This is a genomic window from Sphingobium phenoxybenzoativorans (assembly GCF_018286635.1).
Taxonomy (GTDB): domain Bacteria; phylum Pseudomonadota; class Alphaproteobacteria; order Sphingomonadales; family Sphingomonadaceae; genus Sphingobium; species Sphingobium phenoxybenzoativorans.
This window is the reverse complement of record NZ_CP073910.1, coordinates 4,494,637-4,552,307: the sequence shown is the minus strand read 5'-3', so window position 1 is coordinate 4,552,307 and position 57,671 is coordinate 4,494,637. Positions and strand designations below refer to the sequence as shown.

The 57,671-nt window shown below is 54.9% G+C and carries 44 protein-coding genes and 8 pseudogenes (1 of these 52 running past the window's edge); 22 read left to right on the top strand and 30 right to left on the bottom strand.

Annotation, left to right across the window (positions count from 1 at the left end):
• Nucleotides 1-165 precede the first annotated feature (165 nt).
• The 3 genes and pseudogenes from KFK14_RS22590 to KFK14_RS22580 all read right to left on the bottom strand — a co-directional run.
• Complete coding sequence (locus KFK14_RS22590; protein WP_212608815.1) at nt 166-369, bottom strand: hypothetical protein; 204 nt, start codon at nt 367-369, stop codon at nt 166-168.
• A gap of 76 nt (nt 370-445) precedes the next feature.
• Nucleotides 446-583, bottom strand: a complete 138-nt coding sequence (locus tag KFK14_RS22585) for a hypothetical protein (RefSeq protein ID WP_212609221.1) — start codon at nt 581-583, stop codon at nt 446-448.
• A gap of 280 nt (nt 584-863) precedes the next feature.
• Nucleotides 864-1,688, bottom strand: a pseudogene (locus KFK14_RS22580) (catalase-related domain-containing protein); the annotation flags it as partial.
• A 2-nt stretch (nt 1,689-1,690) separates the two neighbouring features.
• On the opposite strand from KFK14_RS22580, the pseudogene KFK14_RS22575 reads away from it, so the two are divergent.
• Nucleotides 1,691-2,302 (top strand): annotated as a pseudogene (locus tag KFK14_RS22575) (IS630 family transposase); the annotation flags it as partial.
• Nucleotides 2,303-2,317: 15 nt separating this feature from the next.
• Here the strand turns inward: KFK14_RS22575 and KFK14_RS22570 are convergent.
• The 9 genes and pseudogenes from KFK14_RS22570 to KFK14_RS22530 all read right to left on the bottom strand — a co-directional run.
• Nucleotides 2,318-2,422, bottom strand: a pseudogene (locus tag KFK14_RS22570) (catalase); the annotation flags it as partial.
• A 35-nt stretch (nt 2,423-2,457) separates the two neighbouring features.
• Nucleotides 2,458-3,624 carry a glycosyltransferase family 4 protein gene (locus KFK14_RS22565; protein ID WP_212609218.1) on the bottom strand — a complete coding sequence of 389 codons (1,167 nt, stop codon included), beginning with the start codon at nt 3,622-3,624 and terminating at the stop codon, nt 2,458-2,460.
• Between the two features lie 36 nt (nt 3,625-3,660).
• On the bottom strand, nt 3,661-4,620 hold the full coding sequence (locus tag KFK14_RS22560; protein WP_246524742.1) for a UDP-glucuronic acid decarboxylase family protein: 960 nt from the start codon (nt 4,618-4,620) through the stop codon (nt 3,661-3,663).
• 199 nt (nt 4,621-4,819) lie between these two features.
• A pseudogene (locus KFK14_RS22555) lies at nt 4,820-5,188 on the bottom strand (IS5 family transposase); the annotation flags it as partial.
• A gap of 41 nt (nt 5,189-5,229) precedes the next feature.
• Complete coding sequence (locus tag KFK14_RS22550) at nt 5,230-6,453, bottom strand: IS256 family transposase (protein WP_212609216.1); 1,224 nt, start codon at nt 6,451-6,453, stop codon at nt 5,230-5,232.
• 59 nt (nt 6,454-6,512) lie between these two features.
• Nucleotides 6,513-6,907: pseudogene (locus KFK14_RS22545) on the bottom strand (IS5 family transposase); the annotation flags it as partial.
• Between the two features lie 410 nt (nt 6,908-7,317).
• Nucleotides 7,318-8,505: an IS91 family transposase gene (locus KFK14_RS22540; protein ID WP_212608986.1), complete on the bottom strand. Its 1,188-nt coding sequence runs from the start codon at nt 8,503-8,505 to the stop codon at nt 7,318-7,320.
• Between the two features lie 8 nt (nt 8,506-8,513).
• Entirely contained in the window at nt 8,514-9,383 is an 870-nt protein-coding gene (locus tag KFK14_RS22535; RefSeq protein WP_073978021.1) for a tyrosine-type recombinase/integrase, read from the bottom strand.
• Between the two features lie 125 nt (nt 9,384-9,508).
• Nucleotides 9,509-10,393: a beta-1,6-N-acetylglucosaminyltransferase gene (locus KFK14_RS22530; RefSeq protein ID WP_281417170.1), complete on the bottom strand. Its 885-nt coding sequence runs from the start codon at nt 10,391-10,393 to the stop codon at nt 9,509-9,511.
• A gap of 119 nt (nt 10,394-10,512) precedes the next feature.
• On the opposite strand from KFK14_RS22530, the gene KFK14_RS22525 reads away from it, so the two are divergent.
• On the top strand, nt 10,513-12,522 hold the full coding sequence (locus KFK14_RS22525) for a sulfatase (protein WP_212609214.1): 2,010 nt from the start codon (nt 10,513-10,515) through the stop codon (nt 12,520-12,522).
• Nucleotides 12,523-13,118: 596 nt separating this feature from the next.
• Here KFK14_RS22525 and KFK14_RS22520 read toward each other — a convergent pair.
• Together KFK14_RS22520 and galE are read right to left on the bottom strand one after the other, a co-directional pair.
• Entirely contained in the window at nt 13,119-14,018 is a 900-nt protein-coding gene (locus tag KFK14_RS22520) for a radical SAM/SPASM domain-containing protein (RefSeq protein WP_246525079.1), read from the bottom strand.
• Nucleotides 14,019-14,273: 255 nt separating this feature from the next.
• Nucleotides 14,274-15,257, bottom strand: coding sequence for a UDP-glucose 4-epimerase GalE (gene galE, locus KFK14_RS22515; protein ID WP_212609212.1), 984 nt, complete (start codon nt 15,255-15,257; stop codon nt 14,274-14,276).
• Between the two features lie 404 nt (nt 15,258-15,661).
• Here galE and KFK14_RS22510 point away from each other — a divergent pair, with 404 nt between their 5' ends.
• The 7 genes from KFK14_RS22510 to KFK14_RS22480 are packed head-to-tail and all read left to right on the top strand — an operon-like array spanning nt 15,662 to nt 22,237.
• Nucleotides 15,662-16,651 (top strand): polysaccharide deacetylase family protein, encoded by a 990-nt coding sequence (locus KFK14_RS22510; RefSeq protein ID WP_212609211.1) that lies wholly within the window; start codon nt 15,662-15,664, stop codon nt 16,649-16,651.
• An 8-nt stretch (nt 16,652-16,659) separates the two neighbouring features.
• Nucleotides 16,660-17,586, top strand: a complete 927-nt coding sequence (locus KFK14_RS22505; protein WP_212609210.1) for a glycosyltransferase family 2 protein — start codon at nt 16,660-16,662, stop codon at nt 17,584-17,586.
• Nucleotides 17,583-18,557, top strand: a complete 975-nt coding sequence (locus KFK14_RS22500) for a glycosyltransferase (RefSeq protein WP_212609209.1) — start codon at nt 17,583-17,585, stop codon at nt 18,555-18,557. The genes KFK14_RS22505 and KFK14_RS22500 overlap by 4 nt, the downstream gene beginning before the upstream one ends.
• Nucleotides 18,554-19,549 (top strand): NAD-dependent epimerase/dehydratase family protein, encoded by a 996-nt coding sequence (locus KFK14_RS22495; RefSeq protein ID WP_212609208.1) that lies wholly within the window; start codon nt 18,554-18,556, stop codon nt 19,547-19,549. Before KFK14_RS22500 ends, KFK14_RS22495 begins: the two co-directional genes overlap by 4 nt.
• On the top strand, nt 19,546-20,430 hold the full coding sequence (locus KFK14_RS22490) for a glycosyltransferase family 2 protein (RefSeq protein WP_212609207.1): 885 nt from the start codon (nt 19,546-19,548) through the stop codon (nt 20,428-20,430). Before KFK14_RS22495 ends, KFK14_RS22490 begins: the two co-directional genes overlap by 4 nt.
• On the top strand, nt 20,430-21,317 hold the full coding sequence (locus KFK14_RS22485; RefSeq protein ID WP_246525078.1) for a glycosyltransferase family 2 protein: 888 nt from the start codon (nt 20,430-20,432) through the stop codon (nt 21,315-21,317). The genes KFK14_RS22490 and KFK14_RS22485 overlap by 1 nt, the downstream gene beginning before the upstream one ends.
• The gene (locus KFK14_RS22480; RefSeq protein ID WP_212609205.1) at nt 21,314-22,237 is read left to right on the top strand and encodes a glycosyltransferase family 2 protein; all 924 of its coding nucleotides are present in this window, start codon (nt 21,314-21,316) and stop codon (nt 22,235-22,237) included. Before KFK14_RS22485 ends, KFK14_RS22480 begins: the two co-directional genes overlap by 4 nt.
• On the opposite strand, the gene KFK14_RS22475 is transcribed toward KFK14_RS22480, so the two are convergent.
• Nucleotides 22,222-23,487: an ABC transporter ATP-binding protein gene (locus KFK14_RS22475; protein WP_212609204.1), complete on the bottom strand. Its 1,266-nt coding sequence runs from the start codon at nt 23,485-23,487 to the stop codon at nt 22,222-22,224. The two genes, KFK14_RS22480 and KFK14_RS22475, sit on opposite strands and share 16 nt — an antisense overlap.
• Nucleotides 23,487-24,311: an ABC transporter permease gene (locus KFK14_RS22470; RefSeq protein ID WP_212609203.1), complete on the bottom strand. Its 825-nt coding sequence runs from the start codon at nt 24,309-24,311 to the stop codon at nt 23,487-23,489. Before KFK14_RS22470 ends, KFK14_RS22475 begins: the two co-directional genes overlap by 1 nt.
• Before the next feature lie 121 nt (nt 24,312-24,432).
• Between KFK14_RS22470 and KFK14_RS22465 the strand changes: the two genes are divergently transcribed.
• Both KFK14_RS22465 and KFK14_RS22460 read left to right on the top strand, forming a co-directional pair.
• Entirely contained in the window at nt 24,433-25,179 is a 747-nt protein-coding gene (locus KFK14_RS22465) for a class I SAM-dependent methyltransferase (RefSeq protein ID WP_212609202.1), read from the top strand.
• Nucleotides 25,180-25,234: 55 nt separating this feature from the next.
• Nucleotides 25,235-26,536 carry a Gfo/Idh/MocA family protein gene (locus KFK14_RS22460; protein WP_212609201.1) on the top strand — a complete coding sequence of 434 codons (1,302 nt, stop codon included), beginning with the start codon at nt 25,235-25,237 and terminating at the stop codon, nt 26,534-26,536.
• Here KFK14_RS22460 and KFK14_RS24295 read toward each other — a convergent pair.
• The 3 genes from KFK14_RS24295 to KFK14_RS22450 form a co-directional block, all read right to left on the bottom strand.
• Complete coding sequence (locus KFK14_RS24295) at nt 26,533-26,664, bottom strand: hypothetical protein (RefSeq protein WP_281417169.1); 132 nt, start codon at nt 26,662-26,664, stop codon at nt 26,533-26,535. The genes KFK14_RS22460 and KFK14_RS24295 overlap by 4 nt on opposite strands.
• Before the next feature lie 180 nt (nt 26,665-26,844).
• A complete protein-coding gene (locus tag KFK14_RS22455) occupies nt 26,845-27,846 on the bottom strand; it encodes a glycosyltransferase family 2 protein (protein ID WP_425516694.1) in 1,002 nt (333 codons plus the stop codon).
• A gap of 97 nt (nt 27,847-27,943) precedes the next feature.
• On the bottom strand, nt 27,944-28,903 hold the full coding sequence (locus KFK14_RS22450; protein ID WP_212609199.1) for a UDP-glucuronic acid decarboxylase family protein: 960 nt from the start codon (nt 28,901-28,903) through the stop codon (nt 27,944-27,946).
• Between the two features lie 255 nt (nt 28,904-29,158).
• Between KFK14_RS22450 and KFK14_RS22445 the strand changes: the two genes are divergently transcribed.
• Nucleotides 29,159-30,481, top strand: a complete 1,323-nt coding sequence (locus tag KFK14_RS22445; RefSeq protein ID WP_212609198.1) for a UDP-glucose dehydrogenase family protein — start codon at nt 29,159-29,161, stop codon at nt 30,479-30,481.
• A 458-nt stretch (nt 30,482-30,939) separates the two neighbouring features.
• Nucleotides 30,940-32,247 (top strand): outer membrane beta-barrel protein, encoded by a 1,308-nt coding sequence (locus tag KFK14_RS22440; RefSeq protein ID WP_212609197.1) that lies wholly within the window; start codon nt 30,940-30,942, stop codon nt 32,245-32,247.
• 127 nt (nt 32,248-32,374) lie between these two features.
• Here the strand turns inward: KFK14_RS22440 and KFK14_RS22435 are convergent, their stop codons facing one another.
• The 3 genes from KFK14_RS22435 to KFK14_RS22425 all read right to left on the bottom strand — a co-directional run bounded on the left by KFK14_RS22435 (nt 32,375) and on the right by KFK14_RS22425 (nt 35,150).
• A complete protein-coding gene (locus tag KFK14_RS22435) occupies nt 32,375-33,289 on the bottom strand; it encodes an aldo/keto reductase (RefSeq protein WP_212609196.1) in 915 nt (304 codons plus the stop codon).
• Nucleotides 33,289-34,047 carry a hypothetical protein gene (locus KFK14_RS22430; protein WP_212609195.1) on the bottom strand — a complete coding sequence of 253 codons (759 nt, stop codon included), beginning with the start codon at nt 34,045-34,047 and terminating at the stop codon, nt 33,289-33,291. Before KFK14_RS22430 ends, KFK14_RS22435 begins: the two co-directional genes overlap by 1 nt.
• Before the next feature lie 104 nt (nt 34,048-34,151).
• Nucleotides 34,152-35,150 (bottom strand): NAD-dependent epimerase/dehydratase family protein, encoded by a 999-nt coding sequence (locus KFK14_RS22425; RefSeq protein ID WP_212609194.1) that lies wholly within the window; start codon nt 35,148-35,150, stop codon nt 34,152-34,154.
• A 523-nt stretch (nt 35,151-35,673) separates the two neighbouring features.
• Here KFK14_RS22425 and KFK14_RS22420 point away from each other — a divergent pair.
• The 6 genes from KFK14_RS22420 to KFK14_RS22395 all read left to right on the top strand — a co-directional run bounded on the left by KFK14_RS22420 (nt 35,674) and on the right by KFK14_RS22395 (nt 44,534).
• Complete coding sequence (locus tag KFK14_RS22420) at nt 35,674-36,924, top strand: glycosyltransferase (RefSeq protein WP_212609193.1); 1,251 nt, start codon at nt 35,674-35,676, stop codon at nt 36,922-36,924.
• Nucleotides 36,925-37,035: 111 nt separating this feature from the next.
• Nucleotides 37,036-39,192, top strand: a complete 2,157-nt coding sequence (locus KFK14_RS22415) for a glycosyltransferase (RefSeq protein WP_212609192.1) — start codon at nt 37,036-37,038, stop codon at nt 39,190-39,192.
• A gap of 2 nt (nt 39,193-39,194) precedes the next feature.
• Complete coding sequence (locus KFK14_RS22410; RefSeq protein WP_212609191.1) at nt 39,195-40,376, top strand: glycosyltransferase family 4 protein; 1,182 nt, start codon at nt 39,195-39,197, stop codon at nt 40,374-40,376.
• A 99-nt stretch (nt 40,377-40,475) separates the two neighbouring features.
• The gene (locus KFK14_RS22405; RefSeq protein WP_212609190.1) at nt 40,476-41,888 is read left to right on the top strand and encodes an O-antigen ligase family protein; all 1,413 of its coding nucleotides are present in this window, start codon (nt 40,476-40,478) and stop codon (nt 41,886-41,888) included.
• A gap of 306 nt (nt 41,889-42,194) precedes the next feature.
• A complete protein-coding gene (locus KFK14_RS22400; RefSeq protein WP_212609189.1) occupies nt 42,195-43,043 on the top strand; it encodes a family 16 glycosylhydrolase in 849 nt (282 codons plus the stop codon).
• Nucleotides 43,044-43,700: 657 nt separating this feature from the next.
• A complete protein-coding gene (locus tag KFK14_RS22395; RefSeq protein WP_099185567.1) occupies nt 43,701-44,534 on the top strand; it encodes an IS5 family transposase in 834 nt (277 codons plus the stop codon).
• Between the two features lie 25 nt (nt 44,535-44,559).
• On the opposite strand, the pseudogene KFK14_RS24410 reads toward KFK14_RS22395, so the two are convergent.
• Together KFK14_RS24410 and tnpC are read right to left on the bottom strand one after the other, a co-directional pair.
• A pseudogene (locus KFK14_RS24410) lies at nt 44,560-45,540 on the bottom strand (acyltransferase family protein); the annotation flags it as partial.
• A gap of 563 nt (nt 45,541-46,103) precedes the next feature.
• A pseudogene (tnpC, locus tag KFK14_RS22390) lies at nt 46,104-47,492 on the bottom strand (IS66 family transposase); the annotation flags it as partial.
• Between the two features lie 153 nt (nt 47,493-47,645).
• Between tnpC and istA the strand changes: the two are divergent.
• Together istA and istB are read left to right on the top strand one after the other, a co-directional pair.
• On the top strand, nt 47,646-48,902 hold the full coding sequence (gene istA, locus KFK14_RS22385) for an IS21 family transposase (protein ID WP_212609188.1): 1,257 nt from the start codon (nt 47,646-47,648) through the stop codon (nt 48,900-48,902).
• Entirely contained in the window at nt 48,899-49,759 is an 861-nt protein-coding gene (gene istB / locus KFK14_RS22380) for an IS21-like element helper ATPase IstB (RefSeq protein ID WP_212609187.1), read from the top strand. The genes istA and istB overlap by 4 nt, the downstream gene beginning before the upstream one ends.
• A 309-nt stretch (nt 49,760-50,068) precedes the next feature.
• On the opposite strand, the pseudogene KFK14_RS22375 reads toward istB, so the two are convergent.
• The 6 genes and pseudogenes from KFK14_RS22375 to KFK14_RS22350 form a co-directional block, all read right to left on the bottom strand.
• Nucleotides 50,069-51,146, bottom strand: a pseudogene (locus KFK14_RS22375) (IS5 family transposase).
• Between the two features lie 186 nt (nt 51,147-51,332).
• On the bottom strand, nt 51,333-51,659 hold the full coding sequence (tnpB, locus tag KFK14_RS22370; protein WP_212611265.1) for an IS66 family insertion sequence element accessory protein TnpB: 327 nt from the start codon (nt 51,657-51,659) through the stop codon (nt 51,333-51,335).
• A 26-nt stretch (nt 51,660-51,685) separates the two neighbouring features.
• Complete coding sequence (tnpA, locus tag KFK14_RS24290) at nt 51,686-52,123, bottom strand: IS66-like element accessory protein TnpA (protein ID WP_281417195.1); 438 nt, start codon at nt 52,121-52,123, stop codon at nt 51,686-51,688.
• A gap of 399 nt (nt 52,124-52,522) precedes the next feature.
• On the bottom strand, nt 52,523-53,356 hold the full coding sequence (locus tag KFK14_RS22360; protein ID WP_212609185.1) for a glycosyltransferase family 8 protein: 834 nt from the start codon (nt 53,354-53,356) through the stop codon (nt 52,523-52,525).
• Between the two features lie 109 nt (nt 53,357-53,465).
• Nucleotides 53,466-55,397, bottom strand: coding sequence for an acyltransferase family protein (locus tag KFK14_RS22355; protein ID WP_212609184.1), 1,932 nt, complete (start codon nt 55,395-55,397; stop codon nt 53,466-53,468).
• Nucleotides 55,398-55,471: 74 nt separating this feature from the next.
• Nucleotides 55,472-56,734 carry a polysaccharide pyruvyl transferase family protein gene (locus KFK14_RS22350; RefSeq protein ID WP_212609183.1) on the bottom strand — a complete coding sequence of 421 codons (1,263 nt, stop codon included), beginning with the start codon at nt 56,732-56,734 and terminating at the stop codon, nt 55,472-55,474.
• Nucleotides 56,735-57,007: 273 nt separating this feature from the next.
• On the opposite strand from KFK14_RS22350, the gene KFK14_RS22345 reads away from it, so the two are divergent.
• Nucleotides 57,008-57,671: the 5' portion of a lipopolysaccharide biosynthesis protein gene (locus KFK14_RS22345; RefSeq protein WP_212609182.1), read on the top strand. Its footprint extends 713 nt past the window's final position; only the first 664 of its 1,377 coding nucleotides appear in the window; the start codon lies at nt 57,008-57,010; its stop codon lies off the right edge, out of view.

Genomic DNA, 57,671 nt, shown 5'->3' with positions numbered 1-57,671 from the left:
GGAATATCGGATCACAGGCCTCCTCCCCGCTCATCGCGACGAATGGTTCCGCAAGGCGGTTACCCTAACGCTGGAGACGAAATAGCCTTCCCGCCCATGCAAAAGGAAACCAGGCTGCACTCATGATCTCGCGTAGCGTTGCCTTAAGGAAGCCGATATCTTCCATTACTCAAAGCGAAACAGGCGACGGCGACTCGCCTGATCTTGAGGCTGGGGATAATTGCCTGAGCTAATCGCGCGACGTCCGATTTCGTCAGCGACCTCATGATCGAAGGCCGAAAGGACATCATCGGTGGGAATGAGGAGCCACGCCTCCATCAGATCACGATCTGACATATGGCAGGCTATGATAGCTTTTTGGGCGGGCATGGCTCTCTCCAAAGCCGTTTGCCTGACAACTCGCGCCTGCTTGTTCCGTTCCGAGCAGTGTGGCCGCGACCGACGGTCAGTTCAAACTGCGATCTTCGAAATCGAGCGCTTCGGCTAGATCGGCAGCCCGCTGCCAAGCCCAGATCGTGGGATAAATGAAAGTAACAAGAATGGAGACGCCAATCGTCTCCAGCAATCCAATATCTTCTGTCATTGCACGTCACCTCATATAGAGTGGCGTAGGTCGGCCCAGCAGGCTTGCGGGTGCCTGCCGGGCCTAGCCATATGCTCGGCCGAGGGGCTGGTGAGCGGCTAAAGGGAGAATGACAGCAATTCGGACAAGCTGTCTTGATTTGGATCAGGAGAAACACTTTGTCCCATAAAGATACAATAAGATGCCCCTGGGCCAAGGGCAGGCCCTAAACCTGCTGTCCAAGCCTTCAGCCTAGTTCCCTTCGCGCGGGTCGCCGCTCAACTCTAATGGCGTCGCATGATCAAGTGAGCGTACGAAGCAAGGACTCCCGGGCATAGAAGCGCTGGGCTGCTGCTGTTACAAATTTCTTGTCGAGCCCGGCCACACCCTCGTCCGGCATTACGCCTGCTTTGTCGAGCAGCGGCTTTGCTGCCTCGCTCGCACCGATCGCTTTGAGATGGCCGAAGGCGTTCATCACAAATTCGACTGCAGCACCTTCTTTTACGAGCCCTTCACAACCTTCCTGCGACAGGACAATTGCAACTGCATCGAAGATCTGGCTCGGCGAGCCGGCAAGCTGGCCATCGGCCTTGCGCACCGAGCCGTCGCTGAGCTTCGCGCCGCCGACCTTGGGTGCGACGATCACCGCCTTGCCCTTGGCCTTTGTGACCGCGTCGATCACGCCATCGAGTTCGGCAGCATCGGTACCGTCCGCGATAAGGATACCCACCGCGCGACCTTCCAGCGTATTCTTCATATTCTTGTGGATCGAGAGCGCATCGGACAGGTCCATGTCAATTGGCGCCCTGGCCGCAGGTGCTTTTTTGGGCAGTGTTATGCCCAACCCATCGGCGACGCGTCGAGCAAGATCCTCATCGACGTTGCGCAGGTTGGCGACCATGCGCGGCGGCACTTGGTTGAGCAGGCCGACCTTCGACAGTTCGAACACGAAGGACGAGGCGATATGCGCCTGCTCGCTTTCCGTTTGCGAGCGGTAGAACAGCCGCGCCTGGCTGTAATGGTCGGCAAAGGTCTCTGAACGGACCCGCAGCTTCTCGCCGCTTTCTTCAGGACCCGTCGCCGCATCCACCGTGGCAAAGCCGGTCGTTGGGCTTTCGCGGGAGCCACAGCTTCAAAAAAACACTGTTCGCCAGCGAGCAGGATCGTCCGCAGATCGCGCGGCGGCGAGCGCAGTGGAAGAAGTACCAGGGTCGCCTTGATCCGCGGCGGCTGGTCTTCATCGACGAGACCTGGGCGAAGACCAACATGACCCCGTTGCTGGGGTGGTGCCGGCGCGGCGACAAGCTCGTCGCCAAGGCCCCGTTCGGCAAATGGAAGACACTGACCTTCGTGGCGGCGCTACGTTGCGATCGGATCGACGCCCCCTGCGTGCTCGACGGACCGATCAACGGCCAGCTCTTCCTCGCCTACGTCGAGCAGTTCCTCCTTCCCACCCTGTCGCCCGGCGACATCGTCATCATGGACAATCTGGGCAGCCACAGGGGACAGGCCGTGCGCAGGGCGATCCGCCGCGCGGGCGCAAAACTCTTGTTCCTCCCGCCCTACAGTCCCGACCTCAATCCTATCGAGCAGGTCTTCGCCAAGCTCAAGCTGCTGCTCCGAAAAGCGGCAGAGCGCACCGTCGAGGCAACATGGCAGCGCATCGGGCATCTCCTCGACGCCTTCCCCCCTCACGAATGCGCAAACTACCTCAGAAACAGCGGATACGCTTCAATCTGATCAGGACAAACTCTAAGCCTCAGCAAATGCCTGGTCGAAAACCTGGATGCCGAGATCCCATTGGGGGAAATCGCCGCTGTCGATCGCTTCGAAAAGGTCGCGGCGCTGATAATCATTGTCACCCATAGTGACCGACGTTTCGGTTTGCTCCTTAATCAGACTGGTAGCTGATCGAACACTCTGGATAAGATGGAAGAACAATAAGCGCGCCAATTGAGATCGGAATCGTAGCGTCCGCGGGCAGTTCTCGCCATGGCGCGATAATCCTCCTGCCGCGCAAACAGCGCACCAACCGCGTCCGCGAATGCCTCCGCGCCGGCATGCTCGGGCAGCAGGATGCCGCTGACGCCATTTTCAATGATGGTTGCGACCCCGCCCACATCCTGCGCGACGGACGGCACACCGAAAGCCGCAGCCTCTGCAAACACATGCCCGAAAGCCTCTACCCGGGAAGGCACGAAAAGCAGATGGGTTCGGCTAAGAATGTTCGAGAGTCGCTCGATATCAGCCGGCTTCCTTTTACTCAGAAATGGGATCACCGTGATCGCGCTGTCCGAGGGGATGGGCGGCTGCACACCGATGATATTGAGTCGAACATCAATTCCTCGCTCTCTCAGCAACCTGTGCGCCTCAAGAACGATATTGCCTCCCTTCCTTGGCCAGTCTACGCCCATAAATGTAAGAGTGAAGGGACCGAAGCCACGATCGATGATCATCTGCTCTACCTCAGAGGCAGTTGGATCGACCGCGAGATTGCCGCCCCATGGGATCATGGCGAGCCGGGCGTCATCTATCTTGTAGGCTGATCGAACCATGTCTATCGACCGGTGCGAAGGATAGACAATAAGACTGGCTTTACGGAAGACTTCTCCCTCCTTGAGAATAGCCTGTCCCACATAGGTATTGCAGGGCGGTCTTTGTTCAAAGGGAAAATAGTTCAGCCGTTCGATGAAGGTCTGATCGTGACCAACAACGACAGGAATGTCTGTTCTCAGCTCAGAAGCTGCCTGTGGTTGCACTACGTAAACGAGATCCGGTCGTACGGCAGAAAGCCGGCGTTCAATATATCTGGCGACCTGACGCTGAAACAGCGGCTCCCACTCCCAGTGATAATACAAACCGAGCAATCGAAAGGCGATCTTCTTTGGCAGGAAAGCCCAAGCGATTCTGGGCTTGATGGGAAACATATCCACCACCTCGCAACCAAGCTCGCGAAATGCCTCCCGGATACGATAGGGGCCACCAGATATGATTTCCGGACGCGCTGCGTCTTGTAGGCAGACAAAGGCTACCCTGGGTTGCTTCACAGAACCATCTTTCATTCTTGGCGCACTATACAGATCCAGGCGATTAGCGCGTCAAGCCGCCAGATTACCGGTTTCCTCATTTCTCATTATCGCCTCAAAATAGGCGATGGTGCGCTCCAGGCCCAGTCGCAGTGGTGTCTTGGGCTCCCATCCCAGAGTTGCCTTTGCTGCGGAAATATCGGGCCTGCGCTGGCGAGGGTCATCCGTCGGGAGCGGATGCAGATGGATGTCGGATCGACTGCCTGTGATGTCCTTGATGATCGTCGCCAGTTCCCCGACTGTAAACTCCTCGTCCCTGCCAAGGTTGAGCGGACCGGTCACATTAGCCGGGCTGTCCATGAGACGGATCAGACCGTCGACGAGATCATCGACATAACAGAATGATCTGCTCTGCGAGCCATCACCATATAATGTGATGGGCTCGTTACGCAGGGCCTGCACAATGAAGTTCGACACCACACGTCCGTCGTCCGGGCGCATCCGTGGTCCATACGTGTTGAAAATCCTTGCTACCTTGATCGCAATGCCATGCTGGCGATGATAGTCGAAAAACAGCGTCTCGGCGCAACGCTTGCCTTCATCATAACAGGAGCGCGGTCCGATGGGGTTGACCTTGCCCCAATAGGATTCATCCTGGGGATGAACTTCAGGATCTCCATAGATCTCGGAAGTGGAGGCCTGCAGGATCGGGATCTTGAGCCGCTTTGCCATGCCAAGCATGTTTATGGCGCCCAGTACGCTTGTCTTTGTCGTCTGGACCGGATCATGTTGGTAATGGATGGGGCTGGCCGGGCAGGCCATGTTGAATATGCGATCCGCTTCCAGAAAGAGCGGAAACGTCACGTCGTGCCTGATCAGTTCAAAATTGGGATTCGACAGAAGGTGATGGACGTTCCTGCGGCTTCCGGTGAAGAAATTGTCGACGCAGATCACCTCGTCTGATCGGGCGAGCAGCTTTTCGCAAATGTGAGAGCCGAGAAATCCAGCTCCGCCTGTAACCAATATGCGCATGAAAAAGCTCCGCCTCGCTTGCCAGATGCGGCTCCGGTAATAGAAGCGGAGCATTACTTTCGTCTTAAGCCTGTTGATCTGATTTCAGAAATCCGGACGGGCAATGGTTGAGCAAATCCTATAGCTCTATATTTGTCAGCGAGAGCATACTGCTCGGCCATGTCAATTCACTGACTAGGCTGTAGTGACGATTTAATGATTTGACCCAGAGCATGATGCTGGCGAGTTTGACGAAGCCGAGGAAGTTGGTTGCGAGTTTGTCGTATCGGGTAGCGATGCGGCGCCACTGTTTGAGCTTGGCGAAGAAGCCCTCGATACCCCAGCGCTGTTTGTAAGCGATGCGGTCGTAGCGGTGCTGGTATTTGCGATGGCGGCGAGGCGGGATGACCGGTTCGCCGCCTTGTTGGTAGATGAGGTCGTGCAAGCTGTCGGCATCGTAGGCGCGATCTGCCAGCACCTTACCGGCCGGGATGCCTCGGATGAGGTCGCAGGCGGGCGCCATGTCGTTCTGCTGGCCAGGACCGAGGATAAAGCGGACCGGCAGGCCGAGCGCATCGACTACGGCGTGGGGACTGTCAGGAATTTCGTGTGCGGCGAGGCGGTTGATCATCAGGCCGTCATGGCCCTGATGAAACGTTCGCCAAAGAGCGCGGCAAATTGCGCTTTCGCCATGTTCCACTCACGCGGTGGCATTTTCCACTCTTTCTCGGATCGGTTCAAGATCAGATAGAGGAGCTTGGTGGCGGCCTCATCATTGGGGAAATGGCCCCGTGCCCGAACGGCGCGGCGGAGCTTGGAATTGAGGGCTTCGATCGAATTGGTCGTATAGACGATCCGCCTGACCTCGTCGGGAAAGGCAAAAAACGGGATGACTTCGGGCCATGCCCGGCGCCAGCTCTGGCCGATGGCGGGATAGCGCTGTCCCCAGAAGCTCGCCTCGAAGGCCGTCAGCGCTTCCTCAGCGGCCGCGGCATCGACGGCACGGTAGATGGCTTTCAGGGCGGTTCCGAGCGCCTTGCGATCTTTCCACGCCACGAAATCCATCGAGTTGCGCAGCAGATGGACAATGCAGGTTTGAACCATGGCTTCGGGAAAGACGGCGGTGATGGCGTCGGGGAAGCCCTTGAGGCCATCGACGACGGCCAGCATGATATCCTCGACACCGCGGTTGCGCAGTTCATTCATGACGCGCAGCCAGAACTTGGCGCCCTCATTCTGTTCCAGCCATAGCCCCAGGACCACCTTGGTCTCGTCGGCCATGACACCCAGGGCGATATGGATGGCCTTGTTGCGGACCATGCCCTCATCGCGGATCTTGACCCGGATCGCGTCGAAGAAAACCAGCGGATAGGCGGGGTCCAGCGGCCGTTGCTGCCAGGCTGCGACTTCCTCCAGCACCGCGTCGGTGATCGTACTGATCAGATCGGGCGAAGCGTCGATCCCATACAACTCGCGCAGATGACCGGTAATCTCTCGCGTGCTCATGCCGCGCGCGTACATCGAGATGATCTTGTCGTCGAAACCGGGGAAGCGACGCTGATATTTGGCGATCAGCTGTGGATCGAAACTGCCCGCCCGATCCCGCGGCACCTCGATCTCGATCCGTCCCCCGTCGGTCGTCACCGTCTTGCGGCCATAGCCGTTCCGGCTGTTGGCCCCCTGATCCTCCTGGCCAAGATGGTGATCCATCTCCGCGTTGAGAGCCCGTTCGGCAAATGCCTTCTTCAGGGCGTCGAGCAGGCCGCCCTGGCTGAGCGCCGCCGCCGCGTCAGTGCCGGCCAGCAGCTGGTCGAGAATGTCGTTCGGTATCAAGGGTTCTTTCCGTCGTGACATACTGGGTCTCCTTGTCGCCCATTATGCCTCGCCGCACACGAAATTCCTGACAGTCCCACGGCGTGGATCTTGGTGCCGAACCCGCCTCTGGAGCGCCCGAGAGCCTGGGCTTGAGCGCCCCCCTTTTTACCCGGGCACCTGCCGCCTGGGCCTGGGCGCGGATCACGGTCGCATCGATCGCCAGCCACTCGATGTCGGGATCGTCCGACACAGCCTTGAATATCCGATCGATCACGCCTTGCTCGACCCAGCGATAATAGCGCCGCTTGGCTGTCTGATACGGGCCGAAACGCTCCGGCAGATCACGCCAGCGCCCGCCCGATCGCGCCAGCCACAGCAACGCATCGAGAAACAATCGCCCGTCGCTGCGTGGACCACGCTTGCCCTTGCGACCACCCGGAACGAAATCCCGCAGCCGCTCCCACTTTTCGTCTCGAAGAACCTCACCTTCCACGCCAGCCTCCAAAAGCCAGCGTTGAATCAGAAATCCAACTCGTCGTGAATCTGGAGGTTTCTGTGAGGTCGCGCAGGCGCAACGCTGGCGTCGTGAAGCGGCGCGACCTCATTGAAGCCGGATTGAGCTAACCCGCTGACGCGCGCGCAACCTATGGGATTAGTGGAAGAGCACTGAACGCTGCGGTCTTGGTTTGGATGGTCCAAAGCCCTGGCGCCAGTGGTTGCAGCGCCTAATTCTCGGCAAAGGTTGCGGTGATCGTCGCTCAGATCTGCAGTATAAGCTGGCCTCAGCTCGACGCATATGCCCGGCGGATTGGCTTGTGAGATACCGGACAAAGGAGATCATGGCGTTTGTCGGCACCGCTGCCGCAACGCTGCTGTGTTTGATGTTCTGTCGATCTCTTGTGATCATGATGTATCGGGCCAGGGCTGCGGGTCACCGATACGCAAGCGCGGTAACGTGGCAGCAATGCGCAAATTGCCGCCACAACAAGGGCACCGGGTTGGGTCAAAGTGTGGCAGTCGCGCTGTGGTGTTGCTGACCTCGCCCGCGATCGGCACGGTCGGTTCGGTAAGGATCAAGAGCTTCCGGATCGTGGCGAGACGCACGCGGCGGCAGCCATTGGCGAGAAAGCCATAGTGTCGGATGCGATGGAATCCATCCGGCAAGCTGTGGATGAGGAAGCGGCGGATGAACTCGTATGGACTGAGCGACATTAGCCTGGATGCGTTGCCATGACGGTAATCGCGCCAACGGAAGGTTACGCTCGTGTCGTCGACGCTGACTAGGCGGCTGTTGGCAATCGCGACTCGGTGCGTGTAACGACCGAGATAGGCGAGGACATGTTCGGGCGATCCGAATGGAGGCTTGGCATAGACGATCCAGTTCTTGCGCCACAGCCTGCGGACTGCGGTGGCGAAGGTCTTGGCATCGTCAAACCCATCCAGCTTGCCGGAGAAGCGCAACCGCCCGGCCATATACGCCGCTTTAAGCCGTTCGAGGAACAGTCGGCGGAACAGGCGTGAGAGAACATGGATGGGCAGGAAGAAGTTGGGCTTGCAACCGAGCCACCGTCCATCCGAAGCAAGCGCGCCGCCAGGGACAAGGCAATGAATATGCGGATGATGGGTAAGCGCCTGACCCCAAGTGTGCAGAATTGCCAGGAACCCAATCTCGCCGCCAAGGTGCCGGGGATCGGCAGAGATGGTCTTGAGCGTTGCCGCGACGGCATCGAACAGGATCGCATAAACCACAGCCTTGTTATGGAACGCGATCTCGGCGACTTCGCCCGGCACCGTGAACACGACATGGAAATATGGCACCGGCAGTAGATCGGCCTGGCGGTCGGCAAGCCACCGTTCGCGCGTTGCACTCTGGCACTTGGGGCAGTGCCGATTACGGCAGGAGTTATAAGCGACGCGGGTATGTGAGCAGTCCTCGCAAGTCTCGACATGACCACCGAGTGCAGCAGTTCGGCACAGTTCGATCGCCGACATGACACGGCGTTCCACGCGGCCGATATGACCATCATGAGCTTCGCGATAAGCGTGGCCATGGCGGCGGAAAATATCCGCCACCTCCAGATTGGAGCGCACCGTGCAGCTCAGGCCGGTGGTACCACCTCAAGGGTCAAGCGATCGAACGGGCTCTGCGTACCTGCGATCGTGCTTGTCGCCACATGGGTGTAGCGAGCCGTCGTCGACAGGTTGCCGTGCCCCAGCAAAACCTGGATAATCCGGATATCCGTACCGCTCTCGAGTAGATGAGTTGCAAAGCTGTGGCGCAGCGTATGCACGCTGACTCGCTTGATCAGGCCTGCGGCCTTGGTCGCCGATCGGCAAGCTGCATGAAGGACCTGTACATCAATCGGCTTGTCGCCCCGTCCGGGAAACAGCCATTCTTCGGGACGGGCCAGTCGCCAGTAAGTCCGCAAAACCCCCAGCAACTGCGGCGACAGCATGACCGCGCGATCCTTGGCACCCTTGCCATGGCGGACCTGGATCAACATCCGGTCGCTGTCGATATCCGCGACCTTCAGACTCACCGCCTCCGAGGCACGAAGGCCTGCGGCATAGGCCGTCGTCAGCGCAGCGCGCGCCTTCAGCGATGATACCGCTTCGAGAAAGCGAACCACCTCATCGGCACTCAGGATCGCCGGCAGCTTACGCGGTGTGCGCGCATAAGCGATCCGCTCTGGGATCTCCGCTCGGTCTAACGTCACGCCATAAAAGAAACGAAGCGCGCAGACCGTCTGGTTGAGCGCGCCCCATGAAACGCCTTGCGACACCAGATAGACTTGAAATGCACGGACATCCTCCAGCCCAAGCCGATCCGGCGAACGACCGTGATACTGGCTGAACCGTTTGACCGCGTGAATGTAGGATCGCTGCGTTGCAGGCGACAGGTTGCGCAGGCTCATATCGTCGATCATACGACGACGCAGCGGGCTTACCGCTGCTGTGGCGTCAGTCATGGGATGGTCTCCTGGTTGAAGGTTGGTCAAGCAACCAAACCATCTCATCAGGAGGCCATTCCAGCCAAGACCCGCACTTCTCCCGCGTCAGCGGGTTAGTTCAATCCCTAAAATGTCACCACAGTCTAGAGCTTTTGGAGGTGTTTCTCCACAATAGATACGACATCCGCATTCCGGCTACTGAATTTTCGCGCGAAGTAAATGGGTACTTTGCCGTATGAGCCGATGGTCGTTGCGCCGTCTGATAACAGATATGGCAGATGATCATGTCGAATATGACAGGGGCGTTCCACAGGATCGGACCAATCCTGATACAGATTGGCGGGCACACAGCGATCCCGGTGCACATTGCCCAAAATGGTATGGAAAAAGGCTTCATCAGGAATAGCCGCATGCCTGAAAAAGCGCGTCAGATTCCTGTCGTCAGCGTAGCGAAGTATTGTTTCCACGGCTTCTGCAGACAAGGTGCACCAGGCTGTACCACCATATAACTTCCAGTCGCCGAGATACCGGTTCGGGTCTCGCCATGTCAATTTGGAGATACGACGCAGAAGGGCTCCGCGCAGGCGTCGCAAAGTGCCCTGATTCCGATAACTGCCTTGCCAATAATATCTGGTAAAGCGCTTCAACGGTTTCCCGGGTGATGGCACGTCGACAAGATTGATATACGCAAACTCGGACAGCGCCGAATGTATCTTGGCGACGGGCTGAACTGGGAAGGAGTTTCCGCTCAGGATAGTCATATACTCTATTGGTAGACCCAGACCCTTCGCAAACTTCAACATCTCCACAAAAACGCGCACAAAATTCCAACCGCCCCAATATAATTTCACCCTGTTTTCGACAAAGTAGAGATTTGGACGGCTAACCGCGGTGTGGAAGGGCGTTATATCCACTATCTTATTGATGTGGATTATAAACAGGCTTTCCTCAGTCTCCAGAGCATCCACCAGCCGCCGCAGATGCTCCGGATCCTCGTGAGTCATTATTAGATATGCGACGACAGGCATGTCGACTTAAGCACGTGCCCTTATGTATTGTTCCGGAAGCTGGCACTGGAGTTCGCCAATGCTCGCCAGAATATGTCCGCTTGCCGATATTCGGCAAATTTCCTTAAGCTGTATGTACTATGCCGCATGAAGCAGAAGCGGGTTTCGTTATGGGGTTTCGTTCAATGACCGTGCTGGCAACGATTGGCAGGCCCCTACGAAAGGCGCTCGAAGATCGGGAATTCCAGATCAATATCGTGCGACTTGCAATGCAGTCTGCGGCTGCTTTGGCGATCCTGTTGGCGTGCAGAGCATTGATAATCTACAACGAGTGGACCGAATGGTCATCCATCGACGTGAATTATGTTTACCTCGCCAAGACCACAGTCCATTCGGCGAAGCAGGACGCCTTGGTGCTAACCGCGCTTACGTTGGCTGCGTTTCTGTTGGTCCGCTCCCTTGGTCGGTGGGCGATCGCAATACATTTAATTTGGCTGTTCCCGGTGGTGCTCGTGGCAGCGATCAATGTCAGGGTGACGGCGCTTTTCGGTGAGCCCGCGACGGCAGGTCTTCTGCGTTTCGCCGGGTTGGCGGATCCTCGCGCATTAGGCACGATCATCGGATACGCTGATCCTAAGGACCTCTTGCTGATAGCCGGCGGCGTGATCGTCCTCTCTGCAGTTTCAGTCGTGGCCGGTATCGTCATCCGCCACTCGCGCTTCGGTGAAATGGCAACAGTCGCATGCAGTGTGATTGCTCTCGCCGCGCTCGCCGCAATTTCGGTGCTTCCTGCCGGCGTCTCCGGCGTGGACGGGCGTCGCCACGCTAACGCATTTGCACGTCTCGCCCAATCCTGGTTCACGCCCGATCCGCTATCGGCCAGTGAGACGATGGCCGTGCGATCTGTGGACCCGTTCAGCGCGATGCCCTCGCGCGAGAAGCCCATCACTACCCTCGCGGCGGCGCAGCGCGCGCAAACTGTGCGCAATGTCATCGTCGTGGTAATGGAGTCTGTCGGTGGTCATTATCTAGATCTTCTGGGCCGGCCGGAGACCGCCCCTAACCTGGCCGCCCTGCTTCGCTCCGGCGCATACTTCCCGAACGCCTATGCGCACGCGCCCAGCTCCTCGATGTCGCTCTTCGCTATCCTTTCAGGCATGTATCCTCCGGTGGCCTATGAGACTATGCCAGACATGGCGCCGGATCTGCCACTACCAACGATAATGAGCGAACTCGGATCGCGAGGTTTTCGTACCGGGACATTCTTCTCCGCGGGCTGGGACTATGCCGGCTACACCGAATTTTTGCGGTACCAGGGTGTGGAAAAGATCGAGACAGCATTGAATAGAAGGATGTGCAATCCCGGAGAGAGTCATAAAGATCCTTCCCTGGTTCACGCGGCCGATTTTGCCTCGACCAGCGACGAATGTACCGCCTCATCGATGATGCATTGGATCGGGAAGAGCTCCGATCCATTCGTGGCGCTTTTGTGGACCAACCGGACCCATTATCCCTATCATGCCGGCAGCGACGCGGAGTCATCCTCCACTATCCGGGACATGCGGGCGAGATACGAGGATGGCATTCGCGCGACTGATCGACTGATTGCAAATATGGTATCCCGTTTGCGTGAGCGTGGCTTCCTCGACGATACTCTCATCGTCGTTCTTGGAGATCATGGCGAGGGCTTCGGCCAACATGGCGCAACCGTTCATGGCCATCATATTTACGACGAATTCATCAGAGTACCGCTTATCCTGATAAATCCGAGGCTGTTTGCCGGCGCCGTCCGACAAGACGTGGTCGGCCAGATCGATGTCGCTCCCACCATTCTGGACGCTATGGGCTTGCGCGCTCCTGCCGCATGGCACGGACTGAGCCTTTTTGGCCCCATCATCAGAGAGCGCACATTCTTTGCGGTCCCTTGGTCCAGCGTCTTCATGGGATATCGATCGGGAACGATGAAGGTCGACTACGAAGTTACGAGCCGCAAAGTGGAGATTTTTGATTTGCGCATCGACCCTGATGAGAGGAGAAGCGTGTCGGCTCTTTACTCGCCCAACCAAGTAAAGCACGCCGTCGATCGCCTGTGGTCCTGGAAGAATATCGTGGGAGATCGGTATAGTGTGATGCAGGCTGCCCATAAATGAAGTTGCAGGCAAGTGTGGATGGTCGCCCGGAGATATCCACGCTAGACGCGGCGCAGCAGGCGTATCCTGCCAGCTAAGGTCGTTACGGATTATGAAGATAATCCCGATGATGATCCGACGATCATCGATGGACGAAGAATTTGATCGCAGTTTATTTTATGGCGATCATCAAGTCAGTACGCCATACTTGCAGACCGCAATGGCGCGTATCTCGGCTTTTCTTCACTACATATAGCTGAGATTGAATGGGGTTCGATATTGCTGTCTCGTTCTTCTCTGTCACCCGTTGCGACCGCCGCACTTTGGCTGTGCCATGTTGTCTGGACCCGAGGCACTTTTGCCTCGTCATCAGCCATTATACCGGCAATCTGGGCGAGAAGCTGGTCATTGTGATGATACATCTCCAATCTCTCCATGATGCCATCGTTAACTAAGAGCGTTAACTACACAGCAACACCGCAGGATTCCTTGGGTTCCATCATGGTGGGATGTTTCGTCATAAATTTTACACATCGTCTGTTGATGTGGCGCGAGCAGTAAAGCTCACGCCCGGAAAAGCTCCTTAACCTGAAAATGTGAGGACGCTGTTTTCGCGGTCAATTATCCGGGCTGAACGTCTCGCGCGGCAAATGCGGACCGTCATTGAGGACCGGGCAGCTTTCACAGAAATGTCCTTTCTGTTCGGGCGCTGTCGGTTTCGAGGCCAGCGATCTGGCCAGGCGGTAGGGTTCCGACCGATATATGTTTTTCACAGTGGATGTGCGGATATCGCCCATCGCGCGCCGTCTATCGAGCGCCAGATAATTTTCCTCCATGCGATAATGGCAGCATCCGAAAAGCAGTCCGTCGGGGCTGACCAATGCCGAGAAGTAAGGCCAGCCGCAAAGCGGAAGTTTTCCGCCTTTTCGCGGCATTGTATGGCGGGGTTGGAAATCCTCGACCCATGGCGTGGTTGCGCCATCGATGACCAGTGGGGCGTCTATGCCCATCTCCTTGCAGAAACTTTCGATCTTCGGCCATTCATGCTCATTATGATCAAAGCATATATATTGCAGGATAAGCCTCGGGCCTGACTTGCCCGCAAGCGCCGCAAACCGACGGAGATTGGAGTCCACCAGATCCCAGCGTCCGCGGATACGGTGCTTGCCGAATGTCTCCGACGAAATTCCATCGACCGCGACCAGTATCGCGGTCAGGCCTGACGTAGCCAATTCGCGCAAGCGCTCGTCACTCAGGGAAAAGCTGAAATTGCTGGTGACATAAGTGTTGATGTTGGCCGCGCTTGCATATCGGATCATCTCGACGAGATCCCTGTTCATGAGCGGTTCGCCAAGATTGTAAAGCGACATGACATGGCTATGCCCCTTCACCTGATCCACCAGCGTCCTGAATGTTTCTATCGTCATGCTGGCGGGCAGGGACTTCTTCTGGTCTCGGCTCAGGGACCCGTGAATGCAGACCGGGCAGGACAGTTGGCATGACGGGGCTACATCCACTTTCAAATGGATGGGATATCCTCCGATATTCGGGTTCTTCAGAAGATATGCCGCACCCCTTCTTGCAATATTGAAGAGTTTCTTGGGGGTGAGATTCTTCCTGTATATGTAATTCTTGCGCCACAGATGTCTGAATTCCCTCACTCCATGTCCCCCGATATGGATTCCAGGCCAGATGGGATCAGGCCGACTTCGCTAATGATCATTGATAAGGAGCCCGTGAAAGGGATGCGCATTTTAGCGGCAAAATCCATCTCATGATTCCTGTTTGTTTCGTTGCCATGCAAGTGCCGTATCGATGATTTCGAAAAGACCTGATTGGCGTGGCTGCCATTTGAGGTCTTTACAGGCCCGATCCGCCGCTGCGACCAGAACTGCTGGATCGCCTGTACGCCGCTCGCGTAGCTGAAGACTGATGGTGCGGCCCGTGGCCTTTTCCACTGCCTTCACGAGCTCAAGGATGGAAATGCCCGAGCCAGTACCAAGATTGAAGGCCTCTGCCCGCGGCAAAGCCTCCAGAAGCCGTTCTCCGGCAGCTACATGGGCATTCGCGAGATCGGACACATGGATGAAATCGCGTATTGCACTGCCGTCCGGAGTGTCGAAGTCACAGCCGTTCAGAAAGAACGCGGCATTGGAGTCCAAAGCTGCTGTGATAAGCAGAGGCAACGCATGCGTTTCCGGGCTATGATCCTCCCCGATTTCGCCCTCTGGATCGCAGCCCGCGGCATTGAAGTAGCGCAAGATCACAGAGGAGAACGAATGTGCCGCAGCATAGTCCTCGAGCATGCGCTCAACCGTGAATTTCGACCAGCCATAGGGATTTACAGGCTGCTGCGGATGCTTTTCATCGATTGGCAGATAGACTGGATCCCCATAAGTCGCGCATGTGCTTGAGAATATCAGCCGTGAGCACCCCTCTGCCCGCATGGCTTCCAGCAGCGAAAGGGTCCCGCCGACATTATTCGCATAATATAGTTCGGGATGTTCGACAGACTCGCCGACATAGGCGAAGGCCGCGAAATGCGCGACGATGTCGGGTTGAAATTCCTCCAGGACGCTTTTGACGAAGGGCGTGTCCGCGACGTCCCCTTCATATAAATGCCCCCAGCGGATAGCTGCGCGATTTCCGCGTGAAAGATTGTCGAGCGCGGCCACATCCCAGCCGGCACGGCTGAAAGCCTTGCAGCAGTGGGAGCCTATATATCCGGCTCCGCCTGTAACCAGCACCTTCTTCATGTTACTCTCATCGACGCGGGAATGAGAAGATCACTATCCAAAAATCTTCCGCATGGACGGGCTTAGGGATAGCCCGTTTATTTTCCAATAATGTTGAAGGCCCCTGTGAAGTAAGCGTCTCAATTTGTGACGAAGTTTGAGGGCCGCTTCATCCGGTTCATTGATCGCAAAGGAATGTTCGCCTAAATTTGGTCATAGCTTTCCTCCGGAATTCTATGTGCCTGTTTACCAATTTCGAGGCCTTTTGCTGTTAGGTGCCTTGCTGTCAGAGGCCATGAGGCTGTCTGCAGCGTCTAGCCCACGGGGTGAAATTGGCTGGCTCTTCCAGCCAATATGATGTTAGTTTTGATTGATCTTCCTTATGGCGGTCCAGGCTTCCGGAAAGATCGGTTTCTGGGGTTTCTATGGTCCGGCGTCGCATTGCCCGAACATTGAGAAGCGCGAGAGCGGCGCTCGGGATCAATGTTCCGGTGATTTTGATGTACCATCGCATTGCCGATGAGAGCTTCGATCCCTGGGGTCTTGCCGTCACGCCCGACCGGTTCCGTCGCCAGGCCGAGTGGCTCTCCCGTAACCGCCTTGTTCTACCGCTGCCTGATTTTGCCCATGAGCTCCAAAAGGGCCGACTCCCGGCCAGGGCTGTGGCGATCACCTTCGATGATGGCTATGCCTGCAACGGCGCCATGGCTGCTCCCATCCTTGCTGCTTACAACCTTGCATCCACCGTCTTCCTTTGTCCGGAACTTATCACGCGAGGGGAAGAATGCTGGTGGGATGATCTTGAACGGATCATCCTCTCGAGCCATTCTGACAGGCTTGATCTGGATATCGGGAATGGGGTGCAGGTCGTGCAGTTGGGACCTCGTGACCCGGGCGACCGTGTCTGGCCCACCGATTCACCGGCGGCAACCGCGCGGCAGAAAGCTTATCTTTCGATATGGGAGAAGCTTTTGCCGCTGGCGGCGGGGGCACAGCGTACTGTCATCGCGCAACTCCGGGATCAGGTCGGAATAAGCGGTGAGCCTCGCGCCAGCCATCGCCTGATGGATGAAGCGGAAATAACGGCGGCGCACCGCCTCGGCATGGCATTTGGCGGGCATACACTCACCCACGCGGCCTTGACGGCGCGGACCGATCAGGAACTGGCATCGGAAATCCAGGGAAGCTTCGCATGGTGCAACATGCGCAATGGAGCCGCGCCGCTGAGCTTCGCCTATCCTTACGGCCTTCTGGATGACAGGGCGGTGGACCTGGCGGCAAGGTCAGGGTTCGTCTGCGCCGTCACCACAGAGCAAGGGCGTGTCAGGAAGGACAGTTCCGTGTTCAGGTTGCCCCGCCTCCGGACGGAGAACTGGACTGCCGTGAAGCTTTCCCGTGCCATGAGCAAGCTGTGACAACTGCCATGCCCGAACATCCTGGACCCGATATTTCCGTCATCCTGTGTACCTATAATCATGAGCCTTTTGTGGCCCATGCCATAGACACTGTGCTGACACAGCACACCGAATATACATTTGAGCTCATCATCAGCGAGGATGCTTCCACGGATCGTACGACGGATATTGTGCGGGAGGCGGCTTCCCGGGATCCGCGGATAAGGCTTTTCCTGTCTCCGGTCAATCTGCGGTCCAACGAGGTCGTCGCACGCGGCATCCGGGCGGCGAGGGGACGATATATGTGTTTGCTGGACGGAGACGACCATTGGCTGGTCAGGGACAAGCTCGAGCGTCAAGCCCGGCTGCTGGACCATCATCTGGATGCCTCTGCCTGTTTCCACAATGCCCTCATCGTTCGAGACGGAATGGAGACCAGTGATACGCGGTGGACACCTGCCACCCAACCGTACCGGACGAACAGCTTCGACATCTGGCGCGGCAATCCTTTCGCTACAGCAGCGGGTATGATCCGCACCGCATCACTGTTCCGTCTCGGGCGCTGGTACGAAGCGATGTTCCCCATCACTGACTGGCCGCTTTATATCCTGAGCTCAGAAACAGGGGACCTGCTGTTCATCGACGAGCCTGTTGCGGCATATCGTCTGCACGAAGGTGGCATGTTTACCTCGCTTCCCGGCAGGGCCAAGCTTGATATGATCAGCCGGACATATCGTGCCATGGACGAGGCATTTGAGGGACATCGCAGGCTCCATGCGCGCAACGGAAGCCGAGATTATTTTCTGGGGTGGGCAGAGCGCTATTTCGGCCTGGGGGATCGCAAGGAAGCCTGGCATTGTCTGAAACTGGCTATCCGGACTGGCGGGATACCTTTTGGAATATCGCCGGCGAGGCGCTGGGTCAGGGCGATAGGCTGTGGGACCGGCTGGCGGTGACCGAACAATACCGCTCCCGCATCGCCCCGCTGCCAGAAGGTGGCGATCGTCCTTTATGGTCGATCATGATCCCCAGCTATAATTGTGCACAATATCTTGGGGAAACGCTCGAATCTGTTCTGGCGCAGGATATGGGTACGTCAGCCATGCAGATCGAAGTTGTGGACGACGCCTCCACGGACAATGTGCATGAGGTTGTGCAAAAGATAGGGCAGGGAAGGGTGTCCGTTTATCAACATGCGGCGAATGTCGGACAGATAGCGAATTTCACTGAATGCCTCCGTCGGTCCCGAGGCAATATTGTCCATCTGCTCCATGGCGATGATCGGGTCCGTCCCGGCTTCTATGCTGCGATGACGTCTGCGTTTCATCAGGATCCGGACATCGGCGCGGCGTTCTGCCGATGGTCGCTGATCGACGGCGATGGGAAGCTGATCGAGACTATGCGGCAGGAGCAGCCGTGGGCTGGCCGGATACCAGACGCTCTCGCCTGTCTGGCATCGGAACAGCGCATCACCACACCATCGATCGCGGTGCGCAGATCGGTCTGGGAAACACTTGGATCCTTCGATAGCCGTCTCGAATGCGCGGAAGACTGGGAGATGTGGGTGAGGATCGCCGCCCATTATCCCGTCTGGTATGAGCCGGCTCCCCTCGCTGAATATCGTCAAAGGCCTGATTCGACGACGGATCGGAACAGCCGCTCGGCGAGAGAACTCCATTTCACCGCGCGTGCGATCGACATGATGGCTCCCATTCTTCCCGCGGCAAGCCGTGCCGAGACCAGGAAGGCGGCGCGAGAGGCCTATGCCCGCTCCGCCCTGGAGAAGGGACATCGTTATTATGCCACGGGTGATCTTTCCGCGGCACGTGCACATGCCCTTGCGGCCCTGCATCTGTCGCGCTCGGCAGGGACGCTGTTACGTGCCCTGCGCCTCGGCTTTCGCACATTGCGCGCCAGGTCGTTATGAAATTGGCGGTTCTGGGAGCAGCCGGATTTATTGGGCAGCGCATCGTGACATTGTTACGTGCGCATGGAGGTTATGCCGTTGTTCCGGTCACCCGCCGCACTACAGGCGCAATCGCTCATATGGTTGAGGCTGACGCACGGGATGAACAGTCGGTAACCCGGGTACTTCAGGGCTGCGAGGCCGTGATCGTGTCAATCGCTGGAAGTGCTGACATGATCGAAGATATCGTTGCACCGATATACAGCGCGTCGGAAAAAGCGGGTGTGTCGCGCATCATCTATCTCAGTACTGGTGTAGTGCACGGGCAAGCGCCTGACTATGGCACGGACGAAAGTTCGATGCTCAGGCATGTACAGCCATTTGCCTATAATCTGGCAAAGATCAGGGCGGAAGAATGCCTCGCCGCGATGCGCCGGGGCGGTGACGTCGAGGTGGTGATATTGCGACCGACCGTGGTTTATGGCCCCGGCTCGCGCTGGACGCAGGGTTTTGCCGATGATCTGTACGCTGACGTCGTCACTGTCTTTGATCGTGGACAGGGTATTTGCAACGCAGTCTATATAGACAATCTTGTCCACGCGATTGAGCAGGCGTTGCATGCCAAACTCGCTCCGTGCCAGGCATTCCTCATCAATGACAAAGCGAGCGTGCGGTGGCGGGATCTGCAGGAACCTGTCGCCAGAGCATTGGGGATAGACTTCGACCAGCTGCCACACTTGTCCTCGGAAGAGGTTCTGGCCCGCTATTCCGGACCATTATCCGGGCGGAGGATCCCGAACTGGATACGGCAGATAAAGCAACGAATAGTCCGTGATCATGCGTGGTCCGAAGCTGCCTATGAACAAGCCCTGTTGCAGAGTTGCCGCTATCAACTGCCCATCGCGAAGGCCGAGAAAATATTGGGCTATTCTCCGCCGGTCAGCTTTGAAGACGGGTTGAGGCGTTCGGTCGCCTCGCTTAATATTCCCGCCCGCCGGGGGCTGCCGATATGAAGCAAAAGACTGTGGATGTCGCTGTCATCATAACCAGTTATAATCATGCCCATTTTCTGGCCAGCGCAATCGACAGTGTGCTTGCCCAGAGCAGGATGCCCCGGGAGATCATTGTCGTTGATGATGGTTCCAGGGACGATCCCGCGGCGATTGTTGCCCGGTATCCGGACGTGAGGATAATCAGACAGGATAATAAGGGGCTGGCGTGCGCCCGCAACACCGGCCTTAGGGCATCGACCGCCGACCATATCCTCTTTCTTGATGCGGACGACCAATTGCGGTCCCAGGCCATTTCCTATGGTCTCGAACTGCTGGATGCTGATCCCTATGCGGCATTTGGCTATGCGGCGTATGATATTGTTACGGTGGAGGAAGCTAGGCCAGCCATTTTTCGAAGCGCGCCTCGCTGGGCCTATGCCGCATTCCTGCGAGAAAATCTTATCGGAATGCACGCAACGGTCCTGTATCGCCGGACACCGCTGGAATCCATTGGGGGATTTCGGGAGGAGCTCAGAGCCTGCGAGGATTACGACCTGTATTTGCGGTTGAGCCGGCGGTATCCTGTGACCTGTGGTTCAGCCGTAACGGCAGAATATTGGCATCATGGCGGAAACATGTCGGCCGATTCCGCCATGATGCTTACGTCGGTGCTGAATGTTCTTAGATTTCAGCGGAGTGAGGCCAGGGATGCGGGGGAATATGATGCGCTGAGGGCGGGTGTCCGCCAGTGGAAGAAACTTTATTGTGAGCGCTGGCTTCGTGCGGTTTGGCGTACGCCAGTCTCAAGGAAAATAGGGCAGGGATTTTCGCTTCTGAGGACGGCGCCATTTGAACTTGTTCTCGCTACCGCGACTTTGTTGTTCAAAAAAGTAACCGGTTGATGATCGTATCACGCGCTATTCCCAAGGTGTCGGCGATCATCATCGTACTCAACGGCGAGCGGTTCATCCGTGAAGCCATAGAGAGTGTATTGGCCCAGACCTATGATGACTGGGAATTGCTCGTCGTGGATGACGGCTCGACAGATGGCACACGGGACATTGTTGACGCCTATTGCTCAGGCGATGCGCGTATAACACTTCTCCGACATGCCGATGGCGGCAATCACGGGATGAGCGCCACGCGTAATCTGGGAATAGCCAAGGCGCGTGGGGATCTGATCGCCTTTCTCGACGCCGACGATTTTTGGTTGCCACGCAAGCTTCAGGATCAGGTCGCCATATTGGAAGCCGAGCCAGAAACAGCGATGGTCTACGGTCGAACAAAAATCTGGTTCAGCTGGAATGAGAATTCAACCGGCAAGGATTATTTCTACGACCTGGGGATAATAGCCGATCAATCCTATCCTCCGGCCAGGCCTTTCCTTTATCTCATCGACAACAGATTTCAGACACCCACGACCTGCAACGCGATGATACGGCGGGATGCGTTGATAGGTGTCGGCGGCTTCGATGACCGGTTTCGCGGGATGTTCGAGGATCAGCTCGTTTTTGCCAAGCTTATGGCTTTGCATACGATCCATGTGTCCGGCAGCCACTGGGCTGACTATCGACAACATGAGGGTTCAGCCACTGTGCTGGAACATGACTTTTGCGCAAACCATTCAGCGCATTTGCGATACTTGCGCGCACTTGACGTCTATCTGCGCGATTATTTCCCGGTGACGGATATTCGCCGCAGGCGCATTTTGCGAAAGCGGAGACTGTTGAGGTTCGCCGCCATCAGACGGTCAGTCCGGACCCTTCTGGGCAAGCGGGCCGCGGAATGAATTCTCCGCGCATCTCCGTCATCACGCCCTATCGCGATGCAAGCCTGTACCTTGGGGCCGCCATCGCCAGTGTGGAAGCGCAAAGTTTTGCTGATTGGGAGCTGCTTCTCGTCGATGATGGATCGATCGATGACAGCCGGATGATCGCTGACGCGCGCGCGGCTGCGGACCCACGTATCCGTTCGTTTTCCAACGCGCCAAATGGGAGAAGCGGTGCTGCCGGCGCGCGTAATTTTGCGCTTAAGCAAGCTGCGGGCGAATATGTTGCATTCCTAGATGCTGATGACATTTTTCTGCCGGACAAGCTTGCACATCAGTCAGCGAAGCTTGATGCGTTCCCGGATGTTGCCATGGTTTATGGGCCGACGCACTGGTGGTATCCCGATGACCCTGCCCTGGACTGGATCGAAAATGTCGGACCTGAAGCGCTATATGATGCGCCTTATCTGCTCGACGAGATTGTGCTGCTGCTCCACGGACATGTGCCCTGCATTTGTGCAGTGATGATGCGCAAGAGCATTGTGTGCGATCGTGGCGGTTTCGAAGATCAGTTCCGGCTCTATGAAGACCAGACCCTCTGGGTTAAAGTCTTTTCCTCAGAGAAAATATTGATCGACGCTGTCGTAACCGCCCAGTACCGGCAACATGGCAGCTCGGTGTCGGCTATTTCCGTGCGGGAAGGTGAGTATGACAGGATGGGCCCACATCCTGCCAGATCGGCATTTCTCGATTGGGCGGAGACCTATCTTCGAGACCATGCGCTGTACCGGGCAAGTAGCAGAAGCGCGATGCGCCGTGCCAGGGCCGCGCTTTCGGGCAAATATGCCGCGCTGAAGGTTCGTGACTGGACGGCAATACTGGCATACCGATCCCGCCGGATGCGCCGGGGGCTCCTTCGCCGCCTTCAAGGCAGTCGATGAGGCAAGGACCTTATCTCATTGCGCTGCCATATGAGCGCCGGCCGAACGACACCGTCCCATTTCCCGTACCAGCCATGCCGGTTCTCAAGACTGTCGAGAACCTCAACCAGAAGAAGCTCGGGTATTGATAAGGTCGCATCTCCATCCTCATAGATACGAAGCGCAATGCGATATACGCCGTCGTTCAGGAGATGTGCCGGTATGTCGCAGCGCAGATGATGCATACCCAAAGTCCAGCTGACGGGTCTCTCCGTTGGTCCGGAGTCGAAGACGATGATGTCCTGCTCGTTCATCAACGAAATGGATGGATTGATGACTACTTTGTCGGAGCGTATGTTCAACAGCAGCTCGATTGTGAATGCGGTATCGACGTCGATCGGCTCGCCTGACGCACCATCGATAGGTGATAGCCGCGCTTCGACTAAAGAGACTTGCCCGGAACTGGGGGCCTCGTCTTCGGTCCATACGCGATGATGTGGCGAGTGGGACTGTCCTGACGCTATTGTGGTGCGCAGATAGGTACCAAGAACATCCTTGGTTGGTCCATCCTGCGCGATCAGCCCGTCATTGATCCACATCGTCCGGCTGCAGAGCGCCTGGATTGCGGTGAGATTATGGCTGACAAACAGGATCGCTCTACCGTCGGATGTCACTTCCTCCATCCGGGAAAGACATTTTCGCTGAAATGCAGCGTCACCGACGGCAAGAACCTCGTCAACAAGCAGGATATCGCTGTCGAGATGTGCTGCCACGGCGAATGCGAGCCGCAGATACATTCCACTGGAATAGCGTTTTACCGGGGTGTCGATAAATTGCTCGATCTCCGCAAAAGCGACGATTTCATCAAAGCGCCGGGCAACGTCGCGACGGGACATGCCCAGAATGATACCATTCAGAAAGACGTTGTCGCGGCCGGAAAGATCGGGATGAAATCCCGTGCCAACCTCGAGCAAGGATCCAATATTGCCCTGGAATGCCACTGTGCCGGACGTGGGTGGAGTAATACGTGAAAGGATCTTGAGAAGGGTGCTCTTGCCAGCACCATTTTTGCCTATGATGCCGACCGCTTCGCCGGCGGCGACCTTGAACGAAACATCCCGCAATGCCCAATAGTCCGTTTCGACGGAATGTTGCGCTGCGCCCAAAAGTCTGCTGCTCCAGGAGCTTACGGATTCCCGGAGCGAACCGCGCCCTTTCTGCCCAAGGCGATACAGCTTCGAGATATGTTCTGCTTGGACAACCGGTGTCATCAAATAATATCTGCAAATCGATATTGCAGGCGCCTGAAAAGCAATATCCCGCCGAACAAAGCCAAACCGCTGATGGCGAAGGAGGAGGCTGCGTCATGGAGATTCGGGGCATGTGTACCGAGCACGGCCCATCTGAAACCTTCGACGATCCCGCTCATAGGGTTGAGGGCGAGAAGGATCGACCAATCGGAAGATATCAGCCTGGCTGGATAGGCGACAGGGGTAGCCAGCAGCCATATTTGCATCAAAAAGGGCGTGATATGTCGGATATCGCGGTACTGGACGTTTAGTGCCGCGAGGGATGCGCCAAAGCCGAGGGCCGTGCCCGCTGCCACTATGATCAAGATGGGGGCAAAGATGAGGTGGATGGTTGGCACAACGCCATAATAGGCCATAAGAAGAAACAGGGCACCGAGATTAATCGAGAAATCCACCAATGCTATCGCAACTGCCGACAACGGTAGTATGAGGCGTGGAAAATAGACCTTCTGGATAAGCTCGCCATGAGACACCACGCTGGCGGAGGCCAATGACACGCCAGTGCTGAACAGATTCCAGATGACAAGCCCGGCAAAGCAGAACAACGGATAGGGAATATTGTTTGATTGGGGGCCCAGCAGGCGTCCGAAAATCAGCGAGAAGGCAAGGCCGTAAAGCAATGGCTGAATAATCACCCACATGACGCCTAGCGCGGTCTGTTGATATCTGACCTTTACATCCCGCCAGGCAAAGAACAGGAGCAGTTCGCGATAAAGAAGCAGTTCATTGAAACCCAGCCCATACCAGCGCTGTGTCGGACGAATAATATGCGTAGGTTTCTGCATCGCGACCCCGGACCCCTGACCTCGCTCCCGCTGCCAATCGATGATATTCCCGCTCCTTCAAGAATCATGGCCAATTTCCGCAATCGGTCATAAGACTGATTGATGGCTATGGAGTAATGTTGTGGAGAAATCGAGCCGGAATCGCGCGCCATTATACAGCGCCGGCAAGGCGGTGCGGAACGCATTGCGGCGTTTGGGATCGCGATGGCGGTGGGCCGCAAGGAGCGAGCCGCTCAGCAGAAATTTTGGCTTTGATCGCGGGACCCCGATTGACCGGCACTATATAGAATTGTTCCTCGGTTCACATGCGCATCGGATAGCCGGACGGGTACTTGAGATCGGTGACGCCACATATTCCCGGCGCTTTGGCGTGGAGGCAGTTTCACAGCAGGAGGTTCTCCATGTGCACCCCGGCAATCCGGTTGCTACCATAGTCGGTGACATCTCTGATCCGTTGACGCTGGAAGATGCTGCCTTTGACTGCATCATTCTCACCCAGACCATTCACTTGATCTACGACATGAAGGCCGCTCTGCTCCAAATCCGGCGGGCATTGAAGCCGGGCGGAGTTTTGCTCCTTACCGCGCCCGGGATCACGCCCCTGGATCAATATGAATGGCAGACAACCTGGTATTGGTCCCTGAGCCCGATCGCGCTGCAGCGGCTGGTTGATGAGGTTTTTGGCTCAGGCTCGTCCCAATTCTCAAACTATGGGAATTTCTACGCGGCCTCGGCTTTCATCGATGGCGCAGCGCTCGAAGAGGTCAATATGCACAAATTGACGGGATATGATCCGGTCTTTCCGGTGATCGTCGCGGCCTGCGCTACGAAAATGCCTGCTGCCGTCAATGAAAGCGCCAGATCGTGACTTGCAGGCTGGTTGCCGGCATGAAAGGAAAGCACACGGCCGGAGCCGGCAATTCATGACTGGCTTCCGTAAAATCGGTAACGGGCTCGATCGATTGCGATCGGCGGCTCTTGACCTTGTTGACCGTTTTTCGGGTGCCGGGCCATGGCATGATGGCGACCGGATTGCGGGCGATGGTAAAAATGTCGGTATCGCCTTTCTCGGATGCGGCTTCGTTGCGGACTTCTACGCTCTCAATCTCAAGCTTCATGAAAATCTGCGGCTCGCGGGATCCTATGATCGTGATGAGGTGAAATGTCGGCATTTTTGTTCCGTCCATGGTGGCCGGCAATATGGCAGTCTGGAGGAGATGCTCGGCGACAAGTCAGTCGAGATTGTTGTCAATCTTACCAATCCGTCCCAGCATTTTGTTACAACAAAGGCAGCGCTGGAAGCCGGTAAAAACGTCTATTGTGAGAAACCTCTCGCCACTTCGATCGAAGATGCGGCGGAGCTGATCAGAATAGCCAAGCATCAGGGAGTTCAACTTTCCGGCGCACCATGCATCAGTCTCGCGCCGTCGCTTCAGGCTTTCTGCTCAGCAATAAGGGAAGGTCTCATCGGCCAGCCCAGGCTTGTCTACGCGGAGCTCGACGATGGACCAATTCATCTCATGGATCCGGGAAGTTGGGAGAGCCCGAACGGGATGTCATGGCCCTGGCGTGATGAGTTTCAGACCGGTTGCACCATGGAACATGCCGGATACCATCTTGCTTGGATGACCAAATTATTTGGACAGGCTGAATCTGTTACCGCATTTGCCGCATGCACCGTGCCTGACAAGCATCCAGATCTTCCAGCCGACGCCGTGGCGCCGGATGTCTCGATCGCGTCGATCACCTTTCAGTCCGGAGTGATTGCCCGGATGAGCTGCAGCATCCTCGCCCCCCCCGACCATTCGGTAAGAGTCATCGGGGATCTGGGTGTCCTTAGCCTTGATAATATCTGGCACTCTAAATGTGCGATGCGCCTGCAACGGTACAATTCCATCACAATGCGTGCTCAAAGCTACGACTGGATCAGACGTCATTCCGTCGCGCGCTGGATTTTTGGAGTGGGAGGAAAAAGATTGGCAGCCAGCCCACGAGTGACCTGGCGTCAAAAGATCAGACGCCATGATATGGATTATGCCCTGGGAATAGCTGATCTCGCAAATGCCCTGTCGTCGGGCAGGGAGCCGGCTCTTTCAGGGGATGCGCTTTTGCATGTCACGGAATTGACTTTGGCAATCGCGTCTTCGGCGACGGCGAACAAAGCCATCATCCTTGCTACCGCTCAAGGCAAAGCGCAGGCAGCGGATGCGCTGCCGAATTTTTAAAAGGTTTCCCTGAAGCCGATCAGTTCGGAAAGCTTGGCAGCGGCAAAAATTGTCAAACCGAAGCCTACCAGACCAAGAAACAGGGTCCAGCTGACGATATGGCCACGCACAGAATTTATAGCTGTCATTTCGGCCTCCTCATTCAACGTCTTTGAGCAATCATGTTAATGGGGGGCTATATAGCTGGCTATTCCTTAACCATTTGTCACCAGGTGATTCCGCGCCTTGCGATGGGCCAGTCAGAACCCCTGCATTTTATCAGGGGAGCATGAATGTCAGCGATTTTCAGGCTCGTTAAGACGGAATTTTCAACGCCGCGAGGCTGAATAATTGCTCTCCCAAGAGCGATGCGTAGCGCCGCACGCGCAATGCTCAAGATGCCCAATCGTAAATTTCTCACCTGTTCCACGTGAGAGCCTTCTCGCCTTGGCAATGAAGGGAGCTCGCAAGATTCGGCCAACCAGAATGCACCATTCCATTGCCGCGCACAGAGGGTCAGTCCTGAACATCTCGGTAAATGTGGCTATCGCTGAACGTGCCGCACGAGCTTTGAGTTGCCTGACAAGCAGAGTCCGGTGCGCGCGCATATTCCCCTGACGCAATCTGAAGCGCAAATCAGGTTGGCGACGTGCCAGCTCTTCGGTCACGATGGCCCTCGAACGGTTCATCTGCTGTATGTTCTGTGACATGCCCGCGGCATGAATACGATAGCCGGTCAGATAATCCCGGACCAAGGCAAACGGATAGGCTTCGGCAATTTGCAGATAAAGCTTATAGTCCTCTGATCCCTCAGCGCCTTGACGACGCAAGCTGGGATCATATCCGCCCACGGCCAGCGCGGCGCTTCTCAGGATAAGTGGTGAACTGCCGTTGCCGACAAAATTATCCTCGCAAAGTCTGCGAAGCATGTTCCCTTCTGTATTTACCTTGTGGACATATTCCAGGACGCGATCTTCTGAATCTATTGTCATAAACCAGCTATAGACGAGGCCGACACGGTGCTTCGCCGCATTGGCGGCTTCGAGCTGCCGTTTAATTTTGTCCGGAGCCCAGAGATCGTCAGCGTCAATCGGGGCGAAGTAACGGCCTCGTGCTGCCGCTATCCCCCGATTGCGCGCGGAGGCCACCCCCGCATTTGACTGCCGCAGTAGAAGGATACGGGAGTCTTCCGCCATATGGTCATCGACAATGTCAGCTGTGGTATCGGCAGAGCCATCATCCACCACTATGATTTCCAGATCTGCGTGGGTCTGGCTTCGAACGCTCAGCAGGGTCTCGTGAATGGATCGCTCGGCGTTATAGGCCGGGATTATGACGGATACCAGCTCGCCCGCGGCGGGCGCGGCTGTCGGTTCCCCAGAACATGTGAACGGGGCTAATGTCGCATCCTGAGGCCGATCTTTGAGACTAGGCAGCGAGCTCTCCATCATTATGTGTGGAAAGTGCCGCCTCGAAATAAGCGATTGTCTTCTCAAGGCCCGATTTGAGCGATGTGGATGGTTCCCACTTCAGCTCCCGCCGCGCCAGGCCAATATCAGGACGGCGCTGACGCGGATCGTCGGTAGGCAGAGGCAGCATGCGGATGGCTGAACGTGTGCCTGTGATCTCTTTAATCAGAGCAGCAAGCTCGGCGACAGTGAATTCCTCATCCCGGCCGAGATTGACTGGTCCGGTGAGAAGGGGCGCACTGCCCATCAATTTGATGAGGCCATCGACAAGGTCATCCACGTAACAGAATGACCGGCTTTGCGACCCATCGCCATAAAGGGTGATCGGCTCATTTCTGAGAGCCTGAACGATGAAGTTCGAGATCACGCGTCCGTCATCCGGCCGCATTCTTGGTCCATAGGTGTTGAAAATCCTCGCGACCTTGATCGCGATGCCATGCTGCCTGTGATAATCGAAAAACAGGGTTTCAGCACACCGCTTGCCTTCATCGTAGCAAGACCGCGGACCGATGGGATTGACCCGTCCCCAATACCCTTCGCCTTGGGGATGAATCTCCGGATCGCCATACACTTCTGAGGTGGATGCCTGCATGATCGGGATTTTCAGACGGCGCGCCAAACCAAGCATGTTGATAGCGCCTATGACGCTAGTCTTCGTCGTCTGAACCGGGTCATGCTGGTAATGGATTGGACTTGCCGGACAAGCAAAATTGTAAATTGCATCGACTTCGACGAAGAGTGGAAGGGTTACATCGTGACGGATCAACTCAAAATCCGGATGGGCGAGGAGATGATGAACATTGCGGCGACTGCCTGTAAAGAAATTGTCGACGCAGATTACCTCATGTGACTGGGCAAGAAGAGTCTCGCAAATATGGGATCCAAGAAATCCGGCTCCCCCTGTAACAAGAATTCTCATCTATTTTTTGCCCAATTGGTATCTTTGAACCATAATCTATATCTGGCGCTGCTTTCCACATGCTTAATTCATGCGCGCCGCGCTGCCCCATTCTGAGACATTGTGATGGAAGATCTGACGCGCGCTTCTGAAATTGCTCAATTTTTCTGGTCATGTGTCTTGACGTTGCGGGCGAACGCCTGGTGAAAGTTTTCGCAAGTGCGAAATGCTATGCTAGGCAGGGCGCGAACGTCATCAGAATCGCTAAGGAGTTCCATGAAGATCACGATGATTGGCACCGGCTATGTCGGGCTTGTTTCGGGTGCATGCTTTGCCGATTTTGGTCACACGGTGACCTGTGTTGACAAGGACGAGAGCAAGATCGCTGCTATCCGCGGCGGCAAGATGCCGATCTATGAGCCGGGCCTTGATGGGCTGGTGGCGGGCAATGTGGCGGCCGGGCGGCTTGGTTTCACAACCGATCTGGCCGAGGGCGTGAAAGGCGCCGATGCGATTTTCATTGCGGTGGGAACGCCCTCGCGCCGTGGTGATGGCCATGCGGATCTCACCTATGTCTATGCAGCGGCGCAGGAGATTGCGGAAGCGCTGGATGGCCCTGCGGTCATCGTGACCAAATCCACCGTGCCGGTCGGCACGGGCGACGAGGTGGAGCGGATCATGCGCGAGGCACGTCCTGATCTGGAGGTGGCGGCGGTTTCCAACCCGGAGTTTCTGCGCGAGGGCGCGGCGATCGAGGACTTCAAGCGGCCCGACCGGATTGTCGTGGGCACGGATGATCCCAGGGCGACGGCGGTCATGCGGCAGATCTATCGCCCGCTTTACCTCAATGAAGCGCCATTGCTCTTCACCAGCCGCCGGACCGCTGAACTGATCAAATATGCGGCCAATGCCTTCCTTGCGACCAAGATCACCTTCATCAACGAGATGGCTGATCTGTGCGAGGCTGTCGGCGCTGAAGTGAAGGATGTTGCCCGCGGTATTGGCCTGGACAACCGTATCGGCTCCAAATTCCTGCATGCAGGCCCCGGCTATGGCGGCTCGTGCTTCCCGAAGGATACGCTGGCCCTGATCAAGACCGGTCAGGATTATGACTCACCGATCCGGATCGTGGAGGCGGTCGCCCAGGTCAATGACAACCGCAAGCGTGCCATGGGCCGCAAGGTGATCAGGGCGCTGGGCGGTGAAGCCCGGGGCAGGAAGGTCGCCATGCTGGGCCTGACCTTCAAACCCAACACCGACGACATGCGCGATGCGCCATCGCTGGCTATCGTCCAGGCACTGGAAGATGCCGGAGCGGACATCTGTGCCTACGATCCTGAGGGCATGGAGGCGGCTGCCGCACTCATGCCGAAGGTCACCATGGTCTCTGATCCCTATGCCGCGGCAGCCGGTGCCGATGTGCTTGTCCTGGTTACCGAATGGGACGTTTTCCGCGCACTTGACCTCAAGAAGATCGCCGGCCTCATGACCGCGCCCATCCTCGTCGATCTGCGCAACATCTATCCCGCAGCCGAAGCATCAGCGGCAGGCTTCACGCTATACCGCGTCGGCGGCGTCGATGCGGCTGGTGAAGGTTAGGCAGTCACGGGAATTTGTCGACCGTATGGCGGGTGCTCGGCCTTACGATCATTTGGCCAAACGACAGAAAATCGCTTCGACCTGACGCTGCTGGATCTTTTCATGCGCAGCGAAATGATTTGAAATGAAGCGGGGACGCAAAGGTTGTAACGAGAGTGTCAAATATTCTTCATAGCGATTCTCGACAGGAAATATTCGCCATGATTGCGACTAGTGGCTTGTCCAGTACCAAAGAAGTGGGAATCCCAGGCCGGAAATAGCGCAAATTTCATGCTCTCCACGCGGTAAGTCCAATCTATTTACTGTTAATGTTTTTTTAACCCTTCGGCGACAGGACGGAGATTGGCACTTCATGGGTATACATTTTGTAGCTCTTGGTGCATGACGGAAAAAAAATCGTGGCGTGAGTGAGCAGGCAAATTGGTCTGTTTCAGGAGTTTATGAGTGGGGGAACCATAGTGGTTAAGAAGATCGTACAGACCCTCGGCTATGCTGCCGCTGCCGGTTCAGCAAGCTTTGCAGGGCAAGCAATGGCGCAGGCGGTAGAGCGGCCTATTCCGGTGCTTCCTTCAGATTATCCTACGGAGCTTGTTGGCGTATCTGAGCGATATCGTCCTGAATTCGAGGCTCCTGGTGTTTCTCTCGGTTCATTCAACCTCAGTCCTCAGGTCGGCGCTGGTCTTGGTTATATCAGTAACGTCTATGGGCGGTCATTCAACAAGGCGGATGACTTCTACGCAGCGATCAATCCCTCATTGACGTTGAGCCGTCGTGGCGGCGCTGCCACGGAAGCAAATCTTTCAGCCACTCTGTCGGCGAATCTTCGTCGCTTTTTCAATGAAAAATCGGCGAATGAAACGGCAATGCGTGCGCTTGCCAATGGCTCCATTCCTGTTGGAAATGTCTTCACTGTAAGTGGTGGCGGCGGGTTCGAGCGGGCATACGAACGTCAGGAAGCAGGCAGCTTCCCAACAGCCGCGCGCTCGCCCATCAAGGTCGATGAATTGACAGGTTTTCTCCGGGTGCGAGCAGCCGGCGCGCGGTTGCGGGTAACGGCTGGTGTCGATGTCCGCGATCAGAAATATGGCGACGCGCGACTGGGTGGAGGTCTGCGGACTGACCAAGGTTTCCGCGATTTGACGCTTTTGCGTGGAGTGGGGCGTGTCGAGAGTTCGCTGACTGGTGCGGTCAGTGCTTTCGTGGAAGGCCGGTACACGGACGTGAACTACAACCGGCAGTTTATTTCTGCTGGGGTTGTCAACCGCGATGGCGGACAGGCTGAAGGCTATCTTGGTATACGCGTAGACGCGGGTAAGCTGCGGGGTGTTGTATCAGGCGGTTACACACGGCGTACTTTCGACTCCCCCACATATCGGAACTTTGGTGGTTTGGCCGTTGATGGCGAGCTGACATATTATGCCAGCGGCCTGACGACCTATACGCTTGAAGCGCATCGCAACATCAATGAAAATGGTGATCCTGGTGTAACAGCGATGTTTAACACCGGTGCCAGATTGAGAGTGGATCACGAGCTACTACGCTACATCATCCTTTCGGGTAATGTAGGTTATGATGCTTTTTCGTATAAAAGCATTAGTCGTACCGATAAAGTAGCTTCCGTGGGCGGCGGTGTCCGCTATTTGGCGAACAGGCATTTCGAAATAAATGCCGACGTCAATTATCTGAAGCGTACAAGTAATCTGCCGCTATTTGGGACCGAGTTTAATCGTTTCCAGGGTGTCATTAGCTTGGTTGCTCGTCTTTAATAAATTTTTTACTGAAAAAAAGGGCCGTCACATAGGTGGCGGCCCTTTTTTTATATCGTTCCAAAAAGCAGCAGTGTCATCTGGATTTGAGAGACACTGGCGACACCCGAATATTATTATGGGCGTTTCACTTTCCCATTATGATCAAACGCTCCTTGGTAGTCAGTGGCTGATGTCCAGCCCTTGCATTTGCGCTTGCATGATCGGCCGAAGATGTTCCAAACAACCCGCTGGTGATACCAGGATGCCCAGTGACAAAACCCGCAGCGACCTGATGAGGAGAGCGGTCGAATTTTCGCAGTCGCCGGGCAAGAAGCGGACCCTTAATCCAGAATAGCGGATCATTTTTTGTCATGCGAAGCAGATACCATAACGATCCTCTGTCACGTGGAATAAAGGTTCGCAGGTCAAATTTACTTTGAGCAAATACAGTCGCGGAAACAATAATTTTTCCAGCATCGGTTAGGCGCTTGATGGTCTGTTCTGTAGTATAGTTACTGATATTATAGTGAATCATTGCTGTATCGAGCGGCGTCTTGTCCATTTTTTCAAAAATACCCGCGTCTATACTCTCCATGCCGGAGTAATCTATAAGGCCCTTTGTCTTCAAGTCGTCGAAAAAGCGATAAAGTTCATCGGTGAGATCCGGTTTGTCGGGGCCGTGTAAATACAGGATATCTACCCGTTCAAGGCCAAGCCTTTTCAAGCTGTCATGGAAGCTTCGTTCCATCAGTGCGCGATCAAATCCGCGTATGACTTTCCCGTCAATAAGATTGGAACCGACTTTGGTCGAGATAATTAGATTGTCGCGGCCGACACGTGCCACGAATTCGGATAAACGGCGCTCACCTGTACCCACGCCGTAACTGGGCGATGTATCAAAATGGTTTATCCCGTTGCTGTAGCAGGCTTCCAGAACGTCCTGGGCACGCTTCTCGTCATAGTCCGGCTTCGCCCATAAGGAGGAACAGCCAAAACCAAGAGCAGAAATATTCCTGCCATTGGGCAGTTTTCGAACCCATCCTTGAAGTTGATCGCTCATCAGGCATCGACGCTTTCAAGGATGCGGCTTTCCTTTTTAATCTGATGGGCTTTCCATGCTTTTAGCAACAGGCTGGAAGGATGTGGATCACCATGGTGCAGCAGCATTGTCGCCCGGACTACATCTTCGGAAACAGGGAAATTGGTATGATATGTCCGATATCCCCAGAAGAAATACAGGTTTCCAGGTTTCAGAATCTTGATGTCGAGCTCGCTGTCATCTGCCGGTAGCTTGTCTGTCACACGGCGGCGGTACCAGCCGCTTTGAACGATGGCTTTTTCCAAAATGTTGAGCCAAGCAAAAGCACGATATCGCCGCTTGTTCGGGAAAATGAGCAGCTCGCCGGATTTTCTTTTCGGTCCCGGCGGAATGAAGACGGGAACGAGCGCAGTAATGACATATTTGTCGTAATGATAGATGAGTGATTTGCCTTCGCCGGACGCGCCAGCGACCACGCGCAGAACAGTATAGATCTCTTCATCAGTGGCGGCAGAAGGGCAGCCTATTCTCGCCAGCTCACCCATCAGAGCCTGGATATCAGGGTCGGCGCCTAATGTATGAGGAGGCGTTCCCTTGTTTCGGGATGGCCAGGTCAGTGCAAAATACCGACGGCCTTTTTCGGACACGAGCCCATTGACGTAGGATTGCGCCTCCTCGATCCATTTGGGATCGATGGCGTTCTCGATACAAGCGAAACCATTTTGATCAAGTTCTGCGGCAATAGCCAATGGATCAAGCCGCCTTGTCAGAACCGACATATCTTCATCTCCAAAATGTTGCGCGCATGTCACGCTATGCAGTCCGGATCATCAGTTGCCTTATTTCCAACGCGACTTTCGATAGCTCGTTGGTCCAAAATCCGTCATCCATTTGTATATTGTCTGTACCATGAAACGAACTTTGGTGCGCCCACCTCGAGGGCCGTGGCTGGATGAAAGCCAAGATCGTTGGAGATTGCGCTGATGTCGGCGTAGGTTGCGTGCACATCCCCGGGCTGCATGGGCTGCAGGTCTATGACGGCTTTTTTGCCGCAAGCGTCCTCGAGGATCTGGATGAGGCGCATCAGCTCCTCTGGCTTATGATTGCCAATATTGTAGACGCGGTGGGGTGAACGGCTTCCTCCGGCCTTCTCCGCGCCATCATCGGGCGGCGGATTGTCATGCGCTGCGATGACTCCGGCAACGATATCATCGATATAGGTGAAGTCCCGCTGCATCTTGCCATGGTTGAACACGGGAATCGGGTCGCCTGCGAGAATCTTTTTTGTAAAGATCCACATCGCCATGTCGGGTCGGCCCCATGGCCCATAGACTGTGAAGAAGCGAAGGCCCGTCTGCGGCGTGCGGTACAGATGCGCATAGGTCTCGCTCATCAACTCATCCGCTTTCTTGGTCGCGGCGTAGAGGGAGACGGGATGATCGGCGCGATCCTCCACCCGGAACGGCAGGCTGTCATTGCCGCCATAGACCGAGGATGACGAAGCATAGACCATGTGCCGCACCTGCCGGTGGCGGGACAGTTCCAGCATGTTGACGTGCCCGACCAGATTCGACTGCACATAGGCATGCGGATTTTCGAGCGAATAGCGCACCCCGGCCTGGGCGCCCAGATGAATGATGCTCTCGATCGCATGCCCCTCAACCGCCGCCAACAACGCCGCATTGTCGGCAAAGTCACATTCCATGAATGAAAACAGCCCATTGTATTCCGCCTGCAACCGGGCGATGCGATCCTGCTTCAGCCGGACCGTATAATAGTCGTTCATATTGTCCAGGCCAATGACGGCGCGACCCGCCTTCAGCAGCGCGTCCGCAACATGCATACCAATAAAACCGGCAACACCCGTGACCAGAATTGTCATTGCCAAACTGAATCCTTTCGACCGCTTTCGCGTCTGCAGACAAAGAACCTTCGCTCATTATCTGGTTTCTCGCCTATCAATGCGGCAGTTGTGTGACGCAGTGCAACAAGAGTCTATAGCGGAATTAGGCAAGCGCGTGTTGGATTGCCCGTGCCGATATGGGACGGCCTGTGAGAAGAATGTTATAATGTGCAGAGCGACCGGGCACCTATGTAAGCATTAGCAATATCAAGGAAATCGGGGATCATTGCGCAGCAGACATATTTTTAGGGCGTCTTGCCTTGATTCATCGCGCTTCGGGAACTTACTGCCATTTTTACCTTGTGGCCTTGATGCACCGCATCATAAAAGGCAAAGGATTGAATCAATTGGATATGGTCAATGGGGTAGGTCGTGCAGCAATGTGCAGAGGCAAGTGCCGCCTAGCGTTTTTCACCACGCCGACGGCGCGGGATAATAGTCCGCGCTGAGGTATGAGAAAAATGTGGTAGAAACTCATTTGATGGTAGGCTTGGAGCAACGAATGGACCTGCATGGTCGGCCCCTCGTGATCGCGCACGTCCAGACCCGTATGACAAAGGGTGGCGGAGCTGAAGAAAATGTGTGGGCGAGCTGCGTGCACCAAGCCAATAGCGGGCATACGGTCCACTTATTTGCCGGTTCTGAATCCGATATCGCTTTCTATAAGGGGCTCAGCGGCAACATTCAGGTCCATCTTGTTCCATCGATGATTAGGGCGCTTTCACCGAAGGCTGACTACGCGGCCTATCGCGAAATGGCGCAAATGTTTGAAACAGTTCGTCCTGATATTGTGCACACCCACACAAGCAAGGCAGGTATAGTTGGGCGCCTTGCAGCCAAGAAAGCTGGCGTGCCGGCGATCATTCATGGTGTGCATATTCTGCCTTTCAGCAATACTGGCCTTTTGCAGAAGCTGATTTATTTGAGTGCGGAGCATGCGGTCGCACCAATAACAGATCATTTCATACATGTGAGCCGTGGCACTAGGGAGGCATACCGTCGGGCAATGGTTGGCCGCCGCGCCACGCACTCGGTGGTGCGATCTGGAATGATGATCGAAAAATTTCGCGGAGCGGCATGGCCTGACGACTGGCAGGCCATATTAGGTGTGTCTGATCGAGATCAAAAACCGCCAACGATCCTGATGATGGCGGCGCTGGAAGCACGGAAGCGCCACACGCAATTCATCACGGCATTCGCCAATGCCACCGTCAAAGGTGAAAATATCCGCTTACTCCTCGGCGGCGAAGGTCCGATGCATGCCACTCTTGCACGTTTGATCGAGGAGCTTGAGGTCGGTGACCGGGTCAAGTTGCTCGGTTATAGAAAAGATCCGGAATGCCTTGTCGCGATGGCGGATGTTGGTGTCCTTGCTTCTCTCCGCGAAGGGTTGCCGCGGGTGGTTGTGCAATATCTTGCCGGGGGCATTCCTGCCGTTGTCAGCCCGCTGGAAGGCATCGCCGAAATCGTCGACCCCGATTTCAATGGCATCATAGCCGCAACCGATGATGCTGGTCTTGTCGCGGAGGAAGCCGTTCGTCTGGTCAGGGATCCTGTGCTGCTGGAAAGGCTCACAGGTGGGGTAAAGGCAGCTGCCGTAGATGAATGGACGTTTGAATCCATGTATCGGCAGATTGACGATTCCTATTCAGTTGCACTGGAGCGGCCGGCAGTGAAGCGCAGGCTTAGTCGTGTCGAGAGGCGGGAGGGCGTCGCAGCGACGGATCCCTCGATCGACGCACTCCAGGGTTGAGGCTTCTTGTTGCTGAACCAGGGAGAAATTTAGCGACGTTGCTGTCGTAGCAGATCATAGGGTCTGCGTAGCAGGCGGCATGTCGCTCAGTACGAAATTGATTGGGGACAAATGTCGGTTTCGATCATAATTACCTGTTTCAATGAAGGTCGATATATTCCAGACACCGTCCGATCGGTATTGGATCAGACCCATGCGTCCTTGATCGACAAGATTGTAATCGCGGATGATGGATCTGATGCGGAGACCATACAGGTCTTGCAGGATATCCAAACATGGGATCCGCGTATCGAGATCATTTACGGTCGAGGCGGCTTGGGCCTTCCAGCTAATCGGAACCTGGCTGCCGCACGCTGCAGTTCAAAATATCTGGCCATTCTTGATGGTGACGACATCTGGACAGCAGACAAGCTCGGGCAGCAGGTCGCGATGCTTGAACAGGATGAAGGCATCGGCCTTGTCTATTCCAACTATTATGCCTTTCCGGACGGCAATATCGCGGCGGCCCGTGTCGCCGGAGTGCTGGATATCACAAAGAACAGCGGAGGACCGGAAGGTAGCCTGGCTCGGGCCTATTTTCTCAATGATCCTCCCATCATACCGTCAACCATTGTCGTGCGCAGGGACCGCTTTGAGGAGATAGGTGGCTTTGATGGTCAAATCAGGGTGTTTGAGGACACTGATTTTTTCCTGCGGATGGCACAAGTCTGCAAATTTGGGCTGGTCAATGCACCGTTGATGTACAAGCGGGGCAGAGCTTCCAGTATAACAGGCGGGCGGGCGGATCTTATGGCGCATCACGCTTTTGTGGCGTTGAAGTATGCGGCGGCTGAGCCGGCCTTTTATCCTCTTGTCCCGAAGCGGCTCGCTGAACGTGCGAGAAAGCTCGGCAATCAGAAATATCTCTTGGGTGATCGAAAAGGGGCAGTCCAACATCTACGATTGGCTACCAAACTCGACATATGGAATTTTCGAGCGTGGGCTTCGTGGATAGGGGCGGCTTATTTTCATGGGACCATCGAAACGCTTTTTGGCCAACGCTTAGCTAAGCGTCGCATGGCTATCGGCAGTTTGAAGAGTAGCAACACGCAAAAAAGAGCGTCTGCCGTTGTCCTTTCGGTGGAATATCCACCATTTCCGGGAGGCATTGCCACATATTGCGGGCAGGTCGTGAATGAACTGCGCAAAAGGCAAGTGGATGTCAGCGCAGTCGTTGCGCGGCATGATGGATTTCCGATGCAGGCGGATTCAGCCGGCACTTTCCGATATTTCAAGCATAATCATATTGGTTTGGTCAGTGCCCTTAAGGCATTCAAAATCCTTGCTCAGAAACAGGATGCGATTGTCCTGGCCGCAGACAGCCGTACCACTATTCTGGTCGGGATCTGGGCTTTCTTCAGTCGGAGGCCCTACCGTGTCATGCTGCATGGCAGCGAGGTATTGAAATTTGCCAGTGGATCGCTTCTTGGCCACCTTATGGCGCCTTTCTACAGGCGTGCGGAACTGGTGCTCGCCAACTCCAGGGCTACGCTCGACCTTTTTGAAAAACGCTTCGGCAAATCTGAGCGTAACCGGGTAAGCTATCTTGGCGTGAATGAAGATAGTAGGAGGCCCCCATCTGCGGAATTCCACCATCCCGACCTGCAACGCTTGGCCAATGATGAAAGGATTGTTTGCACGGTCGGCCGTGTGGAATCGCGCAAAGGGCAATTGGAGGCCATAGCAGTGATCGCCGCTGCCCAGCGAGATCACGGGATGGAGCCAGTGACCTATGTGATTGGCGGCCTGTTCGATGATGAAGGCTATCCGGAAGCACTTCAGAATGCTGCCGACGAAGCGGGGGTGGTAATCATCCTTACAGGGCGGTTGAGCGAGGATGATGTGCGGCTGCTCTATCATCGTTCCATGGTTCATATTCTGTGCGCGCAGCCCATAGCTACAAAGATTGAGGGGTTTGGCTTGGTTCTGCTGGAAGCTGCCGCCCAGTATTGCCCTACCATTACGACCAATGTTGGTGGCATCCCGGAAGTGATTGGACCTGACAACGATCTTGTATTTGCGCCCGACGATATCCCTACAATGGCGCAGACGTTGGCGTCATTATGTGCCAATCGAAATTTGCGGGAGAAAGCAGCGGCTGAAGCCTATCAAAGGCTGGCGCTGTTTTCGTGGAGCAGCTGCGTCGACAAGACATTTCCTGAATTTGCCGTACCTGAGGATTTGCAGCTTTCCAGGCTGGCGTCACCTGAATCAGAGATGGCCGCATAGTCATGTCAGCTTCTACTCCGGCGGCTTCCATAGACCGGCTAATTCTCGTTACAGCGGCCTATTTTCCTGACAGCTATGGCGGCGCTGAAAGGCAGGCAAAGATACTCGCGGAGGCGCTGGGTCGCCTCGGTGTCCATGTCACCATAGCAGCTCCCACGATCTCGCCAGATGCCCCATTATTCGAAGAAACAGAATTTGGTGCCGTAAGGCGCGTCAGGGTCGCACATTATCCAAATTACGGCGGTCTTCGTATGCCGTCGACCTTGAGATGGACTCGACGGCTTCTCAAAATGTTCAAGCGCGAGGAATGGGCGGGAGTACCCGTTTATGTTTTTCACGCCCGGTTGCACGCGTTGGCAGCTGCCTTACTCTCTCGCCAATTGCGCTCGCCTTTGGTGTTAAAACTCGGCGGAGGCGGAGAATCCTCAGATTTTCACGCTCTGGATGAAAAGCGCTATTTCTACGGGAAAATTATCAAGCGCTATTTGCTTAATCAAGTTGATATATTTGTTTCCAACGGAAAACAGATAACTCAAGATTTAAAAGGTCTTGGCGTCGCAAGTGAGCGAATTGTTGAATTTTTTAACGGGGCTATTCTTCCAAATTATCACGACGTGCATTCCGCAAATATGCAAAAAATTGGAAATAAGTTTATATTTACTGGGCGTATTATAAAAGATAAAAATATTGACCTGTTGTTTAGTGCGGCTTCTGAGGTTGCGCGCCATCGTGAAGTAAGATTCGTTATAGTTGGCGATGGCGAAGAAATGGGACGCCTTGTTCATGAGGCTGCGCATTTGGGCTTGAGTAAATCTTTTGATTTTACAGGATTCCAGTCAAATGTGACCGAGAGACTTTTGGGCTGTGATTTTTTCATATCAGCATCCACGCGAGAGGGTCAGTCTAATTCACTTCTTGAAGCTATGTCTTGTGGGTGTATTCCTGTAGTGGCAGCGGCCAGTGGAGTTGACGACGTCGTCGAGGACGGAAAAAGCGGATTTATTGTAAAAGATGTTAGTGCCGCTGCATTCATCGAGACGATTAATAGGGTATTGGATCTATCTGCGGAGGACCGAGGAAAGTTATCTGAAGCCTCTCGATCATATGCGGAAAATAATTTCGGCATTGAGGCAATAGCATCTAGGACTATCTCGGCCATTAGTGCGGCGACAACCGCTCAATGATACTGGGATACTAAACCGTGCTATCGTCGGTGCAACACTCTATTCTGCAGCTACGAAAGACATGATGGTCATTCCTGACATTCAAGAGAGAATTGTCTCATGAGTAGAGATTTCGAGCATCAGCCTTACCCTCCCATGCGCTTAAGGAAGACCGCGGTATATATCCGTAACGCAGCGCCAATAATATCTGAATATGAAAGTTTAGCTATACAGGCTGCTACCTTAGGGGTGATAGCCACACTGGCTTACAAGGCTCAGACATTATGCCTTCTACTGATGGCATTCCTCATATCACGAATTCACAAAATTGGATTTTCTTGGATAAATAGCCGCCTTCCTGCAGTTCTGGGTGTTATATATGTAGCACTGGCGACGGTAACAGCCTTGTTCGTTTCACAATCAGCCGGCATTTATAGAACTTTGCAATTTTTTATTGTGATTCTCAGTACTTTTGTGATGGTTGGGCATATATTTTCATTAGATCAGGATAAATTATATAGATTTATTAAATATTTATCCATTCTATGCATTGCGATTATGATTCATATTATATTTTTTCATGTGAGTACAAATAGAATTTTTACGTGGAAATATCTATATGATACGAAGATTGATATATCTCTTTGCATAATTATACTTTTTATATTTGAAGATAAAATAAAGGGGCATTCGAGAATTTTGTGGGGATGCGCACTAATCGCTTTAATAACGTGTGTTTTGATGAGTGGTGAGAGAAAGGCTTACCTTTTATTTATAGCAATATGGGCAATATCGAATTCACCTTGGCAAGCGAAGCTTGTTGGATTGCTGACAGCCGTATTGGCTATTTCCATTTTTTTAGCAGCCTCATCAAAAGACTCTTACGTCGCGCGACAAATTAACAGTTTTTCTCATTCGACAAAGGAAATTCCTACAAGATACTTTTTCTCTGTCTCTTCAATAGGAGATCAGAGCGATCTTGTTCGTGAGTTTGTAAACAGAAACGCGCGCCTGTTGTTCAAAAGCAATCCTGTATTTGGACTGGGAGCGACGGGCTATGGAGAATGGGCACAGAAGACCTATGGTAATCTAAAACAGTCAAGTGGACGTTCGATGAATGTTCATGGTGAAATCAACAGGATTCCTGTTGAGAATGGGTTAGTAGGCATTTTTGGCGTAGTTTTATATCTTGCATCTTGCTTATTTTTCATATTTAATTTTGTTAATGATAGAGGATTGTTCAGATCATCATCTATGGTAAGAGGTGTTCTATATCTGTACATATTTATGATTTGCTACAATTATTCGGAAGCGATGGACACCACGATGATGGTATTGATCGCAGCTGTAGGTTTGATCGCTGCCGGATTGCCCAGATCGGTACATAGTCCCCGCGAGGCGGCTCACCGGTTGAATAGGTTGGCCAAGGACTCAGCTGCATTTCCAGCTTCAACCACCATGCTAAGTCGGGGTGAACGCCCCTTTGGTCTGCTTCGAAAGCGTAGAAATCTAACACGCCCAGCGAGGCGATAGGGTTGAATGGTATCGTCTCTTCGTGCGGTGATGCTGACCCTCTGAGAAACGAGCGGTCCGGTACGAAGCGAGCTTGCGCACTTCTTATCGAGGCTTAAATATCCAATATGTCCCCCAACAGCTATTTAGAGAGCTCTGTAGATGACTTTGCAGGCTGATAGGCTCAATAGATTTTTGACCAGATCACGCCCAGCAGGCTCTATGTTAAGTTGAAGGGTAAGTGTCTCGCCTTGCGCAGAATCCATCACAGGACTTAAGGTGACTAATTGGATTGCTGGAACTACTATGGCGAGAAGGATTGACAACATGCGCGCAGTGAGAAGATGTGGCTTCACTCTCATGTGTGTTTTTTTCGCTCACCCACTGGCCGCTAAACCGCCATGGACGGAACAATATCGAGGGATGAGCCTGCCGGAATTGCGGAGCGAGCCCGTACATCGCATCGAATTCAACCAACGTGATGATCTCAAGGACAACAGATTACATCTGAAGCAGCATACGGATTATGGAGGGAGCGTTTTTGATGAAAAAAACGGGCCAGCTTATAACGTGGCGCAAGGCGCCCTTCAAATTACCGCCTACAAGACAGCTCAGGGGAAGATACGTTCCGGCAGTGTGCAATCGGCGTCTGATAAGCAAGCGAATAAGGGGGCGCGCACCGCATTTAATAAAGACTCTTTTGTTATGAGCGGCGGTTATTGGGAAGCTCGTATAAAATGGCCCAACGCGGTTGGCACCTGGGGAGCATTCTGGCTCCTTAGTTTGGATGATCCAAAATCGAGAGGACATTTGGAAATCGATGCCATTGAATATTATGGCAAGACCGACGCCAGAGGTCATCATCATGCAATCCATCGTTGGCATGAACCCGGTAAGAAAAATGTGCATAGAGGAGACTATACGGGCATGGATGCCATCAAAGATGGTGATTGGCACACTTACGGCGTTGATTTGAGGGGGATAGCGAAAATCGATGATACCCCGGCAATTGTAATTTACATGGATCGAAAAGAAGTCGGCCGTTATCCGGCAGATCCTGATTTTTTCACACGTCCATTTTATTATGTACTGACGCTTGCAATTCAAAAAGGTAGCAGTGAAAAATTCGAGTTTCCTCAAACTATGATGGTAGATTCAATTTCCGTCTGGAAATGATGTTATATGAACACCGAGATTTTCTGGTCAAAGAACCATCTGTATATGCTTTTCTTTGACCGGCGTTACATAATAAGGTTTAGGCTTGGCGTACGCAATAATATGCAGAGCCTTAGATGGTGGAAGGCATGTCTTTTGCGGACTTGTCGCAGCATTTGCTTAGATTCGTCCGCGGCTGTCCCTGCCTGGCATTCGGAATGGTCGCAGTGTTCGCCATATAGATGTCTCGAGTATACCCGGCAGTATCAAGCAGAAGACGGTGCAGCTTGAGTTCTGGGCTTTCCTTGTTGTAAGCCGTTTCTCGCGGAGACGGACGTTTGCAATGAGACGCGCCTTGTGGGGTGGGCCCAATTCTCCGAAGATCCATGCGGTTCAGGCCCGAGAAGACTGAGGTGTTGCGGGTTCACTGGACATTGTGGTTTCGGCCCCAGCATCCGCCAGACGTTGCTTGGCAATGAATGAGAATTTTTTGCGCATACGCAAGATCGGCTCTTCTACGAGATGCCACGAAAGCATTGCGAAACCGATAATAAAGGGCATCGACATGAGGAACTGTGTCGTGGGCGAGACCACGCTCTTAGAGCCCGATCCGAAAGTTGTTGAGCAATACCAGCATCTTGTGATTCAGCCGTCTTTGTCGAGAAGATGGAGGAAGCGATGGGATGGACTGGTATTGCTCGGCGCGAGCATAGCCGTGATGGATTGCGATATCCAAGCGATTTGACCGACCGAGAGTGGTCGGTCACCGCGCCGTTCGTGCCGCCGGCGAAGTCTGGCGGGCGGCGGCGCACGACGGACATGCGCGAGGTGTTGAATGCGCTGCTCTACATTGCATCGAGCGGCGGCGCGTGGCGGATGCTGCCCAAATGCTTCCCGCCGGTCTCGACGGTGCGGCGGTATTTCTACGCTTGGCGGAACGCCGGATTGTTCGAGACGATCAACACCGTGCTGGTGATGAACCTGCGTGAAATCGAGGGGCGCGAGGCCTCGCCATCGGCCGGAGTGATCGACAGCCAAAGCGTCAAAACCACGGAAAGTGGCGGGGTTTGGGGCTATGACGCAGGCAAGAAAATCAGAGGCCGCAAGCGGCACATCCTCACCGACACCTGCGGATTTCTGATCTTCATCCTCGTCCACGCCGCCGATGTCCAGGACCGTGATGGCGCAGTCGATGTGCTCAAAGCGGTCCGTTTCCGTTTCCCCTGGTTGCGCCATGTGTTCGCCGATGGCGGCTACGCCGGAGACAAGCTCAGGGACGCGCTCAAGGCTCACGGAAGCTGGACCATCGAAATCATCAAGCGCTCCGATACCGCCAAAGGCTTCGTTCTTCTGCCACGCCGCTGGGTGGTTGAACGAACCTTTGCATGGCTGGGCCGGTGCAGGCGATTGGCCAAAGACTGGGAGAAAACCATCGAAAGCTCAACGGCATGGGCGCACATCGCCTCAATCCGTATGCTCGCACGCCGCACCGCAAGATACTGCTATGCTTGATGAACTTTCGAATCAGGCTCTTAGTCAGGCCATAAACGATTTGTTGGATCGGAAAGCCGTAAAGATAGATGCCATACGAGTAATCCCCGCGATGAAAAAGAGGCAATTTGGGTAGCTTTGTAACCCCCCAAAACGCCATAATATAGACTAGCGGGAATGAGGCGATCCAGTTTAGCGCAACCACTCGTGCTAATGGTGAATCTGGCTTCACGAATATCGCAAAGACCGCGCAAAGCGTCAGGCAAGCCAAAAATAAACGACGATCATAAGGGATCTTATGCCGCAGTTGAAATATTGAGATGCCTAGTAAGAAACACACCAGCAGCTTAGACCCGCGCCCACAGAACAGCTCAAAAATTAGCTGCTCCGCCAAATTGCCATTGGACGGAATTTTTAACAGCTTAACTGCCACGCCGCCTACCATGAACGAAATGGCGGACACGATCGACACGGATGCCATATGCAATGTCCGGCTCAGTACGAGCATTGAAATGAGAACATAGCATAAGATTTCGAACGGGACGGTCCAGAGCGAGATATTGACTTTGCTTGACGGGTGATCAAGAAAAACGCCTGGTAGATCGTAATGAATGTAGCCTGTTATATTCAGGAAATACGTGAAAAATTCTGGCTGGCTAACATAGATATTGATTGAATAAGCCGTGATAAGGGGACCCATTATCAGCGCGGCAAAGAAGATATCGACGGCTAGCGCCGGTACAATTCTGAGGCTGCGATTGATGATGAAATCTTTAAGCCGCAGTCGAAGCGCGCTGCCGGTAATCAGGAATCCGCTTAGACTGAAAAAAATCGCAAGCACCCAGTAGGTCATAAACCATGTCGGCTGAAGTTTCTCTGGCTTTAAACCCAGCACAGACCATGCGTGCATATAAACGACCATGGATGCCAAGAATATTCTAAGAAAATCAAATCCTTGACCAACTCCACGAGACGCATCAAGCTTTGACCCGATAGTTTCGTTCGAATTAAATTTGAAAGTGTTCATATCGTCACCTCCAGTGACCATCATGACACAGAAACGCATCGCCTCGTTAACGGAGTTGTGCGCCGCAACATGCAGAATATCGCTCATTTCCGGCAACTCACAGATTGCTCTACGCAACTGCATCAGGCGGATCAACGAAACGGTCGGCTTGGAGGGTATTGCAAGGATGAGTCAGCATGGCTGATTCGGGCATCGGGATCTCTTGCTAGATCTTTGTGCCGAAATCCAATGATCGTGCACAAGGTCACATCCCGACAGACTTGGCAGTAAGTTTTTCTCTGGCGGTGGCGTGCCGACTTCGGATCGGCACGAACGATTATGCGAATGCGGCATTTCTCGTCCTTCCCAACATCGAGCGCGATGCCGACGTGCGCACTGTGCCACATCCGCCAGAAACTCAGCTTCTTCTAAAAGCACCGGCTTTCGCTGCCGTAGGGGGCGTTTTCGCTGTGCCTTATAGCTTTGGATCGTATGCCAAGTCGCGGGTACCAAAGCGTAACTGTCAGGCGTGGTCGCCCAGTGCAATACGCGGAAAAAATCGCTCTGTAGGGTAAGCGCTGTGCTCAGGTCACGGCGGTCCAAGGCATGAGACCACCGACCGCGTGTGCTGGGTGGCCCGCGGCTAGTTTGGTGAGGGTCTCGGTCATCCAAGCATGCGGGTTGATATCCGAGATCTTGCAGTTCTCGATCAGCGTAGCGATCACCGCCCAGTTGTCGCCGCCTTCGTCAGAGCCTGCGAAGAGCGCGTTCTTGCGATTGAGGGCCAAGGGTCGGATCGATCGCTCGACGGTGTTGGAGTCCAGTTCGACACGGCCGTCCTCGAGGAACAGCGATAGACCCTTCCAGCGGGTGAGCGCGTAGCGGATGGCATCGGCGAGCTTGCTCTTGGCGCTGACCTGGCGAAGGCGAGCCTCGAGATAAATGTGCAGGTCATCGGCGATGACGCGGGCCCGTTCGGCGCGCACAGCGCGACGCTGTTCCGCCGAGGCGCCACGAATCTCGTCCTCGATCGCGTATAGCGTGGCGATCCGACGCAGCACTTCGGTCGCTACCGGCGACTTGTCCGCCAGCTCGTAAAACTTCCTGCGAACGTGCGACCAACAGAAGGCGAGTTGAATCTGCTGCCGCCGCTTGGCGAGCGCGGTGTAGCCGCCATAGCCATCGACCTGGAGGATGCCGGCGAACTCTCCAAGATGGGCTTCCGCCCGCTCGCCCTTGCGGTCAGCGGCATAGACATAGGCGACCATCGGTGGATCGCCGCCGCCCCATGGTCGGTCGTCACGGGCGTAAGCCCATAGCTGACCGGTCTTGGTCCGTCCGCGTCCGGGATCGAGCACTGGTGCAGTGGTCTCGTCGGCAAACAGCCGCTCCGATCGTCGCAATCGCTCGAGAATGTGGTCCCGCAAGGGTCGCAGATACCATGCTGCCCGCCCAACCCAGTCCGCCAAAGTGGATCGATCAAGTTGGATGCCCTGCCGGGCGTAGATCTGAGCTTGGCGGTACAATGGGAGGTGGTCGGCGTACTTGGCGACCAGCACCTGCGCGATGAGCGCCTCGGTGGGGATGCCGCCCTCGACGATCCGCGCTGGTGCCGGGGCCTGAACGACTGCGCTCTCGCACGAGCGGCAGCCGTAGCGCGGACGGCGGGTGACCAGCACGCGGAACGTGGTGGGCACCACGTCGAGGCGCTCGGCCACGTCCTCACCGATCTGATGCAGCGCCCCGCCACAGCACGGGCATGCCTTATCCTTGACGTCGATGATCTGCTCGATCCGCTCCAGGTGTGCGGGCAGCGAGCCGCGGTTGGCCCTACGAGGTCGTTCCCCACCGGCCTTGGCGATCGCTGCTTCACGGGCAGCGCGGGCCTTGCCAAGTGCCGTCTCGACATCTTCCAGGCCGAGCTGGAGCTGGTCGGGATCCAGTTGCTCGGACCGCGCGCCGAACCGGTGACGCATGTGTCATCGGGCGTGCAAAAATCCTGAAAAGTGGGCTTTGAAAATTCCCTAGTTGGTGGCCCCTTCATCCCATTCTGCCGGGGCTAGCCCCGGCAGAATGGGATGAGCCGACATCGATCTCATCTCCATTGCGACGTGGAGGCGGGGCTGATGATCCGACTTGGAGAACTGATGATGATCCTGGAGCTGTATCGGCAGGGTGTATCGATATCTGCCATATCCCGACGTACTGGACGCGACCCCAAGACGATCCGCAAATATATCGAGCGTGGTGTCGAGGCGCCGGCCTATAAGCCGCGCGCTGTAGGGCGCCCTGGAAAGTTGGCGCCATTTATCAAGTTCCTGGGCGAGAGGGTGGCTGCCTTCCCTGAACTGAGCGCAGCGCGGCTAACGCGGGAGATCCGTGAAATGGGCTACACCGGCGCCTATACGGCGGTGAAGCGCCATCTCGCCGCGATCCGGCCCGACCATGGACCCAAGCCCTATGAAGTGCGCTTCGAGACGCCGGCGGGCGTTCAGGCACAGGTCGACTTTGCGCGCTTCGTTGTCGATTTTACCGATGACCCAGGCCCGAGCCGGATCGTATGGCTGTTCAGCCTGGTGCTGGGGCACTCGCGGCACCTCTTCGCCCGCTATGTGCTGCATCAGGATCTCCAGACGCTGCTGCGCTGTCACATCCAGGCCTTCGAAGCCTTGGGCGGCGTACCGATCGAGATCCTCTACGATCGCATGAAGACGGCTGTCCTGGGGGAGGATGATGCCGGCCACATCATCTACAACCGTTCGCTCATCGCGCTGGCGGCGCATTACCGCTTCCAGCCTCGGGCATGCCGGCCCTATCGCGCCAAAACGAAAGGAAAGGTCGAGCGGCCCTTCAGCTATATCCGGCAGGACTTCTTCCTTGGGCGCACCTTCCGCAGCCTGGAGGATCTGAACGCACAACTGGCTGACTGGCTCGATACTGTCGCTAATGTCCGGGTCCACGGCACGACGCAGAAGATCGTGTCGGAAGCCTTTGCAGCAGAACAGCCCGAGCTGCAGAGGCTCCCTGATCATCGCTTTGGCGCGGTGCTCAAGCTTGAGCGACGCGTCAGCAATGACGGGTTCGTATCGATCGGCGGCAACTATTACAGCGTTCCTGATCGCGCACGCCGGGTGCTGGAGATCCAGCAGATGCCTGACATGATCCGGATCCTGGATCTGGGGCACATCATCGCCGAGCATCCCGTGCTGGAGGGGCGAAAACAATATCGCATTGATCGCGCCCACCGCACTGGCAACGCCAAGCGCAAGGCGCCTATGCCGACAGAAATTACCATCGGTCGCATTGGCGATCATGTTCCGACCCGTTCGCTCGCCTTCTACCAGGCTGTGGGTGCGCAGCTCGCCATGGGAGACCGCACATGACACACAGCTCTGCATCGTCGCGCGTCGACAATATCCGCAAAAGCCTCGTCGGCCTCAAAATGCCCCGCGCGCTGGAAATGCTCGACGCCACGCTTCGCCGCATCGAACAGGGGCAGATCGACGGCATCGAAGCGATCGACGATCTTCTTGCTGAGGAACTCAGCCTACGCGAAAACCGCCGGATCAAAGCCGCACTGCGCATGGCACGCCTGCCTACACTCAAAACCCTGGCCGGCTACGACTTCTCGTTCCAGCCCTCGCTTGATCGTAATCGGGTCATGGCGCTGGCTGGGCTCGACTTTATCAGCCGGGCCGAGGTCGTGCATCTGCTCGGACCGCCAGGAACGGGCAAGAGCCATCTTGCCACCGCGCTTGCCGTCGAGGCGGTTCGTGCCGGAAAAAGCGTCTACTTCATCCCACTCGCTGATCTGGTCGCAATCCTCGCAAAGGCGGAGCGTGAAGGCGCGTTACGCGAGAAGATCCGGTTCCTGTGCCGCTGTTCGCTGCTGGTGGTCGATGAGATCGGCTATCTTCCGGTCACACCAGGAGGCGGGAATCTGTTCTTCCAGCTCGTAAATGCGCGTTACGAAAAAGGCGCCATGATCCTGACCTCCAACCGCGGCTTCGCCGAATGGGGCGAGGTCTTCGGCGATCCTGTCGTCGCCACCGCGCTCCTGGATCGCCTGCTTCATCATGCTGTTGTCATCCAGATCGAAGGCTCCAGCTACCGCATGCGTCAACACGCTGATCTCGTCCCCGAAAATATGCGATCCATCACCACCGTCGGCCCACAGCCAACGCCCAAACGCCGTGGCAGGCCGCCTCTGAAAGCCCATGCTGATCACTCATACGGCTGATCACCGACCATACCACCGCCATCGAACCAGGGAATTTTAGGCGCCCACTTTTACGGATACTTCGGTGCCCGTTGACAGCATGAACGCATCGATGATCGACTGGAGCCGCTCGATCTCCGCATCGGCCTCGCCCTTCGCGAGTGCCAAATCCGCGGCGGCGGCACGTTCAGCTGGAGACCCGCAAAAACCGGGTAATTTCGGGCTGGCGTGATGACGTCGAGGCTGCGCGGCGCACCAAGGGCATCGTTCGGACCGATTTCCAAGATACCTGGCGTTGATTTCGCCGTTTTTGCCGGCTTGCAGACAGAGTCAGCCTGCGGTTTCTCGGCGCTCGTGGAAGATCAGGCGATTGAAGTTGTAGGCCAGGTTGCAAAGGGTCAGTTTCGCCTCAGCGCGGGCCAGGCCGATGGTGCGGATAAACAGGTTGAACCGGTTCTTCTGATGCGCAAAGACATGCTCAACATGCGCACGGATGGAGGATTTGACGGCATTGGCCCGTGCGGTTGCCTTCGACATCGGCTTGCCCATGGGTTTGCGCCGATGAATTCGGGACGTGAGCATCTGATCCGACAACCACTTCTCGTTGCGCTTGGATCGATAGGCACTGTCAGCCCAGACCTCGGAACTGGTATTGTCCGTGCTGACGACCTGCCGGAGAAGACGCCCGTCCGCTGCTGACGCCGAAGTCACCGCCATGCCTCGGATGAAGCCGAAGCGTCGGTCGATGCTGATGTGGGATTTGTAGCCGAAGACCGGCAGGGCGATCATGGGGGCGGCGTCCATCCGCCCGATACCGGACCTTCCCGCCGACTTTGAGAGTCCAGCGGGCGTCGGTATCTTTCTGCGCTGCCTTGTTCGGTTCGTCCGGCCAGATATCCCTGGCGCTCTTGCCCGACTTGATCGCTTCGCGTTCGCCCTCGGTGTTCCGCTGTCTTGGCGCAGGCACCAGCGAGGCATCCACGATCTGCCCGGACATCGGGATGTAGCCCTTCTTCTGGAGTTGCCAGTCAAAGGCCTTCATCACACGCTTGAGCGTTCCCGTCTCGGTCAGGCGATTGCGAAAATGCCGGATCGTGTTCTCGTCCGGCGTTCGATCCCCGAGCGACAGCCCCAGAAACCGCAGCCAACTAAGCCGATCCCGGATCATGAATTCCATCCGAGCGTCTGACAGATTATGCTGCGCCTGCAGGATCAGCGCCTTGAACATCATCACCGGATCGAATGGTGGGCGGCCGCCTTTGCTACCATCGCCATAGCCAAGCCCTTCAACCAGCCACGCCCGGAAATACTCGAAATCCACTGTCTCCTGCAAAACCTCGAGCGGATCGCCTTCCTTGCTCAATGCATCAAGGTGTTCGCTCAAACTGAACAGAGACTTGGGATCCATAGCTCACTCCGTGATCGCGCGCCTTCAATGAATCACCATAGCCGTCCAAACGCTACCGGTTTTTGCGGGTCTCCAGCTGCCACCAAGCGGACCTGTTCCAGGGCGAACGCACGGAGTGCTTCGACGTCCTCGGGAAGGTCGGCTTCGATGAGCATGGCAGTAGTGAATCAGCCGAAGAAAGCCCCGTCAACCGGCAATCTGCGGCGCAATCGGACGGCGCCCGCCGTGCACCCGGCGCCAGTCCAGACCCTCTAGCAAGGCGGCGAGTTGAGCGGCCGTCAGCCGCATCACACCGTCCTGGATCCCCGGCCAGCGAAAGCCTCCCTGCTCGAGCTTCTTGGCCATGAGGCAGAGCCCGGTGCCGTCCCACCACACCAGCTTGACCCGGTCAGCCCGCTTCGCCCGGAACACGTAGATCACACCCGAAAAGGGATCGCCGCCGTACTCCTTGCCGACCAGCGCGGCGAGCGCGTCGGGGCCTTTGCGGAAATCCACGGGACGCGTCGCCACCATCACCCTTGCACCGGCGCCTGGCCCGATCACCGGGTGGCCTTGAGTGCTTCGATCACAGCCGCAATCACGCCGGCATCGGCGCCGCGGTTGATCTTCACCGCGACACCATCGATCTCCAGCTCGACTGCACTGACCTTCGATCGCCGGCGCTTGATCGAACGGCGGGCCGGCGCGGCAGGCCTATCATCTTCAGCCGCTTCGACCACGGCAGGGACGAATGCCGTCACTGACGGAAGCGACGCGCCGCGCTCTTCCATCTGCTTGCGCAACTCCCGGCGCCACGTGAACAGCTGCGAAGGACTGAGCGCATGCCGCCGAGCTACCGCAGAAACCGTCTCTCGACCCGAATAGCTCTCAGCGACAATCGACGCCCTCACTTCGTCCGGCCAATCCCGACGACGGCCGGCCCCGGTGAAAACCTCGAAACGCTGCACACCGCTAGTGCCAGCATCATCACATGACATCGTCATAGCACGAACGCCCGCTGCCCGATCAGGGCGCAAAGACTCGGCGCTGCCGAAGACGATCACAAGGTGGGATCGGGACCCCGCTTACTCTGTAGGAAATTCCACTCCACAAAATTTGTCTGGCCTGACTAGCGTGGCGTCGCACATGGCCAAGCCACGGCTCAATAATTCGACGGTTTGTGGGAAGTGCCTTCGCCGAGACAGCTGACAACTCCGATGACACATATTTTCGAAGCAGGACAGAACGCCTTCGAGAAGCGGCGTTCAAATGTTTGCTGGATACCCCGCAGAAGCTGCGGGTCGATGCCAGTCAGTTGGAAAGTGTTTATGTTGCTTCTTGTGATGAGCGAGGATTGTCACATTCGTATTCATGAAAAAATGATGTAAGATCATTTCTTAGGTTAATATCGACATAATTTTTTTTCGCAGTTTTCTTATCCGCCGATCCAATTTTGATTGCAAAGGTTTGTTAGCCCATTTTGTTTGATTTCTATGTTCCAGCCATAGTCCTCGGCAGGGATGCCTGCTATCGTCTGTGTTTGGCTTATCATAAACAAAATGCAAAACTGCAGCATCTTCAGTATTCCACTGTTTCCCGTAACAGTTCCATTTTTTTTCGAGTATCGTAAATTCGCCTCTGCACGCTGCATTGAGGGCATCCTGATCCGGATAACTGATCCGATCAGGGTTATCTGACGCCCACATCAGCGCCTTTTCTGTAATGTTTAGATTTCGCCATTTTGGAATATCTATTAGTAAAACCCCTGAATTGAAGTAGCGCGCGTCAGAGGGGGAGCCAATGCGGGCATTAATCTCCGCTACAAATTCGGGATCTTTATCAACTGGTACTGCTCCGAACGCTGTGTCTAGCGGCAGACTAGCCAGTTCACGTAGGCTGCTTTTTATCAGAATGTCACAATCAAGGATCAAGAGTCGTTCGGCCGTATCCGGCACAAGCTCCGGGAGCAGGATGCACGCATAAACGGTTGTAGGCCAATTTGTCGTGCTTTTGAGTGATGCGACTTTGTCGCGGACGGCCCCCGCCAAATCAATGAAGTTGACATGCATGCCCTTTGCCGCCTCAATCAGCTCGTCTTTATCGGCATTAGTGAGACCATCAGAGCAGATTACGATTTTCGCATCGGCGACTTCTCCGTTCGATGCCAGTGAACTCAGCATCACGGCGGCAAATTCCATGTAGTTTCGGTCAAGCGCTGCAGCTATGATCATGGCTTCATTCCCGATGCTTTAAAGTATTCACATTAACAACTTTGCCAAACGAAAACTCAGTTTTTCGTCCGATATATTGTTTGAGTTCCGCATGAAGGACCCCTTGCAATCATCGATTTTGTTCAAGAAAATGGGCGATATCCGGCTCCATAGATTTCGAGAACTGGAATGATATGTGGTTGTCATCAGCATATGCGATATTGCCATTTTTAGTCCCGTAGCAATACAACGGATCACATAGCTTGCTCGCGATGCTTATTCGCTGGACGTTCGAATGTCTGACTAATTCGCTGACGATACCATTATATTCTGCCTCGGTTCTTGAGAAAATATCGCGCTGAATAGAAGGGTCATAAGGCAGATGCCCAAACCAATGCGCCCGGGCGGCGGCGTTACCTCCGAAAGTCAGCGAATTTGCGGGAGAAAGAATGAGGAGAAACCGGCGATCCGGATTACTGGCGATTAGCTCGCCCAAGCCATGCGCGACCGCATATCTGCCATCGAACTCCTTGGCCTGGTCGTTAATATATTGATCGATACCTACCGCTTGGTGCCAATATATAGAGATGATAATCTTCTTGATACTTGGCCGCTCCGTGAGTGCTCTTTTCACTAAGGCATTCAAATAGGCATATTTGGCCTCCTCTCCGACTTTGCGGAAGCCAAGCAGCGGACGATATCCTGTGGCAGAGATCTGATAGCCTGCTTGCCCTATCTTCGCTGCCGCCTCGAAGGTTGCTGCGGCGATGGCGTCCGCATGGCTGTCGCCTATCAGTAGAAAGCTGGGACTTGTGTTGGTGGCGCCGAGGACACAAAGCGAACTGAGAGTACGGCGCCGATCATAGGCAAATCCACAATCTCTCCTAGGGCCATGGTAAGTCGACTTCATAGCCATAGTCGCGACATTGAGGGGGACACGTTGAGGCAGGCCGCGCTGGCTAAATAGGATGCCCAACAATGAGCCGCAGGCGATCAGGGCGATAGTTGTAGCGAATAAAGGCGTTCTGGTCAGGAAACTGCCCCGAGCCCTGAAGGGCCTCTCTACAAAACGCCAGGAGATGGTCGCGGCGAGAAGTGACAAAAGAAGTATAAGGTAGCGATCACCGCTGGTAATTTCCAAATAATAATAACGCCAGAACACGATAACAGGCCAGTGCCACAGGTACAGCGAATAACTTATCAGTCCGATAAATCGGACATATGGCAATGAAAAAATTCGCGCAACATGGGTAGTGCTATCTGCGGCGCCAGCGTGAATGATGAGAAACGCGCCGAGAACCGGAGGAACGGCGCCTAGGCCAGGAAACTCTGTTTTTGCTGTGTAGAGAAATATCCCACTTAGAATCAGTATAGCTCCGATAGCGGCCTCGATCTCAATCAAGCGCCGATCTTTAAGTGACCTGATGTGATTAGTCGCCAAAGCAGATCCGGCTAAGAGCTCCCAGGCGCGAGTTGGCAGCAGATAGAAACTGGCAACGGGGTAAGCGCGCGTGGAATATATGCTGAGCGCAAACGAGACGGCAAGCATCAGCAAGATGAAGAGATAAGCCCTATATCTGTCTAAAAACTTGAGGGCGATGAAAAGAAGTATCGGGAAAAATATGTAGAATTGTTCTTCGACGGCAAGGGACCACGTATGAAGGAGCGGTTGCAATTCACTTTTTGTACCAAAATAATCACCGCTTCCTATCCAGAAGGTGATATTGGATACAAAAAGGAATGCGCCCCAAATACTAGTCCCTAAATCCTTTAGATCTTCGGGAAGCATAATTGCATATGCTAGCAATGAAATTATTGAAATCATTACAAAAAATGCTGGAAAAATCCGGCGAATTCTTCGTTCGTAAAATGCCGATACACTATATCGGCCTTCGTCGAAATCATCAATCAAGGTCTTGGTTATAAGATAACCGGATATTACAAAAAATACATCAACTCCAATAAAGCCGCCAGAGAATAGCGAAAAACCTGTATGGAACATTACTACAGGAATTACCGCCAGCGCTCGTAATCCATCAATATCGCGGCGATATAACTTCATGTTGAGACCTCTAGGCGTTAGTCGCTTTCAGAATATTTCTTAACCAGTTTTTGTGATTTAATACGCAGTTTCGGTTATCTTAAAAGGTTGGCAAGAGGTGCGTATGAAGCCTCGATCTCTTTCAATTGGCTTTGAAGCGCAACATTACCTGTAGAAACGAGGTCGTCCCGGTCTCGTACAGCACCGAGAATCTCTGTACAGAGGCGCTTTCCCCATCCTGCAGACTTAAAGCTGTCTGTGGAAATCGGGTAGCGCATTTGCTCAAAGATCGCCGTAAGCTTGAACAGTGAAGGCTCAATGCTGACCACTGGAGTCTCTTCGGCCAGCGACAAGATAGAAGAGTGCAGGCGGCTGCTCACCAGTACTGAGAGGTTGCCGAATAAACGCCGGAGCTCACGATAAGTCGGCTGGCGATCTATTACCGTACCACCATATTTCGCCGCAAGCTTTGTGGCCAGTTCAAGATCGTGGTTCATTGCATTCGACAGATACACAAAATCAAGTGCGTGGGATTTAAGGCCTCGAAATAGTATATCCCATTCGCGGTCGTCTTTGGACGCTTCCAGTCCGTTGATCGCAAAGCCGACAACGTTATTTCGATCTCTTGGAGATTGGGAAGCATCACGGCTTGCCAGAAAGACGAGGTCGGGAGCTTCAAAAATGCGGGATGGGTTTATGCCTAGATCCGCGACGACCTTTACAGAAGTGGCGTCGCGTACCCCGACATAGTCAGAGGCAGCGTATACGCCGGCAACGACGTCTGCCAATCGGGGGTCGTTAATCTCGAGGCTATGATTGACGATCGCAGTTTTCGTCCCAAGCAATTGCGCTATCCGCACAAGCAAAAGCAGTCGATAGACTTCATCGACGCTCCCCGTCGGATGGAATTCACCAGCAGGATTCCAGACCAAGAGATCGGCCCAATCCAATGTGCCTATAGTGGAAGATAGTGCCGGCCCACCGATCTTCGGAAAGCGGGCAAGGTTCCTGCGCAAGCCTATTTTCCGTTTTAGTCTTCTTGCAAGGCCTTGCAATTCGCGTGCGGACTGGTCCAGGCGAACCAGGCTTTCTTCCGCCAAAGGGGCGAGCGCGACTCCATCGCGTTTGAACCGGCTGATCAGATGCTTCGCAATATCGTCAAATGCTGCAAATGCGTCATTGCCTTTCATTGCGCTCATTTTGAATTGCTCAAGGTATCTGGGATAACGATCAAGAGCACGCACCGTGGCTGTCGGTACAAGGCGCCCCAGAAAATGCATTAATTCGATAGACAACGCTTCATTGCCAGCATTCTGGGTGGTCATGCGCGTAAGCAGCGCAATATGAGGAGCGGACATAAGCGGAATAATCTCCTGGCTGCAAATGCTGCATCGCACCACTAGCGTCCATTTTCGATTAAGGCTAGCTAGTCGCGCCCGACAGTGGGTGTTGTTTGAAAAGAATGATGTCGTTTACGCAATTTGCTCGCACGCAGATGTTGCTTCTCAGTGAGGCGCGATGAAGTCCGGTCCCCCAGTTCGGCCTTAAGGACAGGCGTGTTTCGCAGAAGGCATTGACAGGGCTTCACTGCCAACGCCAAGCGGTCGATTTGGAAGCGAGGATTTAAGCCTATGTCGGCTATTAATATTCGCAAGTGGCCCGACCTGATCAAAAGGGCTGTGCGATCGCATTCAAAGTTCATCCATGACATCATGGTTTATGGATTGGGTCAGGTCGCGCTGAAAGGCCTGGACGTGGTAGCTTTCGCGATCCTTGTGAGGCAACTGCCCGTCGAGGCTCTGGGATTTGTCGGCACTATGACCTTGGTCGGTTTCCTGATCACCGACGTCCTTACTTTGGGAATTCCGCGAATCGGGGTGCCGCGCTATATTGCTGATCAAGAAGAAACAAATGGGCAGGAATCTCGGAATATTATAGCAAGCGGCAATACATTTTGTATAATGTATACGCTAATAATTTCTATTATCGTATTTATTATACCTCGCAACTTATATGCCTCAATAGGACTTGGTGCTTCCCTTCTTGCTTTTCAATTTTATATTGTCGCCTTTGCTATAAGGGCGCTTGTATATATGCAACTCGAAATATTGCGTATGCAACAGCGTGCTCGCCTTCAGGCATTTTTAGAAGCAACACCCAGTGTTTTAAATTGTCTGCTATTGTGGTCTCTGATCTCTGCGCCCTTGCCCTTGGACAAACCTGCAATTTCAGGCCTGTGCCAATTGCTCGGATGGGCGCCGTTGTTTGTTTACACTGCCGTCACTCTTGGAAAAT

What these genes read in the sequence shown, in the direction of transcription:
- tnpB (WP_212611265.1), bottom strand. Translation starts at nt 51,659, where the DNA reads ATGGTGGCGACGCGTCCCGTGGATTTCCGCAAAGGCCCCGACGCGCTC.
- KFK14_RS22535 (WP_073978021.1), bottom strand. Translation starts at nt 9,383, where the DNA reads ATGACTGACGCCACAGCAGCGGTAAGCCCGCTGCGTCGTCGTATGATC.
- KFK14_RS22445 (WP_212609198.1), top strand. Translation starts at nt 29,159, where the DNA reads ATGAAGATCACGATGATTGGCACCGGCTATGTCGGGCTTGTTTCGGGT.
- KFK14_RS22485 (WP_246525078.1), top strand. Translation starts at nt 20,430, where the DNA reads ATGATCGTATCACGCGCTATTCCCAAGGTGTCGGCGATCATCATCGTA.
- KFK14_RS22565 (WP_212609218.1), bottom strand. Translation starts at nt 3,624, where the DNA reads ATGAAAGATGGTTCTGTGAAGCAACCCAGGGTAGCCTTTGTCTGCCTA.
- KFK14_RS22470 (WP_212609203.1), bottom strand. Translation starts at nt 24,311, where the DNA reads ATGCAGAAACCTACGCATATTATTCGTCCGACACAGCGCTGGTATGGG.
- KFK14_RS22480 (WP_212609205.1), top strand. Translation starts at nt 21,314, where the DNA reads ATGAATTCTCCGCGCATCTCCGTCATCACGCCCTATCGCGATGCAAGC.
- KFK14_RS22405 (WP_212609190.1), top strand. Translation starts at nt 40,476, where the DNA reads ATGAGTAGAGATTTCGAGCATCAGCCTTACCCTCCCATGCGCTTAAGG.
- KFK14_RS22400 (WP_212609189.1), top strand. Translation starts at nt 42,195, where the DNA reads ATGCGCGCAGTGAGAAGATGTGGCTTCACTCTCATGTGTGTTTTTTTC.
- galE (WP_212609212.1), bottom strand. Translation starts at nt 15,257, where the DNA reads ATGAAGAAGGTGCTGGTTACAGGCGGAGCCGGATATATAGGCTCCCAC.
- istB (WP_212609187.1), top strand. Translation starts at nt 48,899, where the DNA reads ATGACACACAGCTCTGCATCGTCGCGCGTCGACAATATCCGCAAAAGC.
- KFK14_RS22560 (WP_246524742.1), bottom strand. Translation starts at nt 4,620, where the DNA reads ATGCGCATATTGGTTACAGGCGGAGCTGGATTTCTCGGCTCTCACATT.
- KFK14_RS22475 (WP_212609204.1), bottom strand. Translation starts at nt 23,487, where the DNA reads ATGACACCGGTTGTCCAAGCAGAACATATCTCGAAGCTGTATCGCCTT.
- KFK14_RS22355 (WP_212609184.1), bottom strand. Translation starts at nt 55,397, where the DNA reads ATGAAGTTATATCGCCGCGATATTGATGGATTACGAGCGCTGGCGGTA.
- KFK14_RS22410 (WP_212609191.1), top strand. Translation starts at nt 39,195, where the DNA reads ATGTCAGCTTCTACTCCGGCGGCTTCCATAGACCGGCTAATTCTCGTT.
- KFK14_RS22360 (WP_212609185.1), bottom strand. Translation starts at nt 53,356, where the DNA reads ATGATCATAGCTGCAGCGCTTGACCGAAACTACATGGAATTTGCCGCC.
- KFK14_RS22490 (WP_212609207.1), top strand. Translation starts at nt 19,546, where the DNA reads ATGAAGCAAAAGACTGTGGATGTCGCTGTCATCATAACCAGTTATAAT.
- KFK14_RS22435 (WP_212609196.1), bottom strand. Translation starts at nt 33,289, where the DNA reads ATGAGCGATCAACTTCAAGGATGGGTTCGAAAACTGCCCAATGGCAGG.
- KFK14_RS22415 (WP_212609192.1), top strand. Translation starts at nt 37,036, where the DNA reads ATGTCGGTTTCGATCATAATTACCTGTTTCAATGAAGGTCGATATATT.
- KFK14_RS22550 (WP_212609216.1), bottom strand. Translation starts at nt 6,453, where the DNA reads ATGTCACGACGGAAAGAACCCTTGATACCGAACGACATTCTCGACCAG.
- KFK14_RS22425 (WP_212609194.1), bottom strand. Translation starts at nt 35,150, where the DNA reads ATGACAATTCTGGTCACGGGTGTTGCCGGTTTTATTGGTATGCATGTT.
- KFK14_RS22420 (WP_212609193.1), top strand. Translation starts at nt 35,674, where the DNA reads ATGGACCTGCATGGTCGGCCCCTCGTGATCGCGCACGTCCAGACCCGT.
- KFK14_RS22430 (WP_212609195.1), bottom strand. Translation starts at nt 34,047, where the DNA reads ATGTCGGTTCTGACAAGGCGGCTTGATCCATTGGCTATTGCCGCAGAA.
- KFK14_RS22590 (WP_212608815.1), bottom strand. Translation starts at nt 369, where the DNA reads ATGCCCGCCCAAAAAGCTATCATAGCCTGCCATATGTCAGATCGTGAT.
- KFK14_RS22530 (WP_281417170.1), bottom strand. Translation starts at nt 10,393, where the DNA reads ATGCCTGTCGTCGCATATCTAATAATGACTCACGAGGATCCGGAGCAT.
- KFK14_RS22585 (WP_212609221.1), bottom strand. Translation starts at nt 583, where the DNA reads ATGACAGAAGATATTGGATTGCTGGAGACGATTGGCGTCTCCATTCTT.
- KFK14_RS22525 (WP_212609214.1), top strand. Translation starts at nt 10,513, where the DNA reads ATGCCGCATGAAGCAGAAGCGGGTTTCGTTATGGGGTTTCGTTCAATG.
- KFK14_RS22450 (WP_212609199.1), bottom strand. Translation starts at nt 28,903, where the DNA reads ATGAGAATTCTTGTTACAGGGGGAGCCGGATTTCTTGGATCCCATATT.
- istA (WP_212609188.1), top strand. Translation starts at nt 47,646, where the DNA reads ATGATCCGACTTGGAGAACTGATGATGATCCTGGAGCTGTATCGGCAG.
- KFK14_RS22510 (WP_212609211.1), top strand. Translation starts at nt 15,662, where the DNA reads ATGGTCCGGCGTCGCATTGCCCGAACATTGAGAAGCGCGAGAGCGGCG.
- KFK14_RS22350 (WP_212609183.1), bottom strand. Translation starts at nt 56,734, where the DNA reads ATGTCCGCTCCTCATATTGCGCTGCTTACGCGCATGACCACCCAGAAT.
- KFK14_RS22395 (WP_099185567.1), top strand. Translation starts at nt 43,701, where the DNA reads ATGGGATGGACTGGTATTGCTCGGCGCGAGCATAGCCGTGATGGATTG.
- KFK14_RS22505 (WP_212609210.1), top strand. Translation starts at nt 16,660, where the DNA reads ATGCCCGAACATCCTGGACCCGATATTTCCGTCATCCTGTGTACCTAT.
- KFK14_RS24295 (WP_281417169.1), bottom strand. Translation starts at nt 26,664, where the DNA reads ATGACAGCTATAAATTCTGTGCGTGGCCATATCGTCAGCTGGACCCTG.
- KFK14_RS22495 (WP_212609208.1), top strand. Translation starts at nt 18,554, where the DNA reads ATGAAATTGGCGGTTCTGGGAGCAGCCGGATTTATTGGGCAGCGCATC.
- KFK14_RS22460 (WP_212609201.1), top strand. Translation starts at nt 25,235, where the DNA reads ATGACTGGCTTCCGTAAAATCGGTAACGGGCTCGATCGATTGCGATCG.
- tnpA (WP_281417195.1), bottom strand. Translation starts at nt 52,123, where the DNA reads ATGTCATGTGATGATGCTGGCACTAGCGGTGTGCAGCGTTTCGAGGTT.